The following is a 55,530-nucleotide window of genomic DNA, read 5'->3' on the forward strand; positions in this document are numbered from 1 at the left end:
CTGTCCCCTGTTCGGACAGCTCGGCCCACAGCCGTCTCACGCGGGCGTCGATGTCGTCGCGGATCAGTGCCATCCGCTCCGCACCCTCGATTCCCCGCTCGCCCGGTTCATCGGTCTCCCAGACGTCGATGGCCGAGCGCATCCCGTCGACGGGCTCGAGCCGTGCGGCCGTCCCGAGTACGACGACGCGGTCCGCGCGGCGCATGATGTCGTGATCCACCGCCGCCGCGGTGCCGCCCGACATGTCGGCGCCGAGCTCGGCGAGCGCGACCACGGCCTCTGCGTTGGGGGACTGCCCCAGCGCGGGTCGCGTACCGGCCGAGTGGACCTCCACCGCGTCCCCCGCCGCGTGACGCAGTAGCGCCTCCGCCATCTGGGACTTGCCACGATTGGACTTGCACACGAACAGGACCGTGGGGCGCGCCGGAGCGTGGTGCGTCATCGAGCACCATCCTCAGGCGAGCGGCCGGAGGCCGACATGTCCTGGTGAATCGCGTTCGGGACCGTCGGGTCACCCTTGAACAGACGCTTGCCCGCCCACAGGCTCACGTACACGAGCGCGATGAGCACGGGCACCTCGATGAGCGGCCCGACCACCCCTGCCAACGCCTGGCCGGACGCCACTCCCCAGGTGCCGATGCTCACGGCGATCGCGAGTTCGAAGTTGTTGCCCGCGGCGGTGAAGGCGACCGCGGTGGACTTGGCGTAGTTCAGGCCTGAAGCACGGGCGGCGAGCAGGCTCCCGCCGAACATGAGGATGAAGTAGGCCAGCAGGGGCAGCGCGATCCGCGCCACGTCGAGAGGCCGTCCGATGATGGTGTCGCCCTGGAACGCGAAGAGCACGACGATGGTGAACAGCAGGCCGTACAGCGCCCACGGACCGATCTTGGGCAGGAAGGACTCCTCGTACCACTGCCGCCCCTTGGCCTTCTCGCCGAAGTGCCGGGTGAGGAACCCGGCCAGCAGCGGGATACCGAGGAACACGAGGACACTCAGCGCGATCGCCCATACCGAGAACCCGGCGGTGGTGGTCTCCAGCCCCAGCCAGCCCGGGAGGACCTGGAGGTAGAACCATCCCAGGCCCGCGAACGCGATCACCTGGAACACCGAGTTGATCGCGACGAGCACCGCCGCAGCCTCCCGGTCGCCGCATGCGAGGTCGTTCCAGATGAACACCATCGCGATGCAGCGGGCCAGGCCGACCACGATCAGGCCGGTACGGTACTCGGGGAGGTCCGGCAGCATCAGCCAGGCCAGCGTGAACATCAGCGCGGGACCGACCAGCCAGTTCAGTGCGAGGGACAGCAGGAGAAGCCTGCGGTCCCCGGTGACGCGACGCGTCTCGTCGTAGCGGACCTTGGCCAGGACGGGGTACATCATCACCAGCAGACCGACCGCGATGGGGACCGAGACTCCTCCGACCTCGACCGCCTCCAGCGCCTCGGCGATACCGGGCACCAGACGCCCGAGCAGGAGCCCGACAGCCATGGCCGCGAGGATCCACACGGCCAGGTAGCGGTCGAGGAAGGACATCCGCGCGGCGACCGGGGCGTCGGGATCGGCGGGGGAAGGGGGGCCGGCGGTCGCCGATACCTGGGTGCTCATGCGCCCAACCCTAGGCAATCCATCGATGTCGGTCAATGTATGACGCACGCCACCGGGCTGTGCGAGCTCAGAACGGTGGCGGGTGGAGGATCTCGTCGAGGACCTGGTGAACCTGCTCCTCGGCACGGCTGACCACCGGTTTGTTGCGATCCCACCAGCGACCGATGGGAGGCCTGGTGCCATCAGGACTCGCGCGATCGGGGCCGGAGCGGTCGGCCCGGGCGCGTTCTGCGCGGTGGCGGGCGGCACGGCGGGCCCAGTAGGTGGGCTCGGACAGCAGGTCGCCGTCCGCGGTGTCCGGCTCAGGGTTGCGGGCCTGCTGGACGTCCCAGGCGTCCTGTTCGGCTCGGGCCTGTTCGCGCCTGTACGCGGCCAAAGGGCCGGAGGGCCTGGTGAGCATGGTGGAGCCGTCGGGAGTGACGACGACGAGCGTGCCGTCTGGCGCCAGGTCGTAGATCCACCCGGAGAAGGTCTTGAATCGGTGATGGCGCCGACACAAGCACATCAGGTTGCACTCGGTGGTGTGTCCGCCCCGCTGCGGGTCGGCGTGGTCGAAGGGCCGACAGTGATCGATATCGCAGTTGTCCGCCGAGACGGTGCATCCCGGGTGCCGGCAGGTGCCGTCGCGAAGGCGGATGCGGCGGGCCAGGGCGGCGCCGGGCCGGTAGGTCAGGGCACGGCGGGCGTCGTCGGCGGCGCCGATGGCGGGGTCGACGTGTTCGAGGCTGGCCCCGTCGCTGGCGGCGAGCATGTCGAGTAGCGCCTGGAGCGCGGAGTCGCCGGTGCGGGGAAACTCGACCTGCGGGTCGAGACCTCGACCGCGGCCGAAGACCGTCACCCGCGGCCGCAGTGGCGCTGGCGGCTCGTCCGGCGCGAGATCGGTGGCACGGGCGCGGCCCCGGTCTCCGCACACCAGGGACAGCAGGGCGTCCGCGCGGCGTTCGGGCACCGGATAGTTCGACATGTCCGCCCCCTCGGCGTCGGCGCGGGCCTGCGCTGATTCCGCGGGGGTGTCCGGGGCGGGGTTGGCGAACTCTGCGGCGCGCTGGTCGATGGCCTCTGCCAGCACAGCGGCCTCGTCGGAGGCCAGGGTGGCCCACAGGTTGGTCATGCCGTCGGCGCCCTTGCGGATGTGGACTCCGCGTCCGCGGGCGGCGGCGTCTCTTCGTTCGCGGATCCCGTTGGCGTCGTAGCGGGCGATGATCGCGTCGACGGAGTCGCGCACCGACCGGGCGCCCGGACGCTCGCCGGCCTCGATGGCGGCGAGGTAGTCCTCCACGACCTCCTGCTGAACCCGGGACAGGACGGCCGGATCGACCGTGGCCATCTGACGGGCCAACAACTCGGCTGCGCGCTGTTCCATCCGACCGGCCGAGAGCGCCTCCATGACGGCCGGGTAGCGCTCGGTCAGGTCCGCGGCGAGGCTGATCATGGCGGCGGCGCGGCCAGAGGAGATGGGCATCGACGCCACGACGTAGCCGGTGCACACGTCGAACGGGTCGACCACCGCGTGCCCGGGCGGGGAACCGTCCCCCGCCCCGGCCTCGTCCTGGCGCACGCACTCGCGGAACAACTCGTAACACGCGGCCAGGCGGGCCCCGGCGGCGCGATTCTCCGCCACCCAGGTGTCGCGGGCGGAATCGGACAACCTCCCGAGCGGGGACGGGTGACCAGAACGACCGACCCCACTTGTCGCGCCACCAGCCGTCTCGTCCACGCCCTCACCTCCACCCGTACGCCCACTCGTACGTCGCCGTCACATTGTATCGAACTAGTGTTCTAGTATACGCACACACTTTCGAATGGGCAAGAGGGGACATCCACAGGCCTCCCCCGCCCCGGTCGTCCGGGTAACCTGGGACCATGACCTCGCCCGAATCCGCCGAATACTGCTGCATCGCCGGCGCGAACGGGCCGCTCACCCAGGCCGAGGCCGAAGCCGCGGCGGCCCGGTTCAAGGCCCTGGCCGACCCCATGCGCCTCCGCCTGCTCTCGCACATCGCGGCGGCGGAGTGCGATGACGTCTGCGTGTGCACCCTCACCGAACCGCTGGGGATCTCCCAGCCCACCGTGAGTCATCACATGAAGAAGCTGGTCGAGGCGGGACTCGTCACCCGCGAACAACGAGGCCGGATGGCGCACTACAGCATCGTCCCGGAGGCGTTCTCCCAGATCCGCGACATCGTCGACGTCCGAGGCCTCCGCCTCGCCTGAGGACTGTTCAGCCTGAGGACCGTTCAGGGCGACGCCGCCTCCCTGGTCGCACCACCCGAACTCGGAGCACCGGGGGCGGTCGCGGGCGTCATGCCGACGATCTCCGGCAGGGCCTGGCGGACCCGGTCGTCGATGTCGTCACGGATGGAGCGGACGCGGTCGAGATCCTGGCCGGCGGGGTCCGAGACGTCCCAGTCCAGGTACCGCTTGCCCGGATAGACGGCGCAGGCGTCCCCGCACCCCATGGAGATCACCACGTCGGCGGCCGCCACCACGTCGTCGGTGAGCGGCTTGGGGTATTCCGAGGTCAGGTCGAGCCCGACCTCGGCCATGGCCGCCCGGCAGTTCTCGTCGATCCCGGACGCCGGGAGCGAGCCTGCGGACCGGACGTGGACCCGCCCCTCCGACCGGTCCGCCATGAGAGCCGCGGCCATCTGGGAGCGCCCCGAGTTCTGGACGCAGATGAAGAGCACCTCGGGGACGTCCTTGTCGACGCGCCCCTCCGCCTGCGCGAGAGCCTTGAGCCGGTCGGTCGCGAAGCGGCGGGACAGCGACGGCAGATGGGCGGTGACCCGCGCGGTCCGACGCAACGCGGCATAGGACTCGAACACCACGCGCTCGACGGTCTGCGGACTGAACACGCCCTCGTAGTGCCGGGCCAGCTCGCGGGCGTCACGCTGGAGTTGCGTCTGAGGCAAGAGCAGTTCGGGGAGAGGAGCGTCGTGCACGGATCGGGACATGTCGGCCTCCAAGCCTCGTATCGACATCCATCAATATAGATGACCATCGATTCTTCCGGAAGCCCGGCCGGAGGGATTCGCTCGGGACCGACCCGCGCTCAGTGCCCGGCGCCGAGCCTGCCCGAGAGCTTGTCGAGCCGCTCCCTGCTGGCACCGTCGAGTCCGATCACCGTGAGGGTCTTGCCCTTGGCCGCGTACTTCTGCTGCACGGCGTCGAGCGTGGCTACGGTCGAGGCGTCCCAGATGTCGGCGTCGGTGAGATCGAGTACCACGTGCTCGGGGTCGCCGGAGTAGTCGAACCGGTACACGAGGTCGTTGCTCGAGGCCCAGAACAGCTCGCCCGTGACCCGGTAGGTGCGGGTGTCGACCGCCCCGTCGTGGTCCGTGTCGAGCTCGGCGACCTTCTCGATGGTCGTCATGTGCGCGACCCGGCGCGCGAACATGATCATCGCCGTGACCACCCCCAGGATCACGCCGATCGCGAGGTTGTGGGTCCACACCGTCGCCGCCACGGTGACGACCATGACGAGGGTCTCCGACAGCGGCATCAGCCGCAGTGTCCGGGGATGGATCGAGTGCCAGTCCATGGTCCCCACCGAGACCATGATCATCACCGCGACCAGTGCGGCCATCGGGATCAGTCCGACGACGTCACCCAGGACGACGACGAGGACCAGCAGGAACACGCCGGCGAGCAGGGTGGACAGCCGCGTCCGTGCGCCCGAGGCCTTGACGTTGATCATCGTCTGCCCGATCATCGCGCAACCGCCCATCCCGCCGAAGAAACCGGTGACGAGGTTGGCGACGCCCTGACCCCAGCCCTCACGCGTCTTGTCGGAGTGCGTCTCCGTGATGTCGTCGACCAACTTGGCCGTCATCAGCGACTCCATGAGCCCCACGAGCGCCATGGCGAGCGCGTAGGGGGCGATGATCTGCAGCGTCTCCAGGGTGAGCGGCACGTCCGGCAGCAGGAGGGTCGGCAGCGACCCGGGCAACTCGCCCTGGTCGTGCACGTTCGGGACGGTCCACCCCACCCAGACCACCACGATCGTCAGTGCCACGATCGCGATCAGGGGCGCGGGGATCACCGTGGTGAGCCTGGGAAAGAACACGAGGACGAGCAGCCCCACCGCCACCAGCGGGTACACCAGCCACGGCACGCCCACCAGGTGCGGGATCTGGGCGGAGAAGATGAGGATCGCGAGCGCGTTGACGAATCCGACCATCACCGAGCGTGGGATGAACCGCATCAGCCTCGCGACCCCGAACACGCTCAGCAACACCTGCAGCACCCCGGCCAGGAGGACCGTGGCGATGAGGTGGTCCAGTCCGTGCTCGAGCACGACCGGCGCCACGACGAGCGCGATCGCTCCCGTGGCCGCCGAGATCATCGCCGGGCGTCCTCCGGTGAAGGCGATCGTGACCGCCATGGTGAAGGACGCGAACAGACCGACCCGGGGGTCGACGCCCGCGAGGATGGAGAACGAGATCGCCTCCGGGATGAGCGCGAGGGCCACCACGAGGCCGGCGAGGACCTCGGTCCGCAGCCGGGCGGGGGAGGAGAACGCGGCGCGGAACGAGGGCAGCACGCCGGTCGGGAACTCGGTGCTCACGGATCACCTACAGTCGGGGTCAGGACTCTCACACGGCGTGAGAGTAGAAAGCTACCGTAACGGGAGAGTTGTGGGCGGGCCAAGTCGCGGCGAGCAGACCATGAAGATCGGCGAGGTCGCCGAGCGCACCGCGCTGTCGATCCGGAGCCTGCGGCACTACGACGAACTCGGTCTGGTCAGCCCCTCCGCGCACTCCCCGGGCGGGTTCCGCCTCTACACGCCGGGGGACGTCGAGCGGCTCCTGCTCATCCGCCGGATGAAGCCCCTGGGGTTCAGCCTGGAACGCATGCGCGACTTCTGCCGGGCCCTGGACCGCCGAGCCGACGACCCGGCGGGATCGGCCGCGCTGATCGCCGAGATCGAGGCGGAGGCCACCGAACGGCTCGAGCGACTGCGGACCCACCTGGGCTACGCGGAGGAGTTCGTCGAGATCGTCGCGCGCCTCAGGGCCTGATCACCGGCCGAGAGCTGCGGCCACGGCCGCCTTCGCCCACTGACCGACCCCGATGAGGGTCGCCGAGGCCGCGCCGCACCAGTCGCCGTAGCCGAGCAGGAACAGCCCGGGCACGTCCGGCACCACGGGCCCGTCGGCGACCACCCTGCCGCCGACCCGCGACAGCCCAAGGCCGCGGAGGTGCCCGAGAGCCGGGCGGAATCCGGTGCACCAGATCACCGCGTCGACCGCCTCACGTCGGCCGTCGTCCCACTCCACCCCGCCGGGGTGGAACCGGTCGAACATCGGGGTGGCCACGAGCAGGCCCGCGTCGCGGGCGGCGCGCACCGGGGGGACGACGACGATGTCGCCCAACTCCGCGACACCGCGGCCGCTCCCGGATCGGACCGAGGCGGTGGCGACCCGGAACAACTCACGTCCGTCGACGTGGTCGGGCAGATAGCGCGGGGGCCCGGCGGTGCACCAGATCAGTTCGCCGTCGCTCTGCTGCAGATGTCCGGCGAGGTCGGCGGCGATCTGCGCGCCCGAGTTCGCACCGCCCACCACCACGACGCGCCGGCCGCCGAACGGCTCCGGACCCCGGTAGCCGGCGCTGTGGATCTGGTGGCCCCGGAAACCCCCGACGCCCGGACAGGTCGGCACGAACGGCCTCGACCACGTCCCGGTGGCACTGATCACCGCGCGGGCACGCCACCGGCGGCCGTCGGCGGCACGGACGACGAACCCGTCCGGATCGTCCCGCTCCACGGCCACGATCCGGACCCCGCGCCGGACGGGCAGCCCGTAGTACTCCTCGTACCCGCGCAGATACTCCACCACGTGGGCCGCGTCGGGGTTCCCGTCGTCCGTCCGGTGCATCCTGCGACCCGGGAGGGACGAGTGGTCGGCGGGCGAGAACAATCGCAGCGAGGGCCAGGTGTGCGGCCACGCACCCCCCGGCCCGTCGGACGCGTCGAGGATCTCGAAGTCCGCGCCGGCGCGGGTGAGATGGAAACCGGCGGCCAGGCCGGCCTGGCCGCCTCCGATCACCACGACGTCCCTCACCCTGCCCGACCCCCTCTCGCCACCCCCTGAACAGTTCCTATCGACACTCATCGATACCAATCCTACAGTGGAGGTATGACCTCGTTGCCCGCCTCCGCGACCGGCCCGTCCGGCCCGGGGAACGACGCCCCGGACACCGACACCGGTGCCCGTGAGCATCGTCGGCTCGTGGCGGCGCTCGCGCTGGCCGCGGTGTCCTGGGCGGCCCTGTGGGTGGCCAACGAGTGGTTCTGGGACGCGGCCGTCGGCTGGCTCGGACTCGACCTCGCCGACCGCGCGATCGGTGCCGTGCACTTCTTCCTCTACGACACCATCAAGATCGTCCTCCTGCTCCTCGGGCTGATGTTCCTGGTGGGCATGCTGCGGGCAAGCCTCGACCTCGACCGCGCGCGGGACTGGCTCGAGGGCCGGGGGCTGTTCGTCGGCCTCACGCTGGCCATCGTGCTCGGCGTGGTGACCCCTTTCTGCTCCTGCAGCTCGATCCCACTGTTCATCGGCTTCGTGGCCGCGGGGATCCCGCTCTCGGTCACCCTCACCTTCCTCATCGCCTCCCCGCTCATCAGCGAGATCGCGGCCATCATGATCGGCGAGATGTTCGGGTGGCACATCGCCGCCGCCTACGTCGGCGCCGGCGCCGCCATCGCCTTCGTCGCGGGATGGGCCCTGTCCCGGTTCCGGCTCGACAGGTGGGTCGACGACGTCGTCTTCACCACCCGCGTCGCCGTACTCCGCGCGGACGGCCACGTGCCCTCGCTGCGCGAACGGGTGGACGCCGCTCTCGGCGAATCCCGCGACATCCTCCGTAGCGTGTGGATCTGGGTGGTGGTGGGCGTCGGCGTCGGCGCGGTGATCCACGGATGGGTCCCCGAGGACTTCTTCCTCCGCTGGGCGGGCCCGGACAACCCGCTGGCGGTGTTCGTGGCCACCCTCGCGGGGATCCCGCTCTACGTCAACGGAGCCGGGGTCGTGCCGATCGCCGAGGCACTGTGGGCCAAGGGCATGAGCCTGGGCACCGTCATGGCGTTCATCATGAGCTCGATCGCGCTGTCCATCCCCCAGGCGATCATGCTCAGGCGGGTCATGAGGCCACCACTGCTCGCACTGTTCTTCGCCGTCGTGGCGGCCGGCATCCTCGCCATCGGCCTAGTGTTCAACGTGATCGCCTGACCCCGGATGCAGGAGGAACCATGATCGTCAAGGTGCTCGGGCCCGGCTGCCGCAACTGCCACACCCTCGTCACCCGCACGAGGGAGGCGCTGGCAGCGCTGGGCGAGGACGCGGAGATCGTCGAGGTCACCGACGTCGGCGAGATCGCCGGCTACGGACTCATGAAGACACCCGGGCTGGTGGTCGACGACGACCTCGTCCTGGGAGGGAAGGTGCCCACCGTCCGTCAGCTCACCGAGATCCTGCGCGGACGCTAGACCGGGTGCACGCCGAGCTCGGCGAGGAGTCCGGTCACCCGGCGCCTGATCTCGTCTCGGATGGGCCTGACCGCGTCGACACCCTGACCGGCGGGGTCGTCGAGGGTCCAGTCCAGGTACCGCTTGCCCGGGAAGACCGGGCAGACGTCACCGCAGCCCATGGTGATGCACACGTCGCTCGACCGCACCGCCTCGGTGGTGAGGACCTTCGGCGTGGCCGCCGAGATGTCGATGCCGTCCTCCGCCATCGCCTCGGCGACGGCCGGGTTGATCGAGTCCGCCGGCGCCGACCCGGCCGAGCGGACCTCCACCGCGCCTCCGGACAGGTGCTCGGTGTAGGCCGCGGCCATCTGTGAGCGGCCCGCGTTGTGGACGCAGACGAAGAGGACGGACGGACGATCGGTCACGGTGACTCCCCCGGCAGAATGTATCGACGACTGTCGATAGTAGCCGCTCGACGCCCACGCGCGGCGGGTCACAGCGCCCGGCCGATGACCTCCTTCATGATCTCGTTGGTGCCGCCGTAGATCCGCATGACGCGGGCGGCGGCGAACTTCTGCGCGATGGGGTACTCCATCATGTAGCCGTAGCCCCCGAACAGCTGGAGGCAGCGGTCCACCACGTCGTCGAGCATGTCGGTGGCCTGGAGCTTGGCCATCGAGGCGGTCACGGCGTCCAGCTCGCCGCCGATCTCGCGGGAGATGCAGTGGTCGATGAAGGTGCGGGTGGCCATGACGGAGGTCTTGCACGCCGCCAGCTCGAACCGCGTGTTCTGGAAGTCGAGGATCGGCTTGCCGAAGGCCTGCCGCTCACGGGTGTAGGCGAGGGTCTCCACCACGGCGGCCTCGGCCATCGCCAGGGCGTCCACCGCGATCGCCAGGCGCTCGCGCGGGAGCTGGTTCATGAGCTGGTAGAAGCCCTGCCCCTCCTCGCCGCCGAGGAGGTTGGCGGCGGGCACACGCATGTCGTTGAAGAACAGCTCCGCGGTGTCGGCGCCGTGACGGCCCATCTTCTCCAGCACGCGGCCCCGCTCGAAACCGGGGGTGTCGGCCTCCACGGCGAACAGCGCCATGCCCTTGTGGCCGGCGTCGAGGTCGGTCTTGGCCGCCACCACCACGAAGTCGGCGGAGCCACCGTTGGAGATGAAGGTCTTGGAGCCGTTGATGACGTACTGGTCACCGTCACGCCGCGCGGTGGTGCGGACGCCCTGCAGGTCCGAACCGGCACCGGGCTCGCTCATGGCGATCGCGGAGATCCACTGACCGGAGCACAACCTGGGCAGCCACTCCCGCTTCTGCTCGTCGGTGGCGTAGTTGGCCACGTAGTGGGGGGTGATGGTCGATCCGACCCCCATGCCGAACGCCGTGTCCCCCGAGTAGACGAGTTCCTCGGTGACGAGGTACTCCATGCCCGGGTCCCCGCCCTGGCCGCCGAACTCCTCGGCCACGTCGAGGCAGATCAGCCCGGCCTCGCCGGTGCGCAGCCAGGTCTCGCGGTCCACGTGCTTCTGCCGGGCCCACTTCTCCTGGTTGGGCGTCATCTCCTTGGCGAAGAAGGCGCGGGCGTGCTCGCGCAGGAGCCGGTGGTCGTCGGTCTCCCAGGAGGGGCGGTAGTCGGGGAAGAGCAGGGTCACCATGGCCTCCGGTGGTCGATCGACGCGGCGTGCGCGGTTCAGCCTACCCAGCCCGACCGGGGCCTCCCGGCGGTCCCGCCCGCGGGTCAGTACCGTCCGCGCAGCCGCAGGCGCCAGGGGCGACCGTCCGGATCGTGCAGCCAGCGGTAGGCCGGGAACGCCAGCGCCATCGTCAGCGGGTTGAGCCGCGGCGGCGCGAGCGGACGCAGCCGACCCGGGGGCCGCGTCCCCCGGCGACCGCCGCGATGCCACTCCTCGAGCGCGGCGGCCGAGTCGGCGAAGGTCCGAAACGTCCCCACCGCGTCGGGGCAGTCGTGCATCAGGCGCGCGAGGTCGTCGTCGTCGCCCGGATCGCCGTCCCCGTGCGCGATCTCCGACACGTCCCCCGGATACCCCGGACCGTCCACGCCGCGCCCGAGGTGCTCGGCGGCCAGGGTCAGACGCAGTCTGCGGGCGTACGGACTGTGATCGGACGCGGCCGTGTCCACCACCACCGCCGAGAGTTCCGAGTCGTGGGTCCACGAGCGCCGGCTGAAGTTGTCGGAGCCGACCGAACACCAGGTGTCGTCCACGACGCACACCTTGGCGTGGACGTAGACCGGGGTGCCGTCGGAGTTCTCCGGCGCGTAGAAGGCCACCCGGCCGGGGGCCGCGGCGGCGAGTCGGCTCATGGCGCGCTGCCGGCCGAGGAGCTGCGGGAGACGGGAGACCGGGTTGTCGCTGTCCGTCCACCGGGGCATCACGACGACCAGGTGCAATCCCTCGTCCCGCTGGAGCGATTCCACGAAGGAGTCCGCGATCGCGCGCGACCACAGGTACTGGTCCTCCACGTAGATGAGGTCACGGGCACGCTCGAACGCCTTGGCGTACCCGCGGGCGACGCTGCGCTCACCCCTCCGTGCGAACGGGTAGGCACGTCGACCGTGTCGGCCGGCGTAGGTGCGGAGCAGCTGGACGACGTGCGTGCCACCCGGCACCGCCGGCGGCGGCGGCGCCTGCGGGGGCAACGGTTCGGCGCGCACGTCCACGTGGTCGCGGTCCACGCGGAACCGGCGACGCGACCGCGTCAGGGGCGCCGGGTCCTCCCACCGTTCCCGGAACACCGTCTCGGCGTCGTACACGGCCGGTCCCGAGATGGCGCACTGCACGTCGTGCCACGGCGGCGTCACCCCGTAGACCTCGGACATCGACTGCGCCTGCGGGTCGCCCCGGTGTCGGGCGTCGTCCCGCCGCGAATGGCACAGGTCGATGCCGCCCACGTAGGCCACGTCCCGCCGCGGGGCGTCCGCGTGTCGGATCACCACCATCTTCTGGTGGTGCGACCCGCGCGGCGGCACCCGCATGTCCAGCAGGACGTTGCCGCGTCAGTCGGTGAACAGGATCAGATCGCCCTGCCCGGTGGTCTCGATCCTGTCGAAGAGCTCGGCGAAGTACGTGGCCCCGTGGACCAGTGGGCGGACCTCGTTGCCCTCCGACCAGGCCTCGTTCCCGGGATGACGGGAATCCAGACGGGTGTCAGGGTTGCCCCGCTCGTTCGCGGAGAGCAACCACTCGGTGAGGGCCATGTGTTCGGACGCTACCGACTCGTCACCCCGGATCGGCAATACTCTCCCCATGACCCCACCCGAGCCCTTTCCCACCGACTGGACCCGCGGCCTGGTCCTGGTCGCCCATCCCGACGATCCCGAGTACGGCATGTCCGCCGCGGTGGCCCGCTGGACCGCGGAGGGTCGCCACATCGTCTACGTGCTGGCCTCGAGCGGCGAGGCGGGGATCGAGGGGATGCCCCCCTCGATCGCCGGACCGGTCCGGGAGGAGGAACAGCGCCGCTCCTCGGCGATCGTGGGCGTCGAGGAGGTGGAGTTCCTCGGTTTCCCCGACAGCAGGATCGTCAACGACTCGGAGCTCCGCGACGCGATCGCGGACTCCCTCCGCCGTCACCGGCCGGACATCGTGATCTCCCTGTACTCGGGGCCCGAGTGGGCGCCCGGTGCCCCCAACCAGAGCGATCACATGGAGTTCGGTGCCGCGGTGGGCGCGACGTACGACGACCTGGTGGCCGCCGTCGGCGTGGACGCCGCCGAGGGGCGTCCCCGGATGTGGTTCGAGTCCGCACCGCAGCCCACCCACTACGTGGACGTCGAGGGGTTCGTCGAACCGGCCGTCGCCGCGCTGGCCGAGCACAAGGAGTACCTCTCGGTCCTCGACCCCGGCACCCCCGTCCCCGAGCAGGCCCGCCGGCAGGTGGAGTCGGTGTGCGCACCCCGAGAAGACGTGGCCGGGGACCGGCCCGTGGTGAGTTTCCGGCGCATGCGGCCCTGACCGGCACGCGAGCCCGCCGGTCGGGACCGGTGAGGCCAGGCCGGGGCCGGTCGGGGGCCCGTCAGCGGGTCTGCCTGAGGGTGATGTTGACGCGCCCCGGACCCGCGCCGAGCACGTCCCGGCACCAGGCCGGCGCGGTGCCGTCGAACACCCTGGGAACACCGTGGAAGGCCATCCTCGACGGTCCACCGAACACCACGAGGTCACCGGACTCCAACCGCACGTCGGTGTACGGGCGGCCACGGTGGTGTGGGGTACCGAAGCGGAAGGTGCAGGCGTCGCCGAGACTCAGCGAGACCACCGGCGCCGAGCTGGCCTCGTCGCGGTCCTGGTGCAGGCCCATGGTGGCGTCACGGCCGTAGAGGTTCACCAGCGCCGCGTCGGGGGTGTACCCCGGATCGCCCAGCGACGGGTCCACGGCGGTCGCCGTCTCGAGCCCGGATCGCGCCGCCCGGACCAGCCAGTCCGGCAGAGGCGGGACCACCTCGTCGTCGTCGTACCGGTAGGGCGTCCAGTGCCGCCCCAGGCAGAGCGTCCGCACCGACATCCTCCCCCCGCCGGGCAGCACGATCGACCGCGGCGGCCGCGCGGACGCCCAGTCCACGCAGGCCCGCAGCAGGTACTCCTGTTGCGGGCGGTCCATCCAGTCCGGCACGTGCACCGCGCCGGGGCCGAGGACCGCCGGCGGGCGGTCGATCCCGAAGAGGGGGTCGGTCACCGCGGGTCCGCGCCGAGCACCGCCCACGCCTGCTCCGCCAGGGCCGGTGTCGCGGCGGCCACGACCGTGCCGCCGTCCAGCGGTTGCCGACCGTCCGGTCCGGTGATCACGCCGCCGGCCGCCTCGATGATCGGGATGAGGGCCACGATGTCGTAGGACTTCAGGTCGGACTCGACCACCAGGTCCACCCGGCCCGCGGCGAGCATGCAATAGGCGTAGCAGTCCCCGCCGAAGCGCTGCAGGCGCACCCGGGTGGCGAGGTCGTCGTAGCGTCGGCGCAGCTCACCGTCCCCGAACATCGACGGGTGGGTGGTGTACATGATCGCCTCGGACAGCTCGTCGCACCCCGACACGTGCAGATCGAATGCCTCCGGCCCGTCCGATCGGCGACGTACGGTGGCGCGTCCGTGGACCGCGGCGAAGGTCTCCCCCAACACCGGTTGGTCCATCCACCCGGCGACCGCCCGGCCGTCCTCCACCACCCCGACGAGCGTGCCCCACCCCGCCATCCCCGTGAGGAAGGCCTTGGTGCCGTCGATCGGGTCGAGATACCAGGTGCGGGGGGCGTCCGGGGGCCCGGACTCGCCGTTCTCCTCCCCCACCACCCGGTCCCCCGGCGCCATCGACGAGATCCCGGCCCGCAACAACGCCTCGATGTCGCGATCGGCCTCGGTCACCGGGTCGTACCCCCGCCCCCCGCCCTTGTCGCCGGCGACCAGCGCCTCGAGCTCGCCGTGGAAGTGGCGGCGGGCGATCCTGCCGGTGGCGGCGAGCAGCTCGTCGAGGTGCTCGATCAGGTCAGGGTCCAGGGGGCGGTCGGGCCTCGCAGTCATGGCCCCATGGTGCATCACGGCCACCGGTCGCACGCCGGTTCGCGCCGCGACATACTCGTTCCCACCCCTCTACACGTGCCCATCCGGATAGCGTGAGCAGACCTCATCGCACGGACGGAGCCGAGATACGTTGAACGACCTCGTGGACTTCATCTCCACCCGCCGGCTCCAACTCGCCACCGACTCCTGGCAGCACGTCAGCGCGACCGTGCAGGCGGTCCTGCTGGCCACGCTGCTGTCGGTGGGGGTCGGCGTGGCGGTCTACCGCAGCAGGGCCGGATCCGCCGTGGCCACCGGCCTGGCCGCCACGGCGTTGACCGTGCCCTCGTTCGCACTGCTGGGACTCCTCATCCCGATCCTGGGGCTGGGCGTGCTGCCCACCATGACCGCACTGGTGATCTACGCGGTGCTGCCGATCCTGCGCAACACCATCGTCGGACTCGACGCCGTCCCCGCGGCCACCGTGGACGCCGCGCGCGGGGTCGGGATGAGCCGGATCGGGGTCCTGGGCCGGGTGGAGATCCCGCTGGCGTGGCCGTCGATCCTCGCCGGGATCCGCGTGTCCACCCAGATGTCCATGGGCATCCTCGCGATCGCCGCCTACGCCAAGGGCCCGGGCTTGGGGAACCTGATCTTCGCCGGGCTCTCCCGGGTGGGGACGCCCACCGCGCTGCCGATGGCGCTCACGGCGACCGTCCTCATCGTCGTCCTCGCGCTCGTCCTCGACGCGCTCCTCGTCCTCCTCGGACGCCTCACCATCAGGGGGAACCAGTGACCACACCCACCGCGCACGACGCCGGCGCCGTGTCCGGGGTGCCCATCACCCTGGACGACGTCACCAAGGTCTACCCCGGCCAGGACCGACCGGCCGTCGACCACGTCTCGCTCGAGTTGCCCGCCGGACGCACCACCGTGTTCGTGGGTCCCTCCGGCTGCGGCAAGACCACGACGATGCGGATGATCAACCGGCTGATCGAACCCACCTCGGGGACCATCACGATCGACGGCCAGGACAACCGGACCCTCGACGCCGACACCCTGCGGCGCCACATCGGCTACGCCATCCAGGCGTCCGGCCTGTTCCCGCACCTGACGGTCGCCCAGAACGTCGGGACCGTGCCCCGGCTCCTCAAGTGGAGGAAGTCGCGCGTGGCGGACCGCGTGGACCAGATGCTGGAGCTGGTGGGCCTCGACCCGGCCGACTACCGCGACCGCTACCCCGCCCAGCTCTCCGGTGGCCAGCAGCAGCGGGTCGGGGTGGCGCGCGCCCTGGCCGCGGACCCGCCGGTGCTGCTCATGGACGAGCCGTTCGGCGCCGTGGACCCCATCACCCGCGCCTCCCTCCAGGACGAGCTCATCCGCCTGCAGGAGGAGCTGCACAAGACCATCGTCTTCGTCACCCACGACTTCAACGAGGCCGTCAGGCTCGGCGACCGGATCGCGGTGCTCGGGCCCGGCTCGTCGGTCCTGCAGTTCGACTCCCCCGAGGCCATCCTCGCCAACCCGGCCGACGAGACCGTGGCCGGCTTCATCGGCGACGACGCGGCGTTGAAGACACTGACCCTCCGGCGGGTGGGGGACGTGGACCTCGGAGAGGCGACGACGGCGAGGGAGTCGGAGGACCCGGCCGACTTCGCCTCCCGCGTACGCGGGACGGACGACGAGTGGGCGGTGGTCCTGGACGACTCCGGGCGCCCCCTGCGCTGGGTGCGCGGGGACCTGGTGGCCCGGATGCCCGACCTGCGTTCGGGTGGCCAGCCGGTGGCCGGCACCGTGACGGTCGACTCCACGCTCCAGGAGGCGCTCGACGGGCTGCTCTCGACCGCCAGCGCGACCACCGTGGTGGTCGACCGTTCCGGGGCGTACCGGGGGACGATCGGCATCGACGACCTGGTGGGAGAGCTCCGGCGCATCCACCACCACCACAACGTCCCCGGTTCCCCGGACCCCGCGGAGCGCTCGTGAGCACCGCGGCGACCGCGTCCCGCGCCGCGTCCCGCGCGGACTCGGCCCGGTTGGTGGTCCAGCCGGTCCTCATCACGCTGGCCGCGGTGGGCGTGCTGTGGTGGGCCTTCGGGACCGAGCTCGACGAGACCCAGAGGGCCTCGCTCAACGCCTCGTCCATCACCCAGCGCACCCTCGAGCACGTCCAGATCACCTTCACCGTGGCCGCGATCGTGGTCGCGGTGGGGGTGCCGCTGGGGATCCTGCTCACCCGCCGCCGGATGGGTTTCCTCGCGCCCGTCGCCATCGGGATCGCCAACGTCGGCCAGGCGGCACCGGCGATCGGGTTGATCGTGCTGCTGTTCCTGGCCACCAACCGGACCGGCTTCTGGATCGGCGTCCTGCCCGTGGCCGTCTATTCACTGCTCCCGGTGCTGCGCAACACGATCGTGGGGATCCGGAACGTGGATCCCGCGCTCATCGACGCCGCGAGGGGACAGGGCATGACGACGAGCCGGGTCCTGCGCACGGTCGAGTTGCCGCTCGCGGTGCCGTTCATCCTGGCCGGGCTCCGCACCACGCTCGTCCTGGCGGTCGGCACCGCCACGCTGAGCTTCCTGGTGGACGCGGGCGGGCTGGGCATCTTCATCGACACCGGCTATCGACTCCAGGACACCACCACACTCGTGGTGGGTTCCGTCCTGGCGGTGTGCCTGGCCCTGCTGGTCGACTGGCTCGGCGGGGTGGGCGAGGTCCTGTTCAACCCGAGGGGGCTGCGATGACCACCGTGAAGCGACTCCTCGCCTCGTGTCTGGCCACCGTGCTCGTGGCGACCGGGTGCGGGCTGAGCGACGGCGGGTCCGTGCCCCTGCCCGTGGGCCCCGGCCCGGACGGCACCGTCCCCGCGCTCGAAGGGGTGCGCGTGACGGTCGGCGGCAAGGACTTCACCGAGGGCGTGATCAGCAGCTACCTGGTGGAGTTCCTCCTGGCCGCCGCCGGGATGGAGGTCTCCGACATGTCCTCGCTGGCCGGGTCCAACAGTTTCCGGCAGGCCCTGGTCACCGGCCAGGTGGACATCGGGATGGAGTACACGGGCACCGCGTGGATGAGCTATCTCGGCAACTCGGAACCCATCCGCGACCCCGAGGGTCAGTGGGTGGCCGTCCGGGACGCCGACCTCGAGGCCCACGACATCCGGTGGCTGCCCCCGACGACCGTCGACAACACCTACTCGTTCGCCATGAGCCGGGCCACCGCGGAGGAGACCGGGCTGCGCACGTTCTCCGATTACGCCCGGCTCGTCCAGACCGATCCGGACTCCGCCGTGACCTGCATGGAGACCGAGTTCTCCGTGCGCCGTGACGGCTGGCCCGGGCTGGCCGAGGCCTACGGTTTCGACGCGGCCACGGTCCCGGTGCCGATCATGCAGCCCGGGATCATCTACCAGGCCACCGCCACCGGCCGGGAGTGCCGGTTCGGCGAGGTCTACACCACCGACGGCCGGGTCAAGGGCCTCGACCTGGTTGTCCTGGAGGACGACCAGCGCTTCTTCCCCGTCTACAACCTCGCCACCGTGGTGCGGGGCGAGTTCCTGGACGCGCACCCCGAGATCGAGGAGGTCCTCGCGCCGCTCGTCGAGGTCCTCGACAACGAGGTGATGGTCGAGATGAACATGCGGGTCGACGTCGACGGCGACGATCCGGCGCTGGTCGCGAGGGATTTCCTGGTGGACCGGGGACTGGTCTCCGCGGAGTGACCGCGCGTCCGGTCGTGCAGAGCGCGGCGAAGAGGCGAACAATCGGGGTCAGGTACCCGAGGAGGACACTCATGACCAGGAACCCGCTGGCCGCGATCCCGAGGTCGGCATCGCGCCTTCCGCGGATGGCGCCGGACATGACGCTGCTTCCGGCCGGTCGGATCGTCACCCTCACCGACGACGTCACCACCAGGCTCTACGACACCGGCGAGGAGCACCTCACGCCGGTCATCCTGCTGCACGGGATGGCCGCCACCGGGATGCTCAACTGGTATCAGACCTTCCAGCGTCTGCGGGGCGAGTACCGGCTCATCGCCTACGACCAGCGCCGCCACGGGATGGGCCACGGCGGCCCGTTCGACTTCGGGGCGCTGGGCGAGGACGTGCTGCGCGTCTCCGACCACCTGGAGTTGGAGAAACCGGTCATCGGCGGGTACTCGATGGGCGGCATCGTCGCCCAGCTCGCGGCCCGTCGCGACCCCTCCCGCCTCGGCGGACTGGTGTTGGCCGCCACCGGTACCGGTGCCCAGCGCAACGCGCTGGAGAAGATCACGATGGGATCGCTGACCCGGGGAGCCCCCGTGCTCAACGCCGTACCCGTCGAGGTGGCCAGGGAGATCGGCGACGAGGTGCCCAGCGCCTACACCTGGGCGATGCGGGAACTGGCCTCCGTGCCCCTCGCGACCCACAGGACGGTGATCACGGAGGTGGCCCGGTTCAACTCCACGTCGTGGCTCCACGAGCTGGAGCTGCCCGTCGCGGTCGTCAAGACCATGCGCGACATCGCCTTCCCCCGGTGGATCCAGGACGAGATGGCCGATCTTCTGCCGCACAGCGCGGTGTTCCCGATCAGCGCCGGCCACGCCGCGTGCGCGACCCATCCCGGGACCTTCGCCCGTCGGATGCGCACGGCGATCGGCTGGGTGGTGTCCAACTCGCATTGAGGACGCACCGCGATCGCCGAGGCCGGTGCCGTCGGCGGGGTCGGTGCCGTCGGCGGGGTCGGTGCTGCTACAGCGCGGAGTACCGCACGGCCGTGATGACGAAGACGACGATCGCGATCCCACCGAGGACGACCCCGACCAGTCCCCGGCGCGGGTCCGGCTCCTGGTTGGTGAGCCACCCCGTGGGCCACCGCGCGAGCAACCCGAAGGCGACGGCCATCAGCGCGGCGAGGAACGCGATGATGTTGAGCAGTGGAACCCAGGACAGCGCCAGGGACCCCACCCCCAGCACCAGTGACCGGGTGCCCAGGTCCATGCCCTCGGACGATCTCTTCCTCGGGGAGGCGGCGTCGGAACGGGGGCGCAGCGGCATACGGCCAGCCTAACCGCGCCGCCCGGAAATCGGCTCAGCCCAGGAACTGCTAGGCCAGGAACTGACCGTCGACGAATCCCGCCAGCAGGACCGCGAACCCGCCCATCTCCCCCACGATGAGTGCCAGCATCCCGACCCGCAGCATGGTCGACGGGTGTTCGAACTGGTTGGTCGTGTCCCGCAGCGCGCCGTGGACGATGTAGCTGGCGATCGCCACCACGAAGAAGAACACCAGGACCCCCGCCGCCGCGAGGTTCACCCACGTGGGCCAGCTGCTCAGCTCCACGAACGCGGCGATGAGCAGGATCGCGAAGGAGTAGAGCAGGGCCGCCCGGTGCGCGATGTCGACGTAGGGGTGCGCGAGGTGGTCCGCGCTCGTGGCCATCTGCCGGTACTTCCACACCCCCAGCCCCAGGGCCAGCAGGAAGACCAGTCCGGCGGCGAGCAGCGCGAGCCGCGTGTCGAGGCCGAGATCGACCGTCACCGCCGACAGGGTGGGGGAACTGAGCGGGTCCATGGGTCCTTCCGGGGACGCTGAGCGATACGGCTGACTCGAGTACCCACCGACCCTAGGGCAGAGTCGGGCACCGCACCGGGTCACCTCGCCCGACGGTCACCTCGCCCGACGGTCGCCGGGCCCGGGATTGTCGTCACGTCGGGCCACCCACGAGAATGCTGCGTATGCCACGACTCCGAGAACTCGCGGGCCGGCCCGACGTCAGGACCGACCTGCTGCAGATCGTCAAGAGCGTGATCGCCGCCACGGCCGCGTGGTGGCTCTCCGCGCACGTCCTGGACTCGCCGTTGCCGTTCCTGGCGCCGTGGACCGCCCTGCTCACCGTGCACGCCACCGTCCACAGGTCGCTCTCCCGGGGAGTGCAGACGACGGTGGCGTCCGCGATCGGCGTCGGCCTGTCCTTCCTCATCGGGTTCTACCTGGGCGTCAACGTGTGGACCTTCGCCCTGGCGATGTTCGTGGGTCTGGCCGGCGCCCGGATCACCTGGATCCGGGACGAGGGCGTCGCGATCGCCACCACCGCGGTGTTCGTGCTCTCCAGCGGGTTCTCCGACCAACAGCCCCTGCTCCTCGACCGCATCATCGAGGTCGCCGTCGGGGTGGGGATCGGCGTGCTGGTCAATCTCCTGATCATCCCTCCGATGCGGGATCAACAGGCGGCCAGCCACGTGGACCGCATCGACCGCCGGATCGGGGACATCCTCATCAACATGTCCGACGAGTTCTCCACCTCCTGGGAGACCGACGCCGCCGACGCGTGGAGACGCGAGATCGAGTCGGTGTCCGACGAGGTCGAGACCGCGTGGGGAACGGTGCACTTCGCCCGCGAGAGCCGCCGCTCGAATCCCCGCCTGGCCCGCCAGCGCCTCGGCCGCGGACAGCCTGCCGGCGAGGGGGTCGACTACGAGGAGGTGCTGGGTCGCGTCGACGAGGCCGTCTCGCACTTGAGGCACCTCATCCGCACTCTCCACGAGGCCACCTATGCGGAGGGGCCGTGGGACGAGCGCTTCCGCAGCGAGTGGGCCTCGATCGCTCGAGACGCCGGCCACGCGATAGCCGATCCCGATGCCGAGATGGCGTCCATCCACGACCGCCTGGTGGGGTTGACGCACGCCATGGCCGAGGACGGCCGACTGCCCCGGGACTCCTGGCCGGTCTACGGCTCGTTGCTGACCAGCATGTTCCACATCGCCGTGCTGATCGACGACGTCGCCTCGGAGCGGGAGGTCCGGTAAGGGGCCTAGCGCTCCCCCCGGCCGGCCTCCCGCTGTTCGGCGTCCAGGCGGGCGACCCTCCGGGCCCCGGCGAGTTGCCGATAGGAGGACTCGACCAGCTCGGCGACCTCGTCCCAGTCCACGGAGCCCGGATCGCCCGCCCCGTGTTCCCCGGGCCGGTCCAGTGGCAGCGCCCGCCATCCCCGGACGCCGACGTAGGCGGGCACCACGATGCGCGGGTCCTGCTCGAGGGCCGGCAGGTCCTCGGGGTCCGGGAGGAACAGCAGGGCGCGGGCGAGCAGGGGATCCGCGTGGTCCCCCTTGACCGTTCCGCCGTAGGAGGCGAAGACCTTGGTGGTGTACCAGTTCGGCCGCCCGTGCGAGATCTTCTCCGCGGCGTCGGGGAGCGCCAGGCAGATCCGACGCAACCGGGCGAGCAGCGGATCGGAGTCGTCGAACATGATCGGGTGGCCCATGACTACAGCCTCACGTCGTTGTAGGCGCGCTCGTCCTCGATCGGCTCCAGGTGGGTGGTGATGTGGGAGTGCGGGAGCGCGGCGTGGATCTCCTGCTCGACCTTCTCCACCAGATCGTGACCCCGCTCGACACTCCAGTCGCCGGGGACGAGCGCGTGGAACTCGACGAACCGCCACCGGCCGGACTCGCGGGTCCGCAACTCGTGGAAGTCGACCCGACCCGGCTGCCGGTGCCTGTCCAGTACCTCCTGGATCGCCCTGTTGTCCTGCTCGGGGAGTGTCGCGTCCATCAGCCCCATCCCGGACTCGTGGACGAGCCTGTACCCGATGAACAGGATGTTCAGCCCCACCGCGATCGCGACGACCGGATCGAGGAACTCCCAGCCGGTGATCCACACCAGGGTCACCCCGACCACGACGCCGACCGAGGTGACGACGTCGGTGATCAGGTGTTTCCCGTCGGCTTTCAGGGTCGGCGACCGGTGTCGGACCCCGGCCCGGATGAGCAACGTCCCCACGATTCCGTTGATCACGGCCGCCACGACGGAGATCGCGAGGCCCAGTCCGAGGGACTCGATCGGCACGGGGTTGATGAGTCGCTCGACACCCGTGTAGAGGATGAAGGTCGCGGCCACGAAGATCATCGCGCCCTCGACCACGGCCGAGAAGTACTCGGCCTTGGAGTGGCCGTACTGGTGGTCGTCGTCGGCCGGGCGCTCGGCGACGGTGATGGCGATGAGCGCGACCACCGCGGCCACCAGGTTGACCACCGACTCGGCCGCGTCGGCGAGCAGCCCGACCGATCCGGTCACCCACCAGGCCACCATCTTGAGCGAGATGGTGACGATCGACGTGGCCACCGACAGCCACGCGAACTTCTTGAGAGTCGACACGTCATGTGAGCGTAGTCCGCTCGTGGGACGACGTCCCCCCTGCCGAACGCCGGATGTCGGTAGGGTCGTAGACATGCATGTAGGACTTGCCTGGCTCGCAGTTGCGGTGTTGCTCGCCGCCGGTGAGGCGGCGGGCGGGGAGTTGTTCCTGATCATGCTCGCCGGGGGTGCACTCGGCGGGGCCGCCGCGGCCGCGCTCGGCGCGCCGGTCTGGGGGCAGGCCCTGGCGTTCGCCCTCGTCTCGATCATCCTCGTCGCGGGGGTACGACCCCTCGTGCGCCGGCGCCTCCTGTCCGCGCTCCCCGAGCACGACACCAACACGGCCGCGCTGACCGGACGCGACGGCACCGTGGTCGAGGCGATCGGGCCGGCCGGCGGCCTCGTGCAGATCGCGGGGGATACCTGGACGGCGCGCCCGCTCATCGAGGGCGAGACGTTCGACGCGGGGGACAAGGTCCTCGTGCATGAGATCGAAGGGGCCACCGCGATCGTCGTGCGTGGCATCTAGAGAGCGCGAGTCCGACACACAGCCGACAGCACGACACAACAGGAGGAAACCATGGGTGGCTTGATCTTCCTTGCCGTCATCGTCATATTGATCGCCTCGGTGGTGGTGAGCTCGGTGAAGCTCATCCCGCAGGCGGAGGCCGCGGTCATCGAGCGGCTCGGCCGCTATCAGCGCACGGTGAGTGGTCAGCTCACCCTGATCATCCCGTTCATCGACCGGGTCCGCGCGAAGGTGGACCTGCGCGAGCGGGTGGTCACCTTCCCGCCCCAGTCCATGATCACCGAGGACAACCTCACGCTGAACATCGACACGGTCGTCTTCTTCCAGGTCACCGACCCCAAGGCCGCGGTCTACGAGATCAACAACTACATCGTCGCCGTCGAGCAGTTGGCCACCACCACGCTCCGCAACGTCGTCGGTGGGCTCACGCTCGAGCAGACGCTCACCAGCCGCGACATGATCAACAAGCAGCTCCGTGGGGTGCTGGACTCCGAGACCGGCCGCTGGGGCCTGCGCGTGGCCCGTGTCGAGCTGCGGTCCATCGACCCGCCGCTGTCGATCCAGGAGTCGATGGAGAAGCAGATGAAGGCCGATCGCGAGAAGCGCGCGACGATCCTCACCGCCGAGGGACAGCGCGAGGCCGCCATCACCACCGCCCAGGGCGCCAAGCAGGCCTCCATCCTCGACGCCGAGGGCAACAAGCAGGCCTCGATCCTCAACGCGGAGGCCGACCGGCAGTCGCGCATGCTCCGTGCCCAGGGTGAGCGGGCCGCCCGCTACCTCGTGGCGGAGGGCCAGGCGGCCGCCATCGCCCGCGTCAACGCGGCCGTCAAGGCCTCCAAGCCCACGCCGGAGATGCTGGCCTACCAGTACGTCCAGAACCTGCCGGAGATGGCCAAGGGCGACGCGGCCACGATGTGGATGATCCCCTCGCAGTTCGGGGACTCGCTGGAGAACTTCGCCAAGGCCGTGGCCAAGAAGGACGACGACGGGGTGTTCCGCTACGAGCCGCCCGCCACCGATGACGACGCGGATCTGCCGTCGGCCCCCGAGCACTGGTTCGACACCTCGACGGACCCGGAGATCGCCCGGTCCGTCGCGGCCGCCGAGGCCGCCGCGGAGGGGGCGTCGTCGTCCGCGACCGCCACGGAGAAGCCGAAGTCCAAGCCCAAGCCCGGGGTCTTCGACATGGTCCCCTCGTCCGAGGGCGGGATCGCCCCGGACGACACCCCCGCCCTCTCGGGCCCGCAGGGGGCACAGCCGGGGCAGCCCGCCGGCATCGACCCCGGCGTGGATCTCGAGCAGGGCCTGCAGCAGGGCGCATACCCGGTCGACGAGGCCGGCCGGGACCGTCCCTGACCCGATCCGGCCGGGTCGCGGGCGCCGCCACGACCACTGGAAGTAACATGCCCGTGTGGCACGTAACAGTGGACGCGGTGGCGCCCAGCCACCCGATGCCGAGGACATCCGTCTGATCGAGGCGGCGGCCTCGGTGTTCGCGGAACGCGGTATCAAGGGCGCGAGCACCGACGACATCGCCAGAGCGGCCGGGGTGACGCGGGTGACGTTGTACCGCAGGCTCGGTCCGCGCGAGCAGATCCTCCGCGCGCTGTACGCCCATGAGGCGCAGCGACTGATGATGTCGGTCAACGCGCGGTTCACCCCGTTCGAGTCCCTCGAGTGGGATCCGGTCCGGCACGTCGAGGACCTGCTCGTCGGTACGGTCTTCGACATCCGTAGGAGCGAACTGCTCCAGCGCCTCGTCGAGGTGGACAAGGTCGAGGCCATGGCGATGCTCGCCGGTCAGTCCGACTCGGTTCTGGGCGCGATCACCGGGATCGTCGCGGAGTTCATCCGGAGCACCTGGAACGCCGACGTCCACACCCGACCGATGGACGCGGACGAGTTCGACACGCTGTCCCGCGAGGTCGGCAGTGTCGTGGGCCGCTTCCTGCACTCCATCGCCGTGATGCCGGACGGCCCGCCCGTCCTGGAGACCGAGGACGAGATCCGGGCGCTGGCGCGGCGGGTCCTGGTCCCGATGATCCTGCAGCGCTGAGCAGTGCCTCAGAGCGCCGCGGGCACCTTCTCCCCGCCCAGTTCATGGGCCAGCGCGGCCCTGAGCCCGGGGTAGCGGAACGGGTGGTCGACCGCGCGCAGGACCGCCGGGTCGACCCTCTGGTCGGCCAGCGCCAGCTCGTCCGCCCCGCGACTGCCCAGGACCAGGCCGGGCGCGAAACCGGGGACCGGGACCACGGTCGGACGGTGGAGCACCGAGCCCAGGACGCGGGTGAACCGCGCGTTGGTGACCGGTTCCGGAGCGACGGCGTTGACGGTTCCGGTCAGCGACGGGTCGACGACGGCACGGAGGTAGATGTCGGTGAGGTCGTCGAGTGCGATCCAGGACATCCACTGCCTGCCCGACCCCAGTCGCCCACCCAGGCCCGTCCGGGTGATCGCGGCCAGCGGGGGCAGCATCCCGCCCGCTCCGGACAGGACGAGCCCGGTGCGCATGGTCACCACCCGGGCGCGCGAGCTGCGGGCGGGCTCGCAGGCGGCCTCCCACTCGGCCACGATCTCGGCCAGCGGCCCGGGTCCCGGCCCGGCCTCCTCGGTGAGGAGCCGGTCCCCGCAGTCGGCACCGTAGTAGCCGATGGCGGAGGAGGACACCATGGCCGTGGCGCCGTCCCGCGCGGCGACCAGCTCGGCGAGCCTACGGGTGGGCCCGATCCGGCTGTCGCGGACCGTCGCCAGGTGGTGGTCGGTGAAGCGGCCCGCGATGGAGGCGCCCGCCAGGTGCACCAGCACGTCCACGCCGTCCAGGAGCGTCCGATCGGGGTCCGCGGTGTCCCACCTGCGTTCGTCGACCCCGCCCGCCGCGCCACGGACCAGTCGGATGACCCGGTGGCCGGCGACCCCCAGCAGGGCACACAGCGCGGTCCCCACCAGCCCGGAGGCCCCGGTGACCGCGACGGTCAGGGCTCGTCCGCCGTCCGGGCCGGCGAGCCGCCGGATCCGGTCGAGGTCGTGCGCCATCTGGCGGTAGCGGTAGGCGAACACCGGGGAGAGGAGGGGTCCCGGCACGCGGGCGCGCACCCGGTCGCCCAGCACGGCGGTCCCGTCCGGACCCGCGGTGACGGTGTGCTCGTGGACCCACCCCGTGAGACCCGCGTAGGGCTGGGAGACGCAGCGGTCCACGAACCGCTCACCCTCGACGTACCCGGCGGGGTCGTGCTGCGCGACCCATCGCGGGCCGAACCGCGTCCCCAACGGACCGGGGAGCGCGGACCTCGGCTCGAGCACGGCCACACCGTCCCGCAGCGAGTCGGCCTGGCTCACGGGCCGCAGCGGCATGAACGGCGGGGAGATCCGGACGAAGGCACCCGGCGAGGCGAGATAATCCCACGCCTCGTCCGCGCCGGCCCGGATCGTACAACTGAGGTCGATGCTCATCGGTCCGTCTCTCAGGGGAGCAGGCACAGCGGGGTGACGTCGCCCCGCCCACCGGCCATGGGAACGGTCAGGAACGCGCAGGGCCACCAGCCGCGCGACTCGACGACGTCACGGACGGTGGACCACTGGTCCGCCCCCAGGGCGGGGTCCCGGCTCAACACGAAGCCGGAGGACCGGCTCGGGTCGCCGACGACCGCCACCGAGTAGTCGTCGGCGAGGTAGGTGATGCGGTAGTTGACCGGACCGTTCTCGTCCTGGAACGGCACCTGGGGGAAGTTCACGCGCAGGGAGGCGTTGGTGTCGGTGTCGCGGATCGTCGCCTCCCCCTCGATCACCGAGTCGGAGCTGATCGCCGAGCCGCAGGAGTTACGTACCGAGATCGTGTCGGGCGAGATCCGCGCGTACTCGGCGGTCGTGTCGTTGGTGCACTGCAGGGTATACGGCTGCGGGATCGCCGCGACCTGGTACCAGGTGCCCACGAAACGGTCGGGATCCACATATCCGACCTGCTGCAGCTCGGGGCCGCCGATCGACCCCACCGCGATGCCGTCGGGCAGCACCAGCTGCGAGGAGCCCCCGCCGAGGCGGCCCCCGTCGGTGAGGTCCTGGGCCCCGGCTGCGGGGGCGGCCCCGAGCCCCGCCGCCAGGAGCGGAACCACGGCGAGGGCGGTGACGAGTGAACGGACCCGGGAACGGCGCGAGGTGGTCATGGGTGGAACTCCTTCGTGTCGGCGGTGCGGGCTGGAGCGGAGTCGGCCGGAGCCGTGGCTGCGGATGCGGATGCGTCTGGACCGCCGGTGGTGGGCTCGCCCGCGGGCGTGACGCCGCGTCGGGGATCGCCAGGCCACCAGACCCGCTCCCCGACCAGGGTGAACAGAGCCGGCACCACGAGGGTCCTCACGACGAAGGTGTCCAGCAGGACGCCGAGGGCCACGATCACGCCGACCTGGGTGAGCACGATCAACGGCAGGACGCCCAGCACCACGAACACCGAGGCCAGCACGATTCCCGCGGAGGTGATCACGCCGCCGGTGAGGGCGACCGCCCGGACCATGGCCTCGCGGGTCGAGTGCGTGGCCGCCTCCTCCCGGGCGCGGATGATCAGGAACACCGAGTAGTCCACGCCAAGGGCGACGAGGAACAGGAAGCTGTACAGCGGGACCGACACGTCCAGGCCGGGGAAACCCAGGATCTGGGTGGTGACGAAGGTCCCCAGCCCGAGCGCCGCGAGCGACGACAACACCGTCGCGCCCAGCAGCAGCAGCGGCGCGATCAACGCCCGTAGCGCCAGGACCAGGACGACGAACACCACAAGGAGGATGAGCGGTGCGATCAGCGCGAGGTCGCGGAGGTTCCCGTCGGAGGTGTCGACGCCCTCGGCCACCGATCCGCCGACGATCGCCTCGGATCCGGGGACCTGGTCGACCGCGGAGCGCAACGCCACCACGCTGTCCTCCGACCGGTCGGTCGCGGGGGCGGCGTCGAGGGTCACCGTGATGCGGCTCCACCCGGTCCCCGACTCACCGGCCGGCATGGCGGACACCACGCCCTCCACGCCCTCGGCCACCTCCGTGACCTGCGCCTCCGTGCCGGTGCGGGTGAGCACGGTGACCGGGTCCGTGACGCCGGCCGGGAAGTGCTCGGCGGCGGTCTCCAGACCGGCCGCGGCCTCGGACGGCGTTCGGAACTGCTCCGTCTGGCTCAGGCCGATCCGGGTGCCCAGCAACCCGAACGCGAGGATCACGAGGATCAGTACGCACGAGATCAGGACACGGACCGGACGCCTGACCACCCCGGAGGCGATGCGGCCCCAGACGCCGGACGGGACGTCCTCGCGGAAGTCCTCGGGAGTCGTGGGGGCGGTCACCCGGGCGCGTGCGCCGGTGCGCGTGCCCGTGCGCTCGGAGTCGCGGTGCGGCCGGGGGACGAAAGGCCAGAACAACCCACGACCGCACACGGCCAGCGCCGCCGGCAGCGCCACGAGGGCGTACGCCAGGGCGACGAGAAGGCCGACGGCCGCGGAGAGCCCGAGCGAACGGTAGTTGGGCAGGGTCGCGAGCAACAGCATCAGCAGTGCCAGCACCACGGTGACGTTGCTTGCGATGATGGCGGGGACCGCTCCCCGGTAGGCATCACGCAACGCCTGTCGCCGGTTCTCGGTCCGCCGCAGCTCTTCGCGGTACCTGGAGACCAACAGCAACGCGTAGTTGGTACCCGCGCCGAACACCAGGACCGAGACGATGCCGGACGTGGAGCCGTCGACGGTCACGCCGACGGCCTCGCCGACCGTCGCCACCAGCAGGGAGGCCACCCGGTCGGCGACGGCGATCACGACGAGCGGGACGAGCCACAGCACCGGCGAGCGATAGGTGATGATGAGGAGCACCGCGACGACCGTCGCCGTGGCGGCCAGCAGCCGGAAGTCCGCGCCCTCGAAGGCGGCAGCGGTGTCCGCGGCGAAGGCGGGCCCGCCGGTGAGCTGCGCCTCCAGACCGGGGTCGAGGCCGTCGGCGACGGCGTCGCGCATCTCGCGGACGAGCTCGCTGCCCTGCTCGTTGGAGATCGACTCGGCCTCGACCGGCACCAGCATCAGCGCGGCGGCGCCGTCCTCGGAGGGGATCGGTCCCTGGGGCGCGGCGCCGACGACCTCAGCCATCCGCTCACCCGCCCCCACGGCCGCGGCGATCCCCTGCGGGCCCAGCTCGCCACCGTCCTGCCTGGTGACCACCAGTACCGCCGGCACCGACCCCGCGTCGGGGAATTCCTGCTGGATCTGGGAGACGAGGGCGGCCTCGGAGGTGTCCGGCAACGTCTGGGGTGCCTCGGACGCGCCCTCGGAGGACGCGAGCGCGAAGACGGCGCCGGACACGAGCAGGACCGCCGCGAGGATCAGCCAGGCGGTGAGCTTCCCCGTGAGCACGCCGACCCAGCCTCCGGTGGACGCGTCACTGTCCGTCGCGGTGCTCCCGGTTGTCATCGTCTCCCTCGCCCTCACGCGTTGTATTCGGAGAGGAACGCCTCGAGGATGGCGTTGACCTCGTCGGGCCGTTCCATGGTCGGCGAGTGACCCGCACCGGGGATCTCGTGGAAGCTCGTGGTGGCGATGAGCTCGGCGATCCGGCGCGACTTGTCCGGCGGGGTGGCCGCGTCCTCCGCACCCACCACGACCAGCGTCGGAGCGATGATCCGGATGGCCTCGTCCTCGCACGGATCCCGGTCCGCGACCGACTCGATGGCCTTGACCAGACCAGCGCGGTCGGTGCGCTCGAGCATCGCCATCCACTCCTCGACCCAGGGTGCCGAGAGGTTGCGGTCGGCGAGCATGATCGGCGCCACGCGGGACCGCAGCGGCTTCATCCCGGCGACGCGGTACACCTTGGACAGGGTCTTGTACTTGCTGCGGTTGGCCGGCTCCTCCGCGGTGGCGGCGGAGTCGAGCAGGGTGAGGGAGTGCACGATCTCGGGGTTGCGGGCCGCGAGCCGTATCCCGACGAAGCCGCCCATGGACAGGCCGACGAAGTTCACCACGGGGATCTGCAGGTGCCGCAGGAGTTCGCTGACGTCCACCGTCAGCGTGTCCATGTCGTACCCACCGAGCGCGCGGGGCGAGTCGCCCTGCCCACGGAAGTCGATGGTCACGCACCGGTACCTGTCCCGCAGGTGGGCGATCTGGTGCTGGAACATCCACCCGGAGAAGAGCAGACCGTGGGCGAAGAACACCACGGGAGCGTCCTCACGACCGGCGGGCACGCCGGTGTCGGTGTAGGCGATGGTCGTGTGACCGCGCTGGAATGTGGGCATCGGGGCTCTCCTGACAGTCGGACGGCCGCCGTGTCCGGCCGCCACAGTCGTACGATACGGCGACCGGCGCCACGCTTCGGTCACCTAAAGGGGATCGGAAGCCGGGTCACCGCAGCGTGATCAGACCCCGCGGGTCCTCCGGCCCGGCGGCCCGCTCCAGGTGCTGGTGCTCGTTGACCGCGATGCAGGTCATCCCGCCGCGACCCACCACGACGCGGGCCACTCCCGTGTTGACGGTCACGCGTTGCAGGCGGGTCCACAACCCCACCACGCCCTCCGGGTCGGCCAACAGGCCCGCGACCGCCAACGAGATGGTTCCGGCCGAGCTCACCACCACCGTCGTGCGCCCGGACCCGGACCGCGCCGCCGCGTCCGCGATCGCCGCGTCCGCGGCCGCCCGGTAGGTCTCGAACGCCTCGAGCCCGGCCCAGTGCCCGAGCGCCGCGTCGAGCTGACGTTGGAACGCCTGCTTGGCCTCGCCCGAGGAGCCCGCCGAATCGAGGGTGGCGTGCCCGGCACTCACCCCGGCCGCCCGGGCCGCGGTGAGCACCTCGTCGGCGTCGTACTCGGCCCAGCGGTCGTCGCACTCGACCGGGCAGTCCCACCCGGCACCCTCTCCCAGGTCCTCTCCCAGGCCCTCTCGCAGGCCCTCGACCAGGCCCTGCGCGGTCTCGCGCTGTCGCCTCAGGCCGCCGTGGATCACCACGTCGGGCCGCAGTCCGCGCGCCGCCATGTCCCGGCCCGTGAGCCGGGCCTGGAGGTGGCCGGTCTCGGAGAGCCGGTCGTAGTCGCCGCTCCCGAACGAGGCCTGCCCGTGGCGGACCAGGTGGATGGCCCCCATCAACGATCGACCCCCGTCACGTGCGGTTCCCCGTCCCCGGCAGGCCACCGAGGAGCCCGCCGATCTTCTGGCGCGCGTCGTGCACCCCGCCCGCGAGCAGCGGCAGGACGACCCTGGGCACCGCGAGCAGCTCGGGGATCACGTCGCGCGGGCTGATCCGGGTGGGCGTCAGCCGCCCCTCGCCGGTGCGGATGATGCGCAGGCACCGCTGTTCGAGGAACCCCACCGCGGGCCGGAACGCGCGGAACGCCGGGTTCGTCGTCTGACCGTGGAAGAAGCGGTGGTTGATCTGCTGGGCGATCACCGCGAGGCGGAACAGTCCGAAGACCTCGTAGAACCGCCAGTCGTCCTCGCTGATCGCCAGGCCCGACCGCTCGGCGTAGCGCTCGACGACCTCCCACCGGGTGAGCATCCCGGGCGCGTGAGTGGGCTGGCGCCGGAACGCCTTGAACACCGGGCCGTCCCCGTCCTCGACCCAGTAGGCCAGGGCACTACCCAGATCCATGAGCGGGTCACCGACGGTCGCCATCTCCCAGTCCAGGACGCCGATGACGGAGGTGACGTCGCCGGGGTCGAGGACCAGGTTGTCGAAGCGGAAGTCGTTGTGGACCAGGCAGTGGCCCACGTCGTCCGGCTGATTGGCGTCCAGCCACTTCATCACCGGCGCGAAGTCGGGCACGTCGGGGGTCCGCGCGCGGCGGTAGCGGGCCGACCACCCCTCGACCTGCCTGCGCACGTAGCCCTCGCCACGGTCGAGGTCGTCCAGGCCGGCGGCCCGGACGTCGACGGCGTGCAGGTCCACCAGGGCGTCGACCGCCCGTTCGGACAGACGCCGGATGGTGGCCCTGTCCGCGCGGAGTTCCCGGGGGAGGTCCTTGCGCAGGATCGTGCCCTCGAGTCGCTCCATCACGTAGAAGTCGGACCCGATCACCGACTGGTCGTCGCAGAACCCCACCATCCGGGGCACCAGCGGGTACACCGGGCGGAGCGCCGACTGGACGCGGTACTCGCGCTTCATGTCGTGGGCGCCGCGGGCCTTGGTGCCGGTCGGCGGGCGGCGCAGCACCAGGTCCACGCCGGGATATCGCAACACGTAGGTGAGGTTGGACGCGCCTCCCGAGAACTGGCTCACCTCGGGGATGACCGGCTCGTCGTCGTCACCCAGGTCCACTCCCGCCAGGACGTCCGCGTGGTCGGGGGTGACGGAACGCAGCCAGGCCGCGACCGCCTCCACGTCGAACGCGTCCTCCCTGCGCACCACGCCCGCGCCCGGGATCCTGCGGCTCAGGGGCGAGGCCCCGTGCGGTCGGCTCATCGGCCCGACTCTGCATCCGTAGTGGCTCCGGCGGCGTCGCGGTACGGCGCGAGCATCGCCCGGGCGACCACACCGAGGTGGACCTCGTCGGGGCCGTCGGCCAGGCGGAGCGAGCGCGCGGTGGCGTAGGCGCCGGCGAGTGGGAAGTCGTCGCTCATCCCGCCGCCGCCGTGCAGCTGCAACGACATGTCGATCACCTTCTGGGCCATCTTCGGCACGGCGGCCTTGATGGCGCTGACCTCCACGGCCGCCTGCCCCTCGGTGTCGAGCTTCCAGGCCGCGTGCTGCACCAGCAGGCGGGCCTGGTCGATGGCGATCCGGGCCTCGGCGAGCCGCTCCCGGTTCCCGCCCAGGTTGACGACGGGTTTGCCGAAGGCGACCCGGCCCGAGGCACGACGGCAGGCCAGGTCGAGCGCCATCTCCGACAGCCCGATGAGCCGCATGCAGTGGTGGACGCGGCCGGGGCCGAGCCGACCCTGCGCGATCTCGGCGGCCCGCCCGGGTCCGGTGATGATGTTCTCCACCGGCAGACGCACGCCCTCGAGGGACACCTCACCGTGGCCGAGCGGTTCGTCGTAGACACCCTGTGCGGTGAGCATGCGCTCGACGCGCACCCCGGGGGCGTCCATGGGCACCAGGACCATCGAGTGCCTCAGGTACCGGTGGGCGTCCGGGTCCGACACACCCATGAAGATGCCCACCTCGCAGTCCGGGTGGCCGACCCCGGTGGACCACCACTTGCGGCCGTCCAGCACCACCTCGTCGCCCTCGACCCGCGCGGTGGCCGCCATGTTGGAGGCGTCGGAGGAGGCCACCTCCGGCTCGGTCATGAGGAAGGCGCTGCGGATCCTCCCGTCCAGGAGCGGGTCCAGCCAGCGGTCCTTCTGCTCCTGCGACCCGTACTTGAGCAAGACCTCCATGTTGCCGGTGTCCGGGGCGTTGCAGTTGAACACCAGGGGCGCGATGAACGACCTCCCCATCTCCTCGGCGACGGGCGCGTAGTCGGTGTTGGTCAGGCCGGTCCCCCCGTGGGTGCCGTAGCGCTCGGCGTAGGGGCCCTCGTGCCCGGCGGGCAGGAAGAGGTTCCACAGTCCCTGCTCGCGCGCCCTGCCCTGCAGTTCGGTGATCCGCGGATCGACCGCCCAGGGGTCCTCGCCGGCCAGACGGCGGCGGGCGATGTCGGCGTGGATCCCCGGCTCGACCGGGGTGATGTGCGTGTCGATGAACTCGCGGACCGCCGCGGTGAGCTCGGCCGCGCGGGGTGAGGGTGAGAAGTCCATGGTGTGCATCGTGGCACACCCGGGTGAACGGGTCCGTCCCACGGCGGCGGCTCGTCGGATACCTCTGGCAGGATCGCGGGGGTGAGCGAGAACGCGCGTACCCCCCTCGCGGACCGGGTCGACCCCGTCCGCGACTGGTCGGTGCGACGCACCTACCTGGCCGGAGACTTCCGCGCCGAGGACCTGGTCGCGGCCAAGGCCGGTCGGCGGGTGTCCGTCGTGCTCCCGGCCCGGAACGAGGAGTCGACGGTCGGCGTGATCGTCGCCGCGCTCCGGTCCGAGCTGGTCGAGCGGGTGCCACTCATCGACGAGTTGGTGGTGATCGACTCCCACAGCGTCGACGGCACCGCGGAGGTGGCCCGCGCGGCCGGCGCCCGGGTGGTGGCGCAGGGGGACGTGCTGCCCGCCCTGGGGGACGTCCCGGGCAAGGGCGAGGCGCTGTGGAAGTCCCTCGCCGCCACCGACGGTGACGTCGTCGCCTTCCTCGACTCCGACCTGCGCGACTTCGACCCCGCGTTCGCGACCGGCCTGCTGGGGCCGCTGCTCACCGAGCCCGGGGTGGTGTTCTGCAAGGGCGCCTACGAGCGTCCGCTGGACGACGGGCGAACCGTCCTGCCCGCGGGCGGGGGCCGGGTGACCGAGCTCGTCGCCCGACCGCTGCTGGCAGCCCACTGGCCCGCCCTGGCCGGGTTCGTGCAGCCGCTGGCCGGCGAGTACGCCGGGACGCGACAGGCTCTCGAGTCGATCCCCTTCGCCGGTGCGTACGGGGTGGACATCGGGATCCTGGTGGACCTGTTCGAGTCGTTCGGACTGGACGCCCTCGCCCAGGTGGACCTGGGTCGGCGCACACACCGCCACTCGCCCGATTCGGCACTCGCGGTGATGGCGATGCACCAGCACCTCGCGGTGCTCAGTCGACTGCGCCGCCACGGCCGGGCACCGGACGCCCACGCCCCGGGCGACACCCTCACTCTGCACCGCCGCGATCCGGTCGGGGGCGGGTTCCGCGCCGAGACCGTCGACGTCTCCCCCGGCGAGCGCCCCCCGATGTGCGAGGTCCGCGAGGAGTTGGCCCGGTGACCACTCCCGCGCTCTCCGCCCCGACCCGGCCCTCCGCGGTCCTCGCTCCCGGCCGTGCGGCCCTGGCGGCACTCGCGACGTTCCTCGTCGTCGGACTCCCGACGGACATCCTGCCCAACCCGCTGTTCGGCCGGGAGATTCCGGTGCGCTGGTGGGAGTACCCCGTTCTCGCGGCGACGGTGCTGCTCACCGCGGCCTGGTTCGGCATCAGGTCCGCGCGCGAGACGGGCACCGCGGCCCGTGCCGGCGGGGGCGGTGCGGACCGTCCCGGCCTCGTCACGGCCGGAGTCATGACGGCGTGGTTCGCGGTGGCGTGCCCCGTGTGCAACAAGATCGTGTTGCTCCTGCTGGGGACCACCGGCGCACTCGGGGTGTGGGCCCCGCTCCAGCCGTGGCTCGCAGCCGTGTCGCTGCTGCTGTTGGCCGGCGCCGTGGTCTACCGGTGGCGGGCGCGCCCCTGCATGGACGGGGGGTGTGCCGACGGGACGCGTGCCGACGAGGCGTGTGCGGTTCCCGCCCGCGGGGACGGCGCAGACGGCGCGGACGACGCGGGGGCCGGGCGTCTGGTCACCGACGCCGCGCCGAACCGCTGAGCATCGGAGTCAGCGGGAGCACCGGCGGGAACGGTCGGGTCCTGAGTCCGGAGACGTCGAACCCGGCCTCGGAGAGCGTCTGCCCGGTGTCCCGGTTCGGGCGACATCCCCCGCCGAGCCGGCTCCACACCGGCGTGATCCGGTCGGCCACCCGCCCGAGTCGTCCCGCCGCCCGGACGTGTTCGAGCAGTCGTAGTTCTCCCCCGGGAGCGAGTACCCGGTCCGCCTCGGCCAGGGCCGCCGGGACGTCGGGGACAGTGCACAGGACGAGCCCGAAGACCACCGCGTCGGCCTCGCCGTCCGCGAGTGGCAGCGCCTCCGCCACGGAATCCACCACCTCGACCGGCACCGACGCACGGGCCGCATAGCGCCGCGCGTGGGCACGGAGGTGCGGGTCCGGTTCGATCGCCACCACCCTCGTGACCTCCGGTGGGTAGTGCTGGAACGTCACGCCACTGCCCGCGCCCACCTCCACGACCGTCCCCGACAGTCCGTCCACCAACCGGCGCCGGGCCCTGGCCAGTCCGACCCTCTCGAGCACCGGGCCGGCCGCGACCCAGACCCGCGCGAAGAGCGAGACGTCCGACCGTTCGCGAGCAACACCCATGAGGCGATACGGTACCGGGTATCGAGAAGTTCCGGAGCCGCTCGAGGAAAGGAACGCGGAGATGACCGAGACGACCGCACTCCCACGCTGGGGTTCAGTTCTGGCCGTGGTCGCCCACCCCGACGACGAGTCGTTCGGCCTCGGCGCCGTGCTGTCGACCTTCGCCGACGGCGGCGCGGGCGTGGACGTCCTCTGCCTGACCAGGGGCGAGGCCTCCACGCTCCACGGCGTCGAGGGCGACCTCTCACGGATCCGGGAATACGAACTACGCGCCGCGGCGGACGCCCTCGGGGCGAGGCGGGTCACGTTGCGCGACCTGCCCGACGGTGGCCTGGCGGGCCTCGAGTCGTCCGTGCTCGACGACGAGGTCGAGCGTGCACTGGAATGGACCCGGCCCGAGGGCCTCGTCGTCTTCGACTCCACCGGGATCAGCGGTCACCCGGACCACGTGGCGGCCACCGCCGCGGCCACCAGGGTGGCCGACCGGCACGGACTCCCCGTGGTGGCGTGGACCCTCCCGGAGGAGATCTGCGGGAGACTCGCGGCCGAGGGATACGCCGGATTCCTCGGGCGGACCGGCGACGAGATCGACCTGCTGCTGACCGTCGACCGCACGGCGCAACTCGCCGCCGTGGAGTGTCACCCCAGCCAGGCCGTGCCGGGCAGCGTCCTGTGGAGGAGACTGGAGCTGCAGGGCGACGACGAACACCTGCGGTGGCTCCGGCGCCCGTGAATCGAGTCGCCCCCGCCGCCCCGGCCACACCCGGGTGCAGCACCGACGAGACGCGGCGCCACGCAGAATTCCATTGATCAGAAGCAGTATCCCCAGAAGCAGTACCACCCAGAAGCAGCATCGAGAAGCAGTACCGAAAGGACCGCCGCACGTGGACGCCTCCGACTGGAACGCCCGATACCTCGCCCAGCCCGACGTGTGGGGCACCACCCCCGCAGCACGCATCGTCGCGGAGGTGACGGGCGCCGAGGACGCCGGTCTGCCCGTGGACACCGCCGTGGACCTGGCGTGCGGCGACGGCAGGCACGCGCGATGGTTGGCCGCACACGGGTGGCAGGTCTCGGCGGTCGACTTCTCCGAGGTCGCGATCGACCAGGCCCGCGCCAAGGACTCCGACGACGGCCGCAGCGGCAGCGTCGACTGGGTGGTCGGCGACGCCACCACCTGGTCACCGGAGGAGTCCGTGGACCTCGTCGTCATCGGGTTCCTCCACCTCGAGATGGAGAGCCTCACCCGCGTCCTGCGCAACGCCGGCGGATGGCTGCGCCCCGGCGGGCACCTGGTGTACCTCGGGCACGCCGCCGAGAACCTGCGTCGCGGCGTCGGCGGGCCGCAGGACCCGACGGTGCTCCCCGGGATCGCGGACCTGGCCCTCGGCGCCCAGGGGCTCGAGGTGGTCTCGCTGCGCCACGACCTGAGGCCGGCGGGGAAGGCGACCGCGGTCGACGTGCTCCTCCACGCCAGGTCGTGGGTCGACAGGTGAGCCGGGAACGTGGGGACTCCGGGGCACCCGGGGGCACCGCGAACACCGGGGATACCGGGGATACCGCTGCAGCCCCCACCGCGGACCCCGGCGCCGACCCCGTTCAGCTTCACGACCGGGTGCAACGTCGGGTCCTGACCGTCCTGGTCCTGGGGCAGTTGCTCGCCGGCGCGGGACTGGCCGCCGGCGTGACGGTGGGCGCGCTGCTCGCCGAGGACCTGCTCGGCGGACCGGGCCTGTCCGGCCTGCCCTCGGCGCTGTTCACCGGCGGGTCCGCGCTCGCCGCGGTCGCCGTGGGCAAGCTGTCCCAGGCGCGGGGGCGGCGCCCCGGATTGGCCGCGGGCTTCGCGTTCGGGGCGCTCGGGGCGATCGGGATCGTCGTGGCGACGTCCATCGAATCCCTGCCGCTGCTGTTCCTGTCGTTCGTCATCTACGGCTCCGGAACCGCCACCAACCTGCAGGCCCGCTACGCCGGAGCCGACCTGGCGACCCCCGAGCGCCGCGGTCGGGCGCTGTCGTACGTCCTGCTGGGAACCACCGCGGGGGCCGTGGCCGGGCCCAACCTCGTGGGTCCGACGGGCGCTGTCGCCGAATCGCTCGGCCTGCTCCCGTTGGCCGGACCGTTCCTCCTCGCGGCGGTGGCCTACGGCGGCGCTGCGCTCGTCATCTCCCTGCTGCTCAGGCCTGATCCGCTGCTCGAGGCGCGGAGGCGGGAGACGGCGGCGGTGGGCTCGGCGACCCCCTCGCCGTCGTCGATCACGTCGTCCCCCGGGGTCACGACCGCCGCGGTCTCCGGCGCCGCGGTCCCCGGGCCCGCATTCTCCGGCGCCGCGGTTCCCGACATCACGTCCTCCCACGCCGGGGCGGATGCCCCCGCCCGCATCTGGACGGGCGATGTGATCACCGGAGTCGCGGTGATGGCACTGACGCAGTTCGTGATGGTCGGCCTCATGACCATGACCCCGGTCCACATGCGTGCGCATGATCACGCTGTGACCGTGGTGGGGTTGGTGATCTCTCTGCACGTGGCGGCGATGTTCCTGCCGGCGCCGCTGTCCGGCTACCTTGTCGACAAGTTCGGCACGCGGCTCGTCGCCGTCTCGGCGGGTCTGGTGCTGCTGACCTCGGGCGTGCTCGCCGCTGTGTCGCCACCGCAGTCGACGGTGCTGGTCACCACGGCGCTGATCCTGCTGGGGCTGGGGTGGAGCCTGGGCCTGGTGGCCGGCACCACCGTCCTCACCACCTCCGTTCCCACCTCGGTTCGCGCGACCGTCCAGGGCCAGGCCGACGTGGCCGTGGCGCTGTCCGGCGCGGCGGGCGGCCTGCTCTCGGGGCTGGTGTTCGCGTGGATCGAGTTCCGCGGGCTCGGGTTCGCGCTCGCTGCACTGTCGTTGATCGTGGTGGCTGCTGTGCGACCGCGGCGTGCGGCGGGGGCGGCTGGGGCCCCTCGGGTCACGGCGGTCTGACACCCGGGGCGTCCGCCGAGTGGTCGCATATCTGCCCGATCGCCGGAGCCCACCCCGGGGAAACGTGAGCGGGTCCGACCCTTCGGCGAGGCGCGGGCGGTCGGGCGCAAGCCTCGAGGCGAGGCCCGACCGCGGGCGTCAGCCCACAGCCACCTGCTCCGACCGCTCCCCGGGAGACGACTCCCCCGCCCGCTCCGCCAGGTCGACGCGCCACCACACCACGAACCCCCAGATGACGAACGCCCCGTACACCAGGTAGAGCGCCGCCGACGGGTAGTACCCGGCCTTGAGCAGCAGCGGTACACCCACGATGTCGACGCCGATCCACAGCAGCCAGAACTCCGTCCACCCGCGGGCCATGCCGTAGGTGGCCAGGATCGAGCCGGTGAAGATCCACGCGTCCGCCCACGGGCCCCACGACCCGAGCTCGGAGAAGATCCAGCCGAAGACCAGCGTGCCGACGATCATCCCTGCGACGAGCCCCGCCCGCTGCCGGCCCGTGGCCCAGTGCGGATGGACCGCGACGGCCTCGACCCCCGCCTGCCCGGGCAGGGCCGCGCTGATCCGACGGTCCCGCGACCAGCGCCACCAGCCGTAGAGCCCGACGGCGAGGAACATGACCTGCCGTCCGGCCTGACCGTAGAGGTCGACGTCCTGCGGGGTGTGGAAGACGCCGCCGAGGAAGACGGTGAGCAGCGTGAGGTTGCCGACGATCCCCACCGGCCAGGCCCACACCACGCGGCGCATCCCGCCGATCGCGGCGGCCAGGCCGAAGACATTGCCGATGATCTCGCGCCACAGGATCGGCACTCCGCCGATCATCAACTGCGCGTCGAGGAATGAGACGAGAAGGCTCATCGTGTGCCCCTTTCACGGGCTCAACACAGACGGCCCAGGGCTTATGCCGCATCGCCCACGGTTCCACGGCCGGGCCGCGGTCCCTCGGGGACACGTTGTTCTCTTCCATCCGGACTATGACCGTCGGCCCCGGGATCACACCGGGTCTGCTGACCCCCGCGCATGCGGCCTGGCCGGACTCGATGTCCGGCCCGCCGCGTGTGCGGGGCGCTCGCGGGCTCGCCCCCGGCTATGGAGCCGGTGGCATCACCGCCGGTGGGGAATTTCACCCCGCCCTGAGAACGTGTTCCCGTTCTACTCCCACCGAGTGCGACGCCGCAACTACCGCACCCCGGGAGGCGCGGGCGGCACGCTGTCGATATGCGCACCGTCGATAAGAGCGTTCCACGCATTCTCACTCGGCCGACGGGTGCGGAACGCCCTTCTCGACGAGGGGAGGGCGCTGGTGCACCCCGCCGCGGGTCAGCCGATCGTCAGTTGGCCGTTCGACTCGGTCACCGGGACCACGTCGAGCGGACGCGGGGCCGGCGCGAGGGTGTTGCTGCCGTCAGTCGCGTCGTACTCGGCGCCGTGGAGCGGACACCGAAGGTGCAGGTCGCGGACCACCTGGACGGTCCCACCCTGATGGGTGCAGCGGGCCGAGTACGCGACGAACTCACCCTGTGTGGGCTGCGCGACGATGACCGTCGCGTCCCCCGACTTAACCTGCTTGGCGGTCCCGACGGGCACGTCCGCGGCGGGGATCGAGGTGGCCTGCACCTCGGTCGTCTGCTGCACGGTGGACGGCGGCTCCGCCGGCTCGGTCATCCCGCACGCCGAGGCGATCCCCGGCAGCAGGATGATCCCGGGCAGGGCGGCCAGGACGGTGCGGCGCTGCGTGCACGGTCCGACGGAGACGGATGCGGCGGCGGGGTGCTCGGTCATGTGGTCCATCGTATCGGGCGGCGACGGCGGACCTAGGCTGACGACATGACCGTCCGCCGTCTCGAGCCCCACGCCACCACGATCTTCGCCGAGGTCACCCAACTCGCCGTGCGGTTCGAGGCCGTCAACCTGGGGCAGGGCTTCCCCGACACCGACGGCCCCGCGTCGATGATCGACGCCGCCGTGCGTGCCATGCGCGAGGGCCACAACCAGTACCCACCCGGGACGGGGGTGCCCGAACTCCGGCACGCGATCGTCGCCCACGAGACCGGCCACACGGGTCTGGTCCACGACCCGGACACCGAGGTGCTGGTGACGGTCGGCGCGACCGAGGCGATCGCCGGTGCGGTGGTGGGCCTGGTGGAGCCCCACGACGAGGTGGTGGTGATCGAGCCGTACTACGACTCCTACGCCGCCACCGTCGCGATGGCCGGCGCCACCAGGCGCGCGGCGAGGATGGTCCGCTCGGGCGATCGTTTCCGCCTCGACGTGGACTCCCTGCGGGCGGCGTTCTCCCCGCGGACGCGGGCCGTGCTGGTCAATTCGCCGCACAACCCCACCGGAGCGGTGCTGCCGCGGGAGGACCTCGAGCAGATCGCGGCGTTGTGCCACGAGTTCGACGCGATCGCGATCTCGGACGAGGTCTACGAACACCTGACCTACGACGACAACGAGCACGTCTCGATCGCCACCCTGCCGGGGATGGCCGCGCGGACCCTGCGGATCTCGAGCGCGGGCAAGATGCTCAACTGCACCGGCTGGAAGATCGGATGGGTGACCGGGCCGGCCGAGCTGGTCGCGGGCGTCCGGGCCGCCAAGCAGTACATGAGCTACACCGCCGGCACGCCGCTGCAGCTGGCGGTCGCCCACGCCCTTCGTCACGAGGACGGGTGGATCCGGGCGCTGCGGTCGCAGATGCAGGACCGGCGGGACCAGCTGGTGGACATCCTCACGGGGGTCGGGCTGGACCTCGCCGTCACCCAGGGGACCTATTTCCTCACCGCGGATCCGCGACCGCTCGGCGTCACCGACGCCGCGTCCTGGTGTCTGGAGTTGCCCGGCCGGATCGGCGTGGCGGCGGTGCCGTTCGCGCCGTTCACCGACGCCTACTCCGGCGAATGGTCGCACCTGGTGCGGTTCGCGTTCTGCAAACGGCCCGAGGTCCTCGACGAGGCCGGGCGGAGGCTCCGCACGCTGGCGAACTGAGGCGAATCGGAGCACGCTCCGGACGGACTCGCGCACGTGCCTGCCAGGCTCTACGGTAGGTCCCTGACGCGCCGGTCGGTGCGCCCGTGCGTCGACGAGGAGTACCCGAGTGTCCCACTACCGCAGCAACCCGCGTGACCTGGAGTTCGTCCTGTTCGAGGTGTTCGGCCTCGACGAGATCTTGGAGCGGGACGACACAGAGCTCGACGGTGAGACGGTCCGCACCATGCTGCGGGAGGCCGCCGCGCTGGCGGAGGGGCCCGTGGCGGCCTCGTTCTCCGTCGCCGACCGGAACCCCCCCGGGTTCGACCCGGAAACCCACGAGGTCACGCTCCCCCCGGAGTACGTGGCCTCGGTCCGCGCCTGGCAGGACGGTGGGTGGGGCCTGGTCGGCGTGGACCCCGCCGTCGGCGGCGTCGCGGCCCCCCGCATGGTCACCTGGGCGATCACGGAGTTCCTCCTCGGGGCCAACCCGTCGATCTTCATGTACCTGTCCGGACCGCTGTTCGCCGAGATCATGCACACCATCGGCAACGAGCAGCAGCAGAAGTGGGCCGCCCGGATCATCGACCGCAACCACGGTTCGTCCATGATGCTCACCGAGGCCGAGGTGGGCTCGGACGTGGGCGCCGTTCGCGCCAAGGCGATCGAGCAGCCCGACGGCACCTGGCACATCGAGGGCGCCAAGCGGTTCATCACCGGCGCCGACTCCGGCGACCTGTTCGAGAACATCTGGCACCAGGTGCTCGCCCGGCCCGAGGGCGCGGGCCCCGGAACCAAGGGCCTGAGCTACTTCCTGGTCCCCAAGTACCTGCCGGACCCCGAGACCGCGGCGCCCGGTGAGCGCAACGGCGTGTACGTGACCGGGATCGAGAAGAAGATGGGGCTCACCGCCTCCGCGACGTGCGAGGTGGCGTTCGGCGCACACGGCCGGCCCGCCGTCGGCTTCCTCGCCGGGGACTCCCACCTGGGAATCAAGCAGATGTTCAAGACCATCGAGGCCGCTCGGATGATGGTGGGGACCAAGGCGATCTCCACCCTGTCCACGGGCTACCTCAACGCGCTGGAGTTCGCCCGGGAGCGCGTGCAGGGCAACGACATGGCCGACGCCGGGAAGCCCGACGCCGGGAAGGTCACCGTCATCCACCACCCCGACGTGCGCCGGTCGCTGCTCACCCAGAAGGCGTACGCGGAGGGACTGCGCGCGGTGTACCTCTACGCGGCCGCCCACCAGGACATCGTGGCCGCGGAGGTCGTCTCGGGCGCCGGCCCGGAACTGGCGCACACCGTCAACGACCTGCTGCTCCCGATCGTCAAGGGCGTGGGGTCCGAGCGCTCCTACCAGTGCCTGGCGGAGTCGCTGCAGTGCTTCGGCGGCTCGGGATACCTGAAGGACCACCCCCTCGAGCAGTACATCCGCGACGCCAAGATCGACTCGCTCTACGAGGGCACCACCGCCATCCAGGCGCAGGACTTCTTCTTCCGGAAGATCATCCGCGACGGCGGCACCTCGCTCGGTCACATCGCCGCGCAGATCCACCGGACGGTCGACGAGGCCGGCCCCGCCGGGCTCGAGTCCGTCCGCACCGCGGTGGCGGGCGCCCTGGCGGATGTCGAGTCCATGGTCGGAACCCTGACCGGACACCTCATGTCGGCCCAGGAGGACCCGGAATCGCTGTACCTGATCGGGCTCGGTGCGGTGCCGCTGCTCATGGCCGTCGGCGACCTCATGGTGGGGTGGATGCTGCTCCGCGAGGCGACGGTGGCGTCGGTCCGACTGGCCGACGCGACGGGCGACGACCACGACTTCTACACCGGCAAGGTCGTCGTGGCCGGCCACTTCGCGCGGGCCCACCTGCCGCAGGTCGCCGCCGCCCGCGCCACCATCGAGGCCCTGGACCTGGACGTCATGCGGATGCCGGAGGGCGCCTTCTAGAGTCGGCCCCGCCAGCTCGTCGTGCAGAGCGTTCCGCACACATCCGCCGAGAGCGGGGTGCGCGGAACGCTCTTGTCGATGGCGCTACGGCCTCGACGGGGCCATGGGGACGGGTGTCGCTCAGCGTCCGGTGGTGAGCACGATCTTGCCGACCGCGCCACGGCCGTCCATGAGCTCCAGTGCCTCGGCGGCCTTGTCCAGCGGGAACTCGGCGCCGACGATCGGGTCGAGCTTCCCGGCGGCCAGCAGCGGCTCCACCTCGGTCCACTGCTTCTGCAGGTAACCGGGGTTGCTCATCCAGTACTCGCCCCAGCCCACCCCGACGGCGCTCTTGTTCCCGAGCAGCAGTCGGTTGACCTTGACCGTGGGGATCTCGCCGCCGGTGAACCCGATCACGAGGATCCGGCCCTCCTGTCCGAGGGACCGGATGGAGTCGGTGAAGCGGTCACCGCCCACGGGGTCGACGACGATGTCGACACCCTTCCCGCCGGTGAGCTCCTTCACCGCGTCCTTGAACCCCTCCGGCGCGATGGCGTCGGACGCGCCTGCCTTGAGTGCCAGTTCCCGCTTGTCCCCGGTGGAGGCCACCGCGATCACGCGGGCGCCGGACGCGACGGCGAACTGCGTGGCGGCGATCCCGATCCCGCCACCCGCGCCGTGCACGAGAACCGTCTCCCCGGGCTGGAGCCGGCCGCGGTGCGCCAGCGCGAAGTGCACGGTCAGGACGTTCATGGGGATGGACGCCCCCTGGGCGAAGGTCAACGAGTCGGGCAGCCGGAACACCTGTGAGGGCTCGGTGGAGACCACTTCGGCGAATCCGCCGAGGCCGGGAAAGGCGCACACGCGGTCGCCGGCGGCGAAACCGGATCCCTCGGGAGCGGAGCGGACCACGCCGGCCACCTCCGAGCCGGGGACGAAGGGCAGCGGGGGCGACATCTGGTACTTCCCGCGGGTCTGGAGCACCTCGGGGAAGGTCACCCCTGCGGCGTGGACGTCGATGAGGACCGCTCCCGGCTCCGGTTCTGGGAGGTCGACCACCTCGAGGGCGGCGGGTCCGTCATGGGATGAGATGTGGATGGCACGCATGGACCCATAGTGTCAGCCCGGACACCCGCCTCGCCGGGACAGGGCCGACCGGGTCACGGGTCAGAGGACCCGGTTACACGGGTCGGTGGGCCCGGGTTCACGGGTCGGTGGGCCCGGGTTCACGGGTCGGTGGGCCCGGGTTCACGGGTCGGTGGGCCCGGGTTCACGGGTCGGTGGGCACCGGCGGGGTCGGATCGGCCGTCTCCGGGCGGCGGCGCAGGAGATGGAGTGCGAGCCCCACGGCCACCACGACCTGCCCCACCTGGAAGGCCAGCGCCATCACGATGAACTCCCGCCCGAACGTGGTCGGCAGGACCAGGAGCAACGCGCAGATGCCCAACAGCGCGACCGTGAGGATCTGGCCCCCGGCCAGGAACCGTCGCGGGCTGGTGACCAGGCGGCCGCGGGAGAGCAACAGTACCGAGTTCAGTGCCACGAGCAGGCACACCGGCACCCCGATCTGCGCGGGGAACAGGAACAGGATCACGAAGAGTGGGTGCGAACTCAGGGTGACGGTGCCGGTCGCCAGGAACTGCGGGACGCTCCACAACGCGGTGAGAAGTGCGCAGGACACCGTGATCCACGAGCCGCCCACCAGGATTCGCACCGGTCGAGGATAGCCGTGCCGCCCCCGGCGCGGTGCCCCGCCCATCTCGTGAACGACCCGCCCCGGCCGGGTCACCCGCGCGTCACTCCCTGGTCAGTGCCTCACCGATGGGGGTCTCGCCGTCGGAGAACTCGATTGTGCGACCGACGGTGTCCGGCCGTCGCAGTACCGCTGCCGTGACGGCGGCCACGACGTCCCGGCTCGTGGCCCGGTCCTCGCGCTTGTCGGCGCCCACGCCGATCGACTCGCCTCCGGCGTCGTCGGTGAGCATCCCCGGACCGAGGATCGTCCACTGCAGGTCGGACTCCCGGAGATGGGCATCCGCGGCGGCCTTGGCCTGCGCGTACGGGTAGAACGAGTCGTCCTCGGGCACCCCGTGGTCGGTGCGGGCCCCGTCATAGGAGATCATGACGTACCTCTCGACCCCCTCCTCCGCGGAGGCGTCCATGGAGCGGATCGCCGCGTCGCGGTCGACCGCGTAGGTGCGGTCGGCGCTCCCGCCACCGGCGCCGGCGGCCCACACCACGGAGCCGCTGTCGCGCAGCACCTCCCGCAGGCCCTCCACGTCGAGCGTCTCGACATCCGCGACGACGGGAGTCGCGCCCACCTCGCGGATGTCGTCGGCCTGGTCCGGATTCCGGATGACGGAGTTGACCTGGGCACCCGCCTCCGACAGGATCCGGGCGGCGCGGAGGGCGACCTTGCCGTGGCCGCCGATGATGGTCACAGGGCGTTCGATACTCATGGCCTCCGTTGTACTCCTCCGCCCCGCTCCGTGCGCCTCCTCGGTGGCGCGGCGCGGGACCGTGGCCGGCACCCCGCCACCCGAGACGCAGCTCACATTCCGGGGACCTCCCGGCCCGATCCGGTCACAACTCCACAACGACACGCCGGAGGCGCCCGTGTGGGTTCGCGTCGTGTCGGACCCGGCGTGCATCATGTGCACATAAGCCGGTGCTCACCGGTACACCCCCAGTTCTGTCTCGGAGTCACGCATGTCCTTGTCCCGGTCCGGGTACCTCTCGCGCTCGGCGGCGCAGGTCCCCCTCGTCTTCCTCGCCGGGCTACTCGCCCTCCTGCTCATCGCGACCGGATGCACCATCCCCGTCCCCACGGGTTCGGCCGGGGAGACCACCCCGACCGAGACGTCTCAGGCTCCGGTTCCGGCGACACTCCAGGTCACCCCGGTCGACGGGGCCACGGAGGTCGCCGTGGTGGACGGCGTCCGGGCCCGGGTCGAGAACGGTTCCCTGACCGAGGTGGTCCTCACCAACGACGCGGGCAAGGAGATCGAGGGCGAGTTGTCACGGGACGCGACCTCGTGGGAGCCGGCGGTCACCCTCGGGTACGGGCGCACCTACACCCTGGACGTCACCTATCGGGGTGCGACGGGCGGCCCGAGGACCGACACTCGCACGTTCACCATGGCCAATCCTCAGTCCATCATCAGCCCCACACTGGTCACCCCGGGCGGTGGCGCACTGGAGTCGGGCCGGGAGTACGGCGTCGGGATCATCGTGGGCGCCAGATTCGATCAGCCGGTGGCCGACCGCGCCACCGTGGAGAAGCACATGACGGTCACCACCGAGCCCGCGGTCGAGGGCAACTGGTTCTGGCTCGACGACACCACCGCGCACTGGCGCCCGAGGGACTACTACGCCACCGGCACCCGGGTCCACGTGGACCTGGACACCGAGGGCCGGAACCTCGGCGGCGGCCAGTGGGGCGGAGAGGGCGCGGAGGTCGACTTCACCATCGGTGACCGACGGGTGGCCATCGCCGACGACGTCACCAAGACGGTCTCGGTGTTCCACAACCAGGAGCTGGTCAAGACCATGCCCACGTCGATGGGCAAGGGCGGGTGGGCGACCTACAACGGTGTGAGCATGCACTTCTGGACCCAGCGGGGCGTCTACACGGTCCTCGACAAGGCCAGCTCGGTGCTCATGGACTCGTCGACCTACGGTCTGCCGCTGGACGTCGGCTACAAAGTGACCGTCGACCACGGGGTCCGTCTCACCAACGAGGGCATCTACTTCCACGCCCTCGCCTCGTCGATGTGGGCCCAGGGCAACACCAACGTCTCGCACGGATGCCTCAACCTCTCCCCGGACGACGCGTCCTGGTACTTCGACCAGGCGGTCGCCGGGGACATCGTCGAGGTCCGCAACACCGGCGGCCCGGAGCAGGGGATCTGGCAGAACGGCGACTGGGCTGTCCCGTGGAGCACCTGGCAGAAGGGTTCCGCCGACTGAGGGGCCGGTCGACACCGTTGCCGGTCGGATGGTCGGCACGCTAATTTTGCCCGATGGAGCCCCGCACACCCCGGACCCGCCTGCCCGGAGTCTCGATCGGCCACTGGACGGACCCGTCGGCGATGACGGGGTGCACGGTGGTGCTCCTCCCCGAGGGGGCGGTGGCCTCACGAGAGGTGCGCGGTGGCGCCCCGGCGACCCGCGACCTCGACGCACTCGCCCCCGACAAGGCCGTGACCTCGATCGACGCGGTCCTCCTCACCGGCGGATCGGCGTTCGGCCTGGCCGCCGCCGAGGGGGTGATGCGGTTCCTCGAGGAGGCCGGGCGGGGTGTGCCCACTCCCGGTGGACGCGTCCCGATCGTGCCGACCCTGGCGCTGTTCGACCTCGGGGTCGGCGACCCGAAGGTCCGGCCGACGGCGGAGGACGGCTACTCCGCCGCGGTCGCGGCGAGCGGGCCGCGGTTCGAGGTGGGGCAGCTCGGTGCGGGGACCGGGGCGTTCACGTCGCAGTGGCGCGGGGTGGAGAACCTCCGTGCGGGCGGGATCCGGTACGCGGAGAGCACACTGGGCGACCTGGTCGTGGGGGCGCTGTGCGCGGTGAACGCCTACGGGGACGTCGACCCGGGCGGCACCGAGGTCGACCTCGACAGTGTCGCGAACCTGGTCCCGCCGTTCGACTACACCTCCGATCGGGTCCACACCACCATCGGAGTGGTGATGACCAACGCGAGGTTGGACAAGACCGCGTGCTTCGTCGTCGCACAGGGCGCCCACGACGGGCTCTCCCGGGCGCTGACACCGCCGCACACCCGGTACGACGGTGACGGTTTCGTCGCCGTGGCCACCGGCGAGGTGGCCGCCGACGTCGACACGGTCCGCCTGATGGCGCTGGACGCCGTCTCCCGGGCGATACGCTCCGCCGGCCACTGACACGCCCGGCGACGCCACACGCCGGAACGGAGTCGACATTTCCGGCGATGGGCGGGACAATCGGTAGTCACCCCGGGCACCGGCCCGTGGGCGACCCCGACGAAAGCGCAGGAGCACCTCCAGTGAGCCGAGCCGATACACCGGCCCGATCTATCAGCCCCCTTCTCGGAAGGGGGAACACCGGATGAGCATCGCGCTCTCACTACTCGTCGGAGTCGTGGTGGTCCTGGCGATCACCGCGCTCACGGGCTACTTCGTGGCCCAGGAGTTCGCGTTCATGGCCGTCGACCGCTCCCGGATGGGGGCCGCGGCGGAGAAGGGCGACCCGGCGGCGGCACGCGTCCTCGGCGTGACCAGACGAACATCCTTCATGCTCTCGGGCGCCCAGCTCGGTATCACCGTCACCACCCTGGTCGTCGGTTACGTGGCCGAACCGCTCATCGGCCGCTCGATCGGCGAACTCCTCGGCCTGGCGTCCGTGCCGCAGGGAGTCGGCGTGGTGGTCGGCACGGTGCTGGCACTGCTCTTCTCGACGGTCGTGCAGATGATCTTCGGCGAGTTGGTGCCCAAGAACCTGGCCATCGCCAAGCCGGAGCCGGTCGCACGCTGGCTGGCCCGGTCCACCACGATCTACCTCGCTCTGTTCGGCTGGCTCATCGGTCTGTTCGACAAGGCGTCCGAGGCGCTGCTCAAGGCCGTCGGTATCGAGCCGGTGCATGACAAGGAGCACTCCGCCACCGCCCGCGACCTGGAGCACATCGTCGCCGAGTCCGAAGAGACCGGCGAGTTGTCCGAGGAGCTCAGCGACCTGTTGGACAGGATGCTCGACTTCCCCGGACAACCCGCCGAGCACGCCATGATCCCGCGGAGCCGCACCGATGTGGTCCGCGCGGAGGACACGGTCAACGAGGTCCTGTCCAAGATGGCCACCGGCCACACCCGCTACCCGGTCGTCGGCGACGACTCCGACGACGTGATCGGCATCGTGGACCTCCACGATCTGCTCTCGGTGTGCGACGACGACCAGGCCGATCTCACCGCGGTGTCCGCCCTGATGCGCGCGCCGATCATCGTGCCCACCTCCCTGCCCCTGCCGGAGGTGGCCGCCCGCCTGAGCGCCGAGAAGTCGGAGATGGCCGTGGTGGTGGACGAGTACGGCGGCTTCGCCGGCGTCGTGACGATGGAGGACATGGCAGAGGAGATCGTCGGCGAGATCGCGGACGAGCACGATCCCCAGCTCGCCGCCGGGACCCCGGTCAGCGAGGGTCTGGGCTGGCTCCTGTCCGGCGACACCCATCTCGACGAGGTGGAACGCCTGCTCGAGATCACCCTGCCCGAGGTGGACGCCGAGACGCTCGGCGGGCTGGTGGTCGAGACGACCGGTGACCTGCCCGAGCTGGGCGACCGTGTCGACATCCCCCTTCCCGACACGGACGTGTTGGAGGAGTTCTCCGCGGACCGGGTCCTCCGGACCGAGGTGCGCCGGATCGAACGACGCGTGCCGGCCGAACTGCACGTCGTGGTCGAGGAGGCCGCGCGATGAACCCCACCACCACCCTGCTCGCCGCCGAGGCCGGATCGGGCCTCATGAGCAACCCGCTCGTCGTGGTGCTCGCCACGATCGTCCTCATCGCGGCGTCCGCGTTCTTCGTCGCCGTCGAGTTCTCGCTGATCTCCGCGCGTCGCCACCGCCTCGAGGACGCGGCGGCGTCGAGCGCCTCCGCCCGGGCCGCCCTGCGCAACGCCTCCGAGCTCACGCTCCTGCTGGCGGGATCCCAACTCGGGATCACGCTGTGCGCACTGGCGCTCGGCTCCATCACCAAGCCCGCTGTCCACCACTGGCTCACCCCGGTGTTCGCCGGCTGGGGCCTGCCCTACTGGACGGCCGACGTCATCGCGTTCGTCATCGCCCTGCTCATCGTCACGTTCCTGCACCTCGTGGTGGGCGAGATGGCTCCCAAGTCGTGGTCCATCACGCACCCCGAGTACTCGGCCACGCTGTTGGCGATACCGATGCGGGGCTTCCTCTGGATCACCCGCCCGCTGCTGGTGATGCTCAACACCCTCGCCAACCGGATCCTCCACCGGATCGGGGTGGAGACCCGCGACGAGGTGGCCTCCGGGCAGGACGCCGACTCCCTGCGGGAGCTCGTGCGCCACTCCGGTGAGGCCGGCACGCTCGACGACACCCACCACCGGCAGCTGCTCAACGCACTGGAGCTGCAGGAGCTCACCGTCGGTGACCTGCTGGGCGAGCGCGGCGTGGACACCCCCGCCGCCCCGGAGGAGATGTCCTCGGTCGACGTGGACGCCTCGCCCGAGGAGATCCGCGAGACGGCCCGCCGCACCGGTCACCTGCGCCTGCTGGTGATGGACAGCGACACCGCGGTGGGCGTGGTGCACGCGCGGGACGCGATCAACATCCAGGCGGCGGCCACGGCGAGGGAGCTCATGCGGCCGAGCCTGTCCCTCGAGCACGACCTCTCGGTGGCCGAGGCGTTCCGCCGGATGCGTGAGGCGCGGGCACACCTCGTCGTCGTCGAACAATCCGGCGGCCACCCCGGCACCCACGTCTCCGAGGTGAGGGGGGTCCTCACGCTGGACGACGTGGTGCGGCGCCTCCTGCCCGTGACCTCCGTGTAGGCCGGGGGCTGCGGGTCGGGGACCTGTGGGCCGGGGGCTGCCGGCCGGGGGGTCGGGGGCCTGCCGGCCGGGGTCAGAGCAGCCCGATCACCCTGAGCAGGCCCCACAGCGCGAGCCCGGCCATGCCGATCAACACCAGCAGCATCAGACCCACCGCGCCGACCGCGCGGAGCAGGTAGCCGCGGGCGTCGGTGTCCACGCGCCTGCCCTCGGCGATGGTCCGGTCCACCAGGCGCAGGTTCTTGGACGTGGCCTTGTGCGCGGCGTCCGCCACGTCGCCCACGAAGGGGATCACGCCGAGCACCGCGTCGACGAGGTAGTTCCAGCCCATCCGGAACAGGATGTGGACGGGGACCCGGTTGCGGATCGCCTCGGCCAACACCGCGGCCGCGACCACGGTCCCCAGCGCGTCCCCCACGACGGGCACCAGACCGATCACCGGGTCCAGCCCCATGCGGTACCTGGTGCCCGGTATCCGCACCAGGTCGTCCATGACGCGCGCGAGGCCGGAAGTCACGGGGGACGAGGCGGTCCGCACCACCTCGGGAGCGGGCCGCCCCGCCGCCACGGGATCGGTCACCGGGTACCGCACCGGGTCGGGTCGACTGCTGGTCATGGGGGACGAGCCTACGGGGACGGGGGCGCCTCGCCACCGCGGCCCGGCGGCGGCCCGCCGGGCATGCCCGCACCACCGGGCGGCGATCCACCGGGCCCACCGGCCCCGCCGGCGGCGTTGTCCTCCGCGGCCGCGACACCGATCGTGATCGCCACCCGGTAGCCGTCCGCCGGGGACCCGACGACCTCGGGCATCTGGGCGTCCCACCCGTCGGAGAATACGGTGTCGGACTCCAGGCTCACCCCGGCCATGTTCCGGACCGAGGCGCTGTACCCGGGATCGTGGGCGTAGACGGCGTCGGAGACGTCGGCGGGAAGGGCGATCTGCGAGGTGAGCCGGGCGTTCTCGCCCGCGACGGCCGAGGCCAGGGTGTCGTAGACCTCGAAGTGCAGGTGCGGCCACCGGCCCGAATAGCAGGCCGGGAAGATGCTGGTGAACTCCACCCGGCCGGACTCGTCGGCGGTCTGGACTCCCCGGAGATAGTTCTGGTCGGTGACGCCCTCGCTGTAGAGGGAGTAGCGGCCCTCGCGATCGCAGTGCCAGAGGTACACCGCCATCCCGGCACCCGGGGCGCAGTCTCGTGTGAGGTCCTGCAGGTCGACGGTCAGGCGCATGGGGACACCCTCCGCGGTACCGGTCATGCCCCCGAAGCTCGAGGTGATGTCCGAGCGGTGCACACCGGATTCGATCAGCACGTTGGGCCCGTTGGAACCGTCTCCCGGGTAGGGGCCGGCGGTCTCCCCCGGCGCCGCCTCGACGCACTCGCCCACCGACGCCCCGGACGAGCCGTCGGACGCCGTCGTGGTGGCCCCGGCGGTGGCGTCTGCCCGGGTCGGGTCCGTCGCACACCCCACCGTCAGGCCCACCGCCCCCACCCCGGCGGCGCCGAGGATCCCGCGGAGCGCCGCACGCCGGTTCATCACGGCCAGATCGTGACCGAGGCCCAGATCGTGCTCGTGCACCGCAGGGTCGGGGGTGTCGACCGCGCGGGATCGTCGGTAGGTGAACATCGGGACCTCCGGGGTGTGGTGCGCCGGCTCCTGCCGGCGGGACTGGTGAGGACGCTAGGGATCGATGCCGGGAACCCGCTGCGGGTCCGCTGGGAGTTCCCTGTACGCCGGGTGATCGTCCGGCCGGTCCGGTGCGGAGGGGCGGGGTTTCTGGTTTCGTGGGGTGATGACGCCCACGACACCGCGCCGCCCCTGCCCCAGCAGCGCCCGCCGCCGACCCCGCCCCGTCGCCGGACTCGTCGCGGCGGCCCTGACGGTGGCCCTGACCGGTACCGGGTGCGCGGCGTTGACCGGTGACACCGGCACCGATGAACTCCAGCAGTTCCTCGCGGCGCTGAGCAGCGGCGACCTCGCGGGGGCGGCCGCGCTCACCACCGATCCGGCCGCGGCGCAGGAGACCCTCGAGGCCAACGTGCTGGCGATGGGATTCACGCCGACCCTCTCCGCCGGGACCCCGGACGGGGACCGCCGCCCGGACCGCGACCCCGTGACGGTCGAGATCACCTGGGACATGGGGACGGCCGGAGACGACGAGGCCGACAACGACGAGGCCGACGGCGACGAGGCCGGCTCCGACCCGGCCGGCGGGACCCCCGGCACGGAAGGCGCCGCCCGCATCGTCACGACCACCGGCGAGGCGCGGACCACCAGGGTCGGCGAGGACTGGAAGGTCGAGTGGGCGCCGACGATCCTCGACACCCGCCTCGAGCCGGGGGGCACCCTGGCCTTCTCCGAGATCCTGGACTACGACACCTCGGTCCTCGACCGCACGGGCGAACCGCTGCTGCAGTGGACTCCGGTGACCGCGGTGACCCTGGCGCCGGGGGCGGTGGAGTCGGCCGACGCTGTCGCGGCGCTGGTGAACCCCGTGGTGCAGACGATCACAGGGCAGACGATCCGCGAGGGCATGACGGAGGCGGGGGACCAGCCGTACCAGATCGTCGCGCTCCGCCCGTCCGACATCGACCCGATCCGCGAGCAGCTCGCCGCCGTCCCGGGGGTGAGCCTGCCCGAGCAGGGCCAACTCATCCGCACCGACCGGGACCTCGACTCCCCCGCTCTCACCGGGTTGCCCGACGCCTGGACCGAGGCGCTGCAGGAGGAGGGCGGCTGGACCGCGGAGATCGTCAATCCCGACGCGGAACCGATCGAGCTCGGCAGCGCCCCGGTGGGCCAGGTCGACGACCTCGTCTCCACGCTGCAGATCTCGATGCAGCGGGCCGCCCAGCAGGCGGTGGACTCCTCCGCCCTGGGCGCCTCGATCGTGGCGATCCAGCCCTCGACGGGCGGAATCCTGGCCGTGGCACAGAACTCCGCCGCCGACCGGCAGGGGCCGGTGTCCATGCAGGGCCGCTTCCCACCGGGGTCGACGTTCAAGATCGTCACCACGGCCGCGGCGCTCGAGGCCGGCGTCGTGGGCCCGGACGAGGTCGTGCCCTGCCCGGCCTCGGTCACCGTGTCGGGGCGCACGATCCCCAACGACGACGACTTCGAGCTCGGCCCGGTGCCGCTGGAGACCGCCTTCGCCCGGTCGTGCAACACCAGCCAGGCCGTCATCAGCGACCGGCTGACGCCGGAGGCCATGAAGGACACGGCCGCGAAGTTCGGCCTGGGCGTCGGGTTCTTCGCCCCCGGCCTCGGAGCGGACACCTTCACCGGGTCCGTGCCCGTCACCGAGCAGGGCCCGGCCCGCGTGGAAGCGGCGATCGGGCAGGGCGAGGTGTTGGCCAGCCCGTTCGGGATGGCGGTCATGACGGCCTCGCTGGCAAACGGCGGGCGGATGATCCTGCCGCACGTCGTCGACGGGATGACCGGCGACGCCAACGACGCACCGGAACCGCTCGACCCCGGAGTCGTCGACACCCTGCGCCGGTACATGGAGCAGACCGTCCGATCGGGCACCGCGACGGCCGCCAATTCGATCCCCGGACTCGGGGGCAAGACCGGCACGGCCGAGGTCGGCACCGGTCCCGCCCACGGCTGGTTCGTCGGTTCCACCGGGGACATCGCCCTCGCGGTGCTCATCGAGGGAGCCGACTCCTCGGGGCCCGCGGTGTCGATGGCCGCCGGGTTCCTCGGCGCCGCAGGACAGCCCGCACCCCTCGCGCGCGGGTGAGACGGTAGTTTCGCGTCATGCGTCTCCCCCGCCTCCCGCTGTCCGACCTCCCCGTCCCCGGCCTCGCCCGGTTGCCGTTCGTCTCCTCCCCCTCCCCCGCGGACACCAACCGCCGGGTGCTGGTCACCGGCGGGGCGTCGGGTCTCGGTCTGGCGTTGGTCACGGCGTTCCTCGAGCGCGGCGA

58 protein-coding genes and 1 riboswitch (1 of these 59 only partly in view) are annotated in these 55,530 nt (G+C 71.4%); of the genes, 27 read left to right on the top strand and 31 right to left on the bottom strand.

Annotated features, from left to right (window positions below):
* The 3 genes from ABD250_RS10590 to ABD250_RS10600 all read right to left on the bottom strand — a co-directional run.
* Positions 1–442 (bottom strand): arsenate-mycothiol transferase ArsC (locus tag ABD250_RS10590; RefSeq protein ID WP_344392177.1); only part of this gene is annotated, 442 nt, incomplete at its 3' end.
* Positions 439–1,605, bottom strand: a complete 1,167-nt coding sequence (gene arsB / locus ABD250_RS10595; RefSeq protein WP_182659114.1) for an ACR3 family arsenite efflux transporter — start codon at positions 1,603–1,605, stop codon at positions 439–441. The genes ABD250_RS10590 and arsB, both read right to left, overlap by 4 nt.
* Positions 1,606–1,672: 67 nt before the next feature.
* Positions 1,673–3,253, bottom strand: a complete 1,581-nt coding sequence (locus tag ABD250_RS10600) for an HNH endonuclease signature motif containing protein (RefSeq protein ID WP_344392180.1) — start codon at positions 3,251–3,253, stop codon at positions 1,673–1,675.
* 215 nt (positions 3,254–3,468) lie between these two features.
* Here ABD250_RS10600 and ABD250_RS10605 point away from each other — a divergent pair, with 215 nt between their 5' ends.
* On the top strand, positions 3,469–3,819 hold the full coding sequence (locus tag ABD250_RS10605; RefSeq protein WP_179523627.1) for an ArsR/SmtB family transcription factor: 351 nt from the start codon (positions 3,469–3,471) through the stop codon (positions 3,817–3,819).
* Between the two features lie 23 nt (positions 3,820–3,842).
* On the opposite strand, the gene ABD250_RS10610 is transcribed toward ABD250_RS10605, so the two are convergent.
* On the bottom strand, positions 3,843–4,586 hold the full coding sequence (locus ABD250_RS10610; RefSeq protein WP_182659449.1) for an arsenate-mycothiol transferase ArsC: 744 nt from the start codon (positions 4,584–4,586) through the stop codon (positions 3,843–3,845).
* A gap of 71 nt (positions 4,587–4,657) precedes the next feature.
* Positions 4,658–6,172, bottom strand: coding sequence for a SulP family inorganic anion transporter (locus ABD250_RS10615; protein WP_182609778.1), 1,515 nt, complete (start codon positions 6,170–6,172; stop codon positions 4,658–4,660).
* 100 nt (positions 6,173–6,272) lie between these two features.
* Here ABD250_RS10615 and ABD250_RS10620 point away from each other — a divergent pair, with 100 nt between their 5' ends.
* Positions 6,273–6,626, top strand: a complete 354-nt coding sequence (locus ABD250_RS10620; protein WP_179523629.1) for a MerR family transcriptional regulator — start codon at positions 6,273–6,275, stop codon at positions 6,624–6,626.
* Here the strand turns inward: ABD250_RS10620 and ABD250_RS10625 are convergent, their stop codons facing one another.
* Entirely contained in the window at positions 6,627–7,721 is a 1,095-nt protein-coding gene (locus ABD250_RS10625; protein WP_182659450.1) for an ArsO family NAD(P)H-dependent flavin-containing monooxygenase, read from the bottom strand. It lies immediately after the preceding gene.
* 24 nt (positions 7,722–7,745) lie between these two features.
* On the opposite strand from ABD250_RS10625, the gene ABD250_RS10630 reads away from it, so the two are divergent.
* On the top strand, positions 7,746–8,837 hold the full coding sequence (locus tag ABD250_RS10630) for a permease (RefSeq protein ID WP_182659451.1): 1,092 nt from the start codon (positions 7,746–7,748) through the stop codon (positions 8,835–8,837).
* Between the two features lie 20 nt (positions 8,838–8,857).
* Positions 8,858–9,094, top strand: a complete 237-nt coding sequence (locus ABD250_RS10635; protein WP_107757545.1) for a thioredoxin family protein — start codon at positions 8,858–8,860, stop codon at positions 9,092–9,094.
* Here ABD250_RS10635 and ABD250_RS10640 read toward each other — a convergent pair.
* From ABD250_RS10640 to ABD250_RS10655, 4 genes are all read right to left on the bottom strand, one after another.
* On the bottom strand, positions 9,091–9,501 hold the full coding sequence (locus tag ABD250_RS10640; protein WP_182659452.1) for an arsenate reductase ArsC: 411 nt from the start codon (positions 9,499–9,501) through the stop codon (positions 9,091–9,093). The two genes, ABD250_RS10635 and ABD250_RS10640, sit on opposite strands and share 4 nt — an antisense overlap.
* Positions 9,502–9,569: 68 nt before the next feature.
* Positions 9,570–10,727 carry an acyl-CoA dehydrogenase family protein gene (locus ABD250_RS10645; RefSeq protein WP_182659453.1) on the bottom strand — a complete coding sequence of 386 codons (1,158 nt, stop codon included), beginning with the start codon at positions 10,725–10,727 and terminating at the stop codon, positions 9,570–9,572.
* 86 nt (positions 10,728–10,813) lie between these two features.
* Complete coding sequence (locus ABD250_RS10650) at positions 10,814–12,070, bottom strand: phospholipase D family protein (protein WP_344392188.1); 1,257 nt, start codon at positions 12,068–12,070, stop codon at positions 10,814–10,816.
* 21 nt (positions 12,071–12,091) lie between these two features.
* Complete coding sequence (locus ABD250_RS10655; RefSeq protein WP_206685735.1) at positions 12,092–12,292, bottom strand: hypothetical protein; 201 nt, start codon at positions 12,290–12,292, stop codon at positions 12,092–12,094.
* A 49-nt stretch (positions 12,293–12,341) separates the two neighbouring features.
* On the opposite strand from ABD250_RS10655, the gene ABD250_RS10660 reads away from it, so the two are divergent.
* Positions 12,342–13,049, top strand: coding sequence for a PIG-L deacetylase family protein (locus ABD250_RS10660; protein WP_182658323.1), 708 nt, complete (start codon positions 12,342–12,344; stop codon positions 13,047–13,049).
* 61 nt (positions 13,050–13,110) lie between these two features.
* On the opposite strand, the gene ABD250_RS10665 is transcribed toward ABD250_RS10660, so the two are convergent.
* Together ABD250_RS10665 and ABD250_RS10670 are read right to left on the bottom strand one after the other, a co-directional pair.
* Positions 13,111–13,767 (bottom strand): alpha-ketoglutarate-dependent dioxygenase AlkB family protein, encoded by a 657-nt coding sequence (locus ABD250_RS10665; protein ID WP_344392192.1) that lies wholly within the window; start codon positions 13,765–13,767, stop codon positions 13,111–13,113.
* Entirely contained in the window at positions 13,764–14,600 is an 837-nt protein-coding gene (locus tag ABD250_RS10670) for an inositol monophosphatase family protein (RefSeq protein ID WP_179523636.1), read from the bottom strand. The genes ABD250_RS10665 and ABD250_RS10670 overlap by 4 nt, the downstream gene beginning before the upstream one ends.
* 130 nt (positions 14,601–14,730) lie before the next feature.
* Here ABD250_RS10670 and ABD250_RS10675 point away from each other — a divergent pair, with 130 nt between their 5' ends.
* The 5 genes from ABD250_RS10675 to ABD250_RS10695 all read left to right on the top strand — a co-directional run bounded on the left by ABD250_RS10675 (position 14,731) and on the right by ABD250_RS10695 (position 19,244).
* Positions 14,731–15,375, top strand: coding sequence for an ABC transporter permease (locus ABD250_RS10675; protein WP_182658376.1), 645 nt, complete (start codon positions 14,731–14,733; stop codon positions 15,373–15,375).
* Positions 15,372–16,565 carry an ABC transporter ATP-binding protein gene (locus ABD250_RS10680; RefSeq protein WP_179523638.1) on the top strand — a complete coding sequence of 398 codons (1,194 nt, stop codon included), beginning with the start codon at positions 15,372–15,374 and terminating at the stop codon, positions 16,563–16,565. Before ABD250_RS10675 ends, ABD250_RS10680 begins: the two co-directional genes overlap by 4 nt.
* Positions 16,562–17,326: an ABC transporter permease subunit gene (locus tag ABD250_RS10685; protein WP_182658377.1), complete on the top strand. Its 765-nt coding sequence runs from the start codon at positions 16,562–16,564 to the stop codon at positions 17,324–17,326. Before ABD250_RS10680 ends, ABD250_RS10685 begins: the two co-directional genes overlap by 4 nt.
* On the top strand, positions 17,323–18,300 hold the full coding sequence (locus tag ABD250_RS10690) for a glycine betaine ABC transporter substrate-binding protein (protein WP_179523640.1): 978 nt from the start codon (positions 17,323–17,325) through the stop codon (positions 18,298–18,300). The genes ABD250_RS10685 and ABD250_RS10690 overlap by 4 nt, the downstream gene beginning before the upstream one ends.
* Before the next feature lie 71 nt (positions 18,301–18,371).
* The gene (locus tag ABD250_RS10695) at positions 18,372–19,244 is read left to right on the top strand and encodes an alpha/beta fold hydrolase (protein WP_241730594.1); all 873 of its coding nucleotides are present in this window, start codon (positions 18,372–18,374) and stop codon (positions 19,242–19,244) included.
* Between the two features lie 67 nt (positions 19,245–19,311).
* Here the strand turns inward: ABD250_RS10695 and ABD250_RS10700 are convergent, their stop codons facing one another.
* Positions 19,312–19,617: a hypothetical protein gene (locus ABD250_RS10700; RefSeq protein WP_182658378.1), complete on the bottom strand. Its 306-nt coding sequence runs from the start codon at positions 19,615–19,617 to the stop codon at positions 19,312–19,314.
* Between the two features lie 49 nt (positions 19,618–19,666).
* Positions 19,667–20,134 carry a hypothetical protein gene (locus ABD250_RS10705; protein WP_182609367.1) on the bottom strand — a complete coding sequence of 156 codons (468 nt, stop codon included), beginning with the start codon at positions 20,132–20,134 and terminating at the stop codon, positions 19,667–19,669.
* A 164-nt stretch (positions 20,135–20,298) separates the two neighbouring features.
* Here ABD250_RS10705 and ABD250_RS10710 point away from each other — a divergent pair, with 164 nt between their 5' ends.
* Positions 20,299–21,369, top strand: a complete 1,071-nt coding sequence (locus ABD250_RS10710; protein WP_182658379.1) for an FUSC family protein — start codon at positions 20,299–20,301, stop codon at positions 21,367–21,369.
* 5 nt (positions 21,370–21,374) lie between these two features.
* Here the strand turns inward: ABD250_RS10710 and ABD250_RS10715 are convergent, their stop codons facing one another.
* Complete coding sequence (locus tag ABD250_RS10715) at positions 21,375–21,824, bottom strand: MmcQ/YjbR family DNA-binding protein (RefSeq protein WP_179523644.1); 450 nt, start codon at positions 21,822–21,824, stop codon at positions 21,375–21,377.
* Between the two features lie 2 nt (positions 21,825–21,826).
* Positions 21,827–22,717: a cation diffusion facilitator family transporter gene (locus ABD250_RS10720; RefSeq protein ID WP_179523645.1), complete on the bottom strand. Its 891-nt coding sequence runs from the start codon at positions 22,715–22,717 to the stop codon at positions 21,827–21,829.
* A gap of 73 nt (positions 22,718–22,790) precedes the next feature.
* Between ABD250_RS10720 and ABD250_RS10725 the strand changes: the two genes are divergently transcribed.
* From ABD250_RS10725 to ABD250_RS10735, 3 genes are read left to right on the top strand one after another with little or no spacing between them, the layout of a single operon-like run.
* Positions 22,791–23,225: an NfeD family protein gene (locus tag ABD250_RS10725; RefSeq protein WP_179523646.1), complete on the top strand. Its 435-nt coding sequence runs from the start codon at positions 22,791–22,793 to the stop codon at positions 23,223–23,225.
* Between the two features lie 51 nt (positions 23,226–23,276).
* Positions 23,277–24,584, top strand: a complete 1,308-nt coding sequence (locus ABD250_RS10730; protein ID WP_179523647.1) for an SPFH domain-containing protein — start codon at positions 23,277–23,279, stop codon at positions 24,582–24,584.
* A 55-nt stretch (positions 24,585–24,639) separates the two neighbouring features.
* Positions 24,640–25,284, top strand: coding sequence for a TetR/AcrR family transcriptional regulator (locus ABD250_RS10735; RefSeq protein WP_179523648.1), 645 nt, complete (start codon positions 24,640–24,642; stop codon positions 25,282–25,284).
* 8 nt (positions 25,285–25,292) lie between these two features.
* Here ABD250_RS10735 and ABD250_RS10740 read toward each other — a convergent pair whose 3' ends face one another.
* From ABD250_RS10740 to ABD250_RS10770, 7 genes are all read right to left on the bottom strand, one after another.
* Entirely contained in the window at positions 25,293–26,678 is a 1,386-nt protein-coding gene (locus ABD250_RS10740; protein ID WP_344392206.1) for a TIGR01777 family oxidoreductase, read from the bottom strand.
* A gap of 11 nt (positions 26,679–26,689) precedes the next feature.
* Positions 26,690–27,388: a lipocalin family protein gene (locus ABD250_RS10745; RefSeq protein ID WP_179523650.1), complete on the bottom strand. Its 699-nt coding sequence runs from the start codon at positions 27,386–27,388 to the stop codon at positions 26,690–26,692.
* Positions 27,385–29,655: an MMPL family transporter gene (locus ABD250_RS10750; RefSeq protein ID WP_182658674.1), complete on the bottom strand. Its 2,271-nt coding sequence runs from the start codon at positions 29,653–29,655 to the stop codon at positions 27,385–27,387. Before ABD250_RS10750 ends, ABD250_RS10745 begins: the two co-directional genes overlap by 4 nt.
* A 14-nt stretch (positions 29,656–29,669) precedes the next feature.
* Positions 29,670–30,479 carry an alpha/beta fold hydrolase gene (locus ABD250_RS10755; protein ID WP_179523652.1) on the bottom strand — a complete coding sequence of 270 codons (810 nt, stop codon included), beginning with the start codon at positions 30,477–30,479 and terminating at the stop codon, positions 29,670–29,672.
* A 106-nt stretch (positions 30,480–30,585) separates the two neighbouring features.
* A complete protein-coding gene (locus ABD250_RS10760; RefSeq protein WP_182645901.1) occupies positions 30,586–31,320 on the bottom strand; it encodes a histidine phosphatase family protein in 735 nt (244 codons plus the stop codon).
* A 16-nt stretch (positions 31,321–31,336) separates the two neighbouring features.
* On the bottom strand, positions 31,337–32,635 hold the full coding sequence (locus ABD250_RS10765) for a phosphotransferase family protein (protein WP_344392213.1): 1,299 nt from the start codon (positions 32,633–32,635) through the stop codon (positions 31,337–31,339).
* Positions 32,632–33,915, bottom strand: coding sequence for an acyl-CoA dehydrogenase family protein (locus ABD250_RS10770; protein WP_182645903.1), 1,284 nt, complete (start codon positions 33,913–33,915; stop codon positions 32,632–32,634). Before ABD250_RS10770 ends, ABD250_RS10765 begins: the two co-directional genes overlap by 4 nt.
* A gap of 81 nt (positions 33,916–33,996) precedes the next feature.
* Here ABD250_RS10770 and ABD250_RS10775 point away from each other — a divergent pair, with 81 nt between their 5' ends.
* On the top strand, positions 33,997–34,995 hold the full coding sequence (locus tag ABD250_RS10775; RefSeq protein WP_259844482.1) for a glucosyl-3-phosphoglycerate synthase: 999 nt from the start codon (positions 33,997–33,999) through the stop codon (positions 34,993–34,995).
* Positions 34,992–35,588: a hypothetical protein gene (locus tag ABD250_RS10780; RefSeq protein WP_218873131.1), complete on the top strand. Its 597-nt coding sequence runs from the start codon at positions 34,992–34,994 to the stop codon at positions 35,586–35,588. The genes ABD250_RS10775 and ABD250_RS10780 overlap by 4 nt, the downstream gene beginning before the upstream one ends.
* Here the strand turns inward: ABD250_RS10780 and ABD250_RS10785 are convergent.
* On the bottom strand, positions 35,563–36,195 hold the full coding sequence (locus ABD250_RS10785; RefSeq protein WP_182645430.1) for a class I SAM-dependent methyltransferase: 633 nt from the start codon (positions 36,193–36,195) through the stop codon (positions 35,563–35,565). The two genes, ABD250_RS10780 and ABD250_RS10785, sit on opposite strands and share 26 nt — an antisense overlap.
* Positions 36,196–36,256: 61 nt before the next feature.
* Here ABD250_RS10785 and ABD250_RS10790 point away from each other — a divergent pair, with 61 nt between their 5' ends.
* The 3 genes from ABD250_RS10790 to ABD250_RS10800 all read left to right on the top strand — a co-directional run bounded on the left by ABD250_RS10790 (position 36,257) and on the right by ABD250_RS10800 (position 39,157).
* The gene (locus ABD250_RS10790; RefSeq protein WP_182659032.1) at positions 36,257–36,928 is read left to right on the top strand and encodes a PIG-L family deacetylase; all 672 of its coding nucleotides are present in this window, start codon (positions 36,257–36,259) and stop codon (positions 36,926–36,928) included.
* Between the two features lie 151 nt (positions 36,929–37,079).
* Entirely contained in the window at positions 37,080–37,691 is a 612-nt protein-coding gene (locus ABD250_RS10795) for a class I SAM-dependent methyltransferase (protein ID WP_179523659.1), read from the top strand.
* 119 nt (positions 37,692–37,810) lie between these two features.
* Positions 37,811–39,157 (top strand): MFS transporter, encoded by a 1,347-nt coding sequence (locus ABD250_RS10800; protein WP_259844490.1) that lies wholly within the window; start codon positions 37,811–37,813, stop codon positions 39,155–39,157.
* A gap of 138 nt (positions 39,158–39,295) precedes the next feature.
* On the opposite strand, the gene ABD250_RS10805 is transcribed toward ABD250_RS10800, so the two are convergent.
* Together ABD250_RS10805 and ABD250_RS10810 are read right to left on the bottom strand one after the other, a co-directional pair.
* On the bottom strand, positions 39,296–40,015 hold the full coding sequence (locus ABD250_RS10805) for a nicotinamide mononucleotide transporter family protein (protein WP_179523661.1): 720 nt from the start codon (positions 40,013–40,015) through the stop codon (positions 39,296–39,298).
* Between the two features lie 93 nt (positions 40,016–40,108).
* Positions 40,109–40,302: riboswitch (FMN riboswitch) on the bottom strand.
* A gap of 175 nt (positions 40,303–40,477) precedes the next feature.
* Entirely contained in the window at positions 40,478–40,939 is a 462-nt protein-coding gene (locus ABD250_RS10810; RefSeq protein WP_182658242.1) for a Rieske (2Fe-2S) protein, read from the bottom strand.
* Between the two features lie 45 nt (positions 40,940–40,984).
* Between ABD250_RS10810 and ABD250_RS10815 the strand changes: the two genes are divergently transcribed.
* Both ABD250_RS10815 and ABD250_RS10820 read left to right on the top strand, forming a co-directional pair.
* A complete protein-coding gene (locus ABD250_RS10815; RefSeq protein WP_182658243.1) occupies positions 40,985–42,145 on the top strand; it encodes a pyridoxal phosphate-dependent aminotransferase in 1,161 nt (386 codons plus the stop codon).
* A 109-nt stretch (positions 42,146–42,254) separates the two neighbouring features.
* Positions 42,255–44,081, top strand: coding sequence for an acyl-CoA dehydrogenase C-terminal domain-containing protein (locus ABD250_RS10820; protein WP_182658244.1), 1,827 nt, complete (start codon positions 42,255–42,257; stop codon positions 44,079–44,081).
* Between the two features lie 120 nt (positions 44,082–44,201).
* Here ABD250_RS10820 and ABD250_RS10825 read toward each other — a convergent pair whose 3' ends face one another.
* From ABD250_RS10825 to ABD250_RS10835, 3 genes are all read right to left on the bottom strand, one after another.
* Positions 44,202–45,167: an NADPH:quinone oxidoreductase family protein gene (locus tag ABD250_RS10825; RefSeq protein ID WP_182658245.1), complete on the bottom strand. Its 966-nt coding sequence runs from the start codon at positions 45,165–45,167 to the stop codon at positions 44,202–44,204.
* Between the two features lie 163 nt (positions 45,168–45,330).
* A complete protein-coding gene (locus tag ABD250_RS10830; protein ID WP_182610166.1) occupies positions 45,331–45,774 on the bottom strand; it encodes a hypothetical protein in 444 nt (147 codons plus the stop codon).
* A gap of 82 nt (positions 45,775–45,856) precedes the next feature.
* Positions 45,857–46,519: an NAD(P)H-binding protein gene (locus tag ABD250_RS10835; protein ID WP_182658246.1), complete on the bottom strand. Its 663-nt coding sequence runs from the start codon at positions 46,517–46,519 to the stop codon at positions 45,857–45,859.
* A gap of 250 nt (positions 46,520–46,769) precedes the next feature.
* Between ABD250_RS10835 and ABD250_RS10840 the strand changes: the two genes are divergently transcribed.
* The 4 genes from ABD250_RS10840 (at position 46,770) to ABD250_RS10855 (ending at position 51,604) form a co-directional block, all read left to right on the top strand.
* A complete protein-coding gene (locus ABD250_RS10840) occupies positions 46,770–48,029 on the top strand; it encodes a L,D-transpeptidase (protein ID WP_179523668.1) in 1,260 nt (419 codons plus the stop codon).
* 53 nt (positions 48,030–48,082) lie between these two features.
* Positions 48,083–48,961, top strand: a complete 879-nt coding sequence (locus tag ABD250_RS10845; RefSeq protein WP_182617533.1) for a P1 family peptidase — start codon at positions 48,083–48,085, stop codon at positions 48,959–48,961.
* A 184-nt stretch (positions 48,962–49,145) separates the two neighbouring features.
* Complete coding sequence (locus ABD250_RS10850; protein WP_179523670.1) at positions 49,146–50,504, top strand: hemolysin family protein; 1,359 nt, start codon at positions 49,146–49,148, stop codon at positions 50,502–50,504.
* Entirely contained in the window at positions 50,501–51,604 is a 1,104-nt protein-coding gene (locus ABD250_RS10855) for a hemolysin family protein (protein ID WP_241730556.1), read from the top strand. The genes ABD250_RS10850 and ABD250_RS10855 overlap by 4 nt, the downstream gene beginning before the upstream one ends.
* Positions 51,605–51,677: 73 nt before the next feature.
* On the opposite strand, the gene ABD250_RS10860 is transcribed toward ABD250_RS10855, so the two are convergent.
* Together ABD250_RS10860 and ABD250_RS10865 are read right to left on the bottom strand one after the other, a co-directional pair.
* On the bottom strand, positions 51,678–52,220 hold the full coding sequence (locus ABD250_RS10860; protein ID WP_241730557.1) for a DUF4112 domain-containing protein: 543 nt from the start codon (positions 52,218–52,220) through the stop codon (positions 51,678–51,680).
* 11 nt (positions 52,221–52,231) lie between these two features.
* Positions 52,232–53,230, bottom strand: coding sequence for a dioxygenase family protein (locus ABD250_RS10865; protein WP_344392228.1), 999 nt, complete (start codon positions 53,228–53,230; stop codon positions 52,232–52,234).
* 166 nt (positions 53,231–53,396) lie between these two features.
* On the opposite strand from ABD250_RS10865, the gene ABD250_RS10870 reads away from it, so the two are divergent.
* On the top strand, positions 53,397–55,346 hold the full coding sequence (locus ABD250_RS10870) for a penicillin-binding transpeptidase domain-containing protein (RefSeq protein WP_344392230.1): 1,950 nt from the start codon (positions 53,397–53,399) through the stop codon (positions 55,344–55,346).
* 17 nt (positions 55,347–55,363) lie between these two features.
* On the top strand, positions 55,364–55,530 hold the start of the coding sequence (locus ABD250_RS10875) for an SDR family NAD(P)-dependent oxidoreductase (RefSeq protein ID WP_179523673.1). It continues 718 nt past the right edge of the window; only the first 167 of its 885 coding nucleotides appear in the window; it begins with the start codon at positions 55,364–55,366; its stop codon lies beyond the right edge, outside the window.

It is taken from the genome of Dietzia cercidiphylli (genome assembly GCF_039531545.1).
Lineage (GTDB): Bacteria > Actinomycetota > Actinomycetes > Mycobacteriales > Mycobacteriaceae > Dietzia > Dietzia natronolimnaea.

Coding starts and splice junctions, on each gene's coding strand:
- arsB (WP_182659114.1), bottom strand. CDS start 1,605: ATGAGCACCCAGGTATCGGCGACCGCCGGCCCCCCTTCCCCCGCCGAT.
- ABD250_RS10605 (WP_179523627.1), top strand. CDS start 3,469: ATGACCTCGCCCGAATCCGCCGAATACTGCTGCATCGCCGGCGCGAAC.
- ABD250_RS10610 (WP_182659449.1), bottom strand. CDS start 4,586: ATGTCGATACGAGGCTTGGAGGCCGACATGTCCCGATCCGTGCACGAC.
- ABD250_RS10620 (WP_179523629.1), top strand. CDS start 6,273: ATGAAGATCGGCGAGGTCGCCGAGCGCACCGCGCTGTCGATCCGGAGC.
- ABD250_RS10625 (WP_182659450.1), bottom strand. CDS start 7,721: ATGAGTGTCGATAGGAACTGTTCAGGGGGTGGCGAGAGGGGGTCGGGC.
- ABD250_RS10630 (WP_182659451.1), top strand. CDS start 7,746: ATGACCTCGTTGCCCGCCTCCGCGACCGGCCCGTCCGGCCCGGGGAAC.
- ABD250_RS10635 (WP_107757545.1), top strand. CDS start 8,858: ATGATCGTCAAGGTGCTCGGGCCCGGCTGCCGCAACTGCCACACCCTC.
- ABD250_RS10650 (WP_344392188.1), bottom strand. CDS start 12,070: ATGCGGGTGCCGCCGCGCGGGTCGCACCACCAGAAGATGGTGGTGATC.
- ABD250_RS10655 (WP_206685735.1), bottom strand. CDS start 12,292: ATGGCCCTCACCGAGTGGTTGCTCTCCGCGAACGAGCGGGGCAACCCT.
- ABD250_RS10660 (WP_182658323.1), top strand. CDS start 12,342: ATGACCCCACCCGAGCCCTTTCCCACCGACTGGACCCGCGGCCTGGTC.
- ABD250_RS10670 (WP_179523636.1), bottom strand. CDS start 14,600: ATGACTGCGAGGCCCGACCGCCCCCTGGACCCTGACCTGATCGAGCAC.
- ABD250_RS10690 (WP_179523640.1), top strand. CDS start 17,323: ATGACCACCGTGAAGCGACTCCTCGCCTCGTGTCTGGCCACCGTGCTC.
- ABD250_RS10695 (WP_241730594.1), top strand. CDS start 18,372: ATGACCAGGAACCCGCTGGCCGCGATCCCGAGGTCGGCATCGCGCCTT.
- ABD250_RS10700 (WP_182658378.1), bottom strand. CDS start 19,617: ATGCCGCTGCGCCCCCGTTCCGACGCCGCCTCCCCGAGGAAGAGATCG.
- ABD250_RS10705 (WP_182609367.1), bottom strand. CDS start 20,134: ATGGACCCGCTCAGTTCCCCCACCCTGTCGGCGGTGACGGTCGATCTC.
- ABD250_RS10710 (WP_182658379.1), top strand. CDS start 20,299: ATGCCACGACTCCGAGAACTCGCGGGCCGGCCCGACGTCAGGACCGAC.
- ABD250_RS10715 (WP_179523644.1), bottom strand. CDS start 21,824: ATGGGCCACCCGATCATGTTCGACGACTCCGATCCGCTGCTCGCCCGG.
- ABD250_RS10725 (WP_179523646.1), top strand. CDS start 22,791: ATGCATGTAGGACTTGCCTGGCTCGCAGTTGCGGTGTTGCTCGCCGCC.
- ABD250_RS10730 (WP_179523647.1), top strand. CDS start 23,277: ATGGGTGGCTTGATCTTCCTTGCCGTCATCGTCATATTGATCGCCTCG.
- ABD250_RS10740 (WP_344392206.1), bottom strand. CDS start 26,678: ATGAGCATCGACCTCAGTTGTACGATCCGGGCCGGCGCGGACGAGGCG.
- ABD250_RS10745 (WP_179523650.1), bottom strand. CDS start 27,388: ATGACCACCTCGCGCCGTTCCCGGGTCCGTTCACTCGTCACCGCCCTC.
- ABD250_RS10750 (WP_182658674.1), bottom strand. CDS start 29,655: ATGACAACCGGGAGCACCGCGACGGACAGTGACGCGTCCACCGGAGGC.
- ABD250_RS10755 (WP_179523652.1), bottom strand. CDS start 30,479: ATGCCCACATTCCAGCGCGGTCACACGACCATCGCCTACACCGACACC.
- ABD250_RS10760 (WP_182645901.1), bottom strand. CDS start 31,320: ATGGGGGCCATCCACCTGGTCCGCCACGGGCAGGCCTCGTTCGGGAGC.
- ABD250_RS10765 (WP_344392213.1), bottom strand. CDS start 32,635: ATGAGCCGACCGCACGGGGCCTCGCCCCTGAGCCGCAGGATCCCGGGC.
- ABD250_RS10770 (WP_182645903.1), bottom strand. CDS start 33,915: ATGGACTTCTCACCCTCACCCCGCGCGGCCGAGCTCACCGCGGCGGTC.
- ABD250_RS10785 (WP_182645430.1), bottom strand. CDS start 36,195: ATGGGTGTTGCTCGCGAACGGTCGGACGTCTCGCTCTTCGCGCGGGTC.
- ABD250_RS10790 (WP_182659032.1), top strand. CDS start 36,257: ATGACCGAGACGACCGCACTCCCACGCTGGGGTTCAGTTCTGGCCGTG.
- ABD250_RS10805 (WP_179523661.1), bottom strand. CDS start 40,015: ATGAGCCTTCTCGTCTCATTCCTCGACGCGCAGTTGATGATCGGCGGA.
- ABD250_RS10810 (WP_182658242.1), bottom strand. CDS start 40,939: ATGACCGAGCACCCCGCCGCCGCATCCGTCTCCGTCGGACCGTGCACG.
- ABD250_RS10815 (WP_182658243.1), top strand. CDS start 40,985: ATGACCGTCCGCCGTCTCGAGCCCCACGCCACCACGATCTTCGCCGAG.
- ABD250_RS10825 (WP_182658245.1), bottom strand. CDS start 45,167: ATGCGTGCCATCCACATCTCATCCCATGACGGACCCGCCGCCCTCGAG.
- ABD250_RS10835 (WP_182658246.1), bottom strand. CDS start 46,519: ATGAGTATCGAACGCCCTGTGACCATCATCGGCGGCCACGGCAAGGTC.
- ABD250_RS10840 (WP_179523668.1), top strand. CDS start 46,770: ATGTCCTTGTCCCGGTCCGGGTACCTCTCGCGCTCGGCGGCGCAGGTC.
- ABD250_RS10845 (WP_182617533.1), top strand. CDS start 48,083: ATGGAGCCCCGCACACCCCGGACCCGCCTGCCCGGAGTCTCGATCGGC.
- ABD250_RS10850 (WP_179523670.1), top strand. CDS start 49,146: ATGAGCATCGCGCTCTCACTACTCGTCGGAGTCGTGGTGGTCCTGGCG.
- ABD250_RS10855 (WP_241730556.1), top strand. CDS start 50,501: ATGAACCCCACCACCACCCTGCTCGCCGCCGAGGCCGGATCGGGCCTC.
- ABD250_RS10860 (WP_241730557.1), bottom strand. CDS start 52,220: ATGACCAGCAGTCGACCCGACCCGGTGCGGTACCCGGTGACCGATCCC.
- ABD250_RS10865 (WP_344392228.1), bottom strand. CDS start 53,230: ATGTTCACCTACCGACGATCCCGCGCGGTCGACACCCCCGACCCTGCG.
- ABD250_RS10870 (WP_344392230.1), top strand. CDS start 53,397: ATGACGCCCACGACACCGCGCCGCCCCTGCCCCAGCAGCGCCCGCCGC.